The organism is Bacillus sp. AFS012607 (assembly GCF_002558005.1).
Taxonomy (GTDB): domain Bacteria; phylum Bacillota; class Bacilli; order Bacillales; family Bacillaceae_G; genus Bacillus_A; species Bacillus_A thuringiensis_S.
In genome coordinates this window covers 1-57,671 of record NZ_NTVM01000023.1, presented here as the reverse complement: position 1 = coordinate 57,671, position 57,671 = coordinate 1, and the positions used below count along the sequence as shown (strand labels likewise).

Sequence of the window (57,671 nt, the reverse complement as noted above, 5' to 3'; positions counted from 1 at the left end):
TTTCAGTGGGGGTAGTTGACTATTTTCATGTAAACTATACAAGTAGAATGAACAGTTTGGGGTGCACAAGATTATGGTAAAAATTTTATTAGTAGACGATGAAGAACGTATGTTACGATTATTAGATCTGTTCTTAAGCCCTCGCGGCTATTTTTGTATGAAAGCTACCTCTGGCCTTGAAGCACTAAAATTAATCGAACAAAAAGAATTCGATATTATTTTATTAGATGTTATGATGCCAAGTATGGATGGATGGGATACTTGCTATCAAATTCGTCAAATTTCCAACGTTCCTATCATTATGTTAACAGCTCGCAACCAAAACTACGATATGGTGAAAGGCCTCACGATGGGCGCAGATGATTATATTACAAAACCATTTGATGAGCATGTATTAGTCGCACGAATCGAGGCTATATTACGCCGTACAAAGAAAGATGGCTTTGTTAGTTTCAATGGTATTGAGTGGGATAAAACGAAACATACTGTCACAGTTTATGATGAAAAAATCTCATTAACTCCTATCGAATTTTCGTTACTCGGATTATTTTTGCAAAATACAAACCGTGCTTATAGCCGAGATGATTTAATCGAAAAAATTTGGGGCTATGAAACAGATATCGAATATAGAACAATTGATTCACACATTCGTAATATCCGTGATAAACTACGCAAAAAAGGATTTCCAATTGAAGATTACCTAGAAACGGTCTATAAAGTCGGATATAAATGGAAAAGTGAATAATTACTTCGGTCAGTGGGAAATCGTATACCACTGACTCTTTATTATGAATAAGGTATGGTGAAAAAATGAGTAAACTTTCCCTTAAAATTGGGACATACTTTTTAATATTAGCTTTATGTATTGAAACAATTGCTTTCGTATCTTTTTATAAAAGCCTTTCAAAAATGCGTATTGTAGAGGAAACAGATGCTCTTTTAGAGAAAGGTAATCGCTATAGTAAAAAAATTAAAAGCCGCGAGAGACGGGATGAATATTATAAAGAAATGAAACACGCTGAACATAATAAAAATCCTAAACGTCCTGTGTATCCTGAGTTCGATATTACGAATGAGGCTGCACACTTAGTTGAATCGGAATCAATTTCTAACTCCGATATAGCTATCATTATTACTGACCATAACGGCAAAATTATTTCCACCTCAGAACCCGTAACAAAAGATATGCAAAAACAACTTACTTGTAAAACAGAAACTGTCCCAGACGGCGGATTGGTCGTTGAAAGAAACTGGAAAAAATCAAAGTTCATCACAACAGTAAGCCCACTTAACACAACAAAGTTTCAAGGAAAGCTATATATGCTATTAAAAACATCTTTCCTAGAAAATATGTTACTTAAACTCATGAACCAATTTCTTATCATTAGCGTTTTAACAATTATTTTAACAACAATTTCTGTCTTTGTTTTTTCACGCGTTATTACAGAACCACTTGTAAAAATGAAGAGAGCGACAGAAAAAATGTCAAAATTAAATAAACCAATTCAATTAGGTATTAAACGGAATGATGAACTCGGAAGTTTAGCAAAAACAATTGAAGATTTATCGAGTGAACTTACGTATATGAAAAAAGAGCGCAATGAATTTCTCGCTAGTGTCGCTCATGAACTATTAACTCCATTGACCTATATGAAGGGTTATGCAAAGGTAGCAAAGAGAGACTCTTTAACAAAAGAGGAGCGAGAAGAATACTTACAAATCATTGAGGATGAAACGGATAGTGTAACCGATCTCGTCCAAGATTTATTTATGCTTGTACAATTAGAACAACACCAATTTGTTATAAAAAAACAAAAAGTGCTTCTTCAGCCATTTTTAGAACGAATGGTTGAAAAAACAAAAACAACATTAACGAATAAGCAAATGCAACTTCATGTATATTGCAAAGATGATTTAGAAGTTTGTATAGACGAAAGACGTATGGAACAAGTTATGTTAAATTTATTACACAACGCTTATCAACATTCGCCAGAAAACACATCTATTACGATACGTGTACTCATGGAAACAGATTCTTTTACAATAAGTGTACAAGATGAAGGTGAAGGTATTCCTGAAGAAGATATCCCGCATATTTTTGACCGCTTTTATCGTGTCGATAAATCTAGAACACGAGCTACAGGCGGAAAAGGTATCGGGCTAGCTGTTGCAAAGGAAATTGTAGAATTGCATAACGGTTCTATTCTAGTAACAAGCCAATTAGGAGCGGGAACAAACTTTATAATCGAGCTACCTTTTGAATAATATGCGTGTGAAAACACCAGTAGTAGTAAACACTACTGGTGTTATTTTGTTCATAAAAACAGCTCATATAAGCTAAGCTTTTGAAATTATTCTTATTTCAATATAAAATAAAGGTACATTTGCAAAGATTTGGAGGGTGATATAATTGGATATCCATGTATTAACAAAAGACGAAGCAGAAATTTACTTAGAACTTCGCGTAGAAGGATTAAAGCAAAACCCTGAAGCATTCAGCTCTTCTTATGAAGATATTATTAATAAAGAGTGTGCGATTGAATATAAAGCACAAAAATTAGCACAAGATGAAAACTATACGCTAGGTGCATTTAAAGATGGAAAATTAATCGGGGTTGCAACACTGGAAACGAAACCATATGTAAAACAAGAACATAAAGCTAAAATCGGTTCTGTATATGTATCTCCAAAAGCACGTGGACTTGGAGCAGGAAAAGCACTTATTAAAGAATGTCTTGAGCTTGCTAAATCTTTAGAAGTAGAACAAGTTATGCTTGATGTTGTTGTTGGCAACGATGGAGCGAAAAAACTTTATGAATCATTAGGTTTTAAAACATTCGGTGTACAAGAACGTTCATTAAAATATAACGGACAATATTGGGACGAAGAGCATATGGTCTTATTCTTAGATGAAAATAAATAATAAAAAACATCCTCATGTTTGGAGGATGTTTTTTTACTTTCTGGTAAACCATGCCGTGTGTAATAATTGAATCGCTTTCGCAATTTCTTCCTCTGATAATATCGCAAACCCAAGTAAAACTACACTCTCAGGCGCCGTACCGTCTTTATAGTACGTAGACACAGGATATATTTTGATACTATGTTTCGCAGCTTCTTGAATTAATTCTTCTTCCCGCATTCCGTTATGCACTTTTAATAAAATGTGTAATCCCGAATCTTCTCCTATCACTTCAACACGATTAGAGAAATACTTCTCTATTTCAAAAACAAGTCGATCTCTCTTCTTTCGGTAGACGACACGCATTTTATGAATATGTTTTTCCCAATAGCCTTCATTTAAAAATCTTCTAATCACTTCTTGGTCCATTCTTGAAACACTTTGTGTATAAAATAAATATTGCTGTTGATACTTTTTAATTAATTTCTTCGGCAACACCATATAGCTCATCCGTAGCGATGGCAATAATGCTTTAGATAGCGTCCCCATATAAATAACTTTCCCCTCTGTATCTAACCCTTGTAGCGCCGGTATAGGCTTTCCAGAATAGCGAAATTCACTATCATAATCATCTTCAATCATATACCTGCCCTCTTCTTTCTTTGCCCATTGTAAGAGCTGCATCCTTCTCGTAATAGGCATAATCATTCCATATGGAAACTGATGGGAAGGTGTAACAAATACAACATTCGCATTGCTATTTTCTAAATCTGCAATACAAATTCCATCTCTATCTAAAGATAACATTTGGACTCTTGCTTCTCCCTGTTCAAAAACAACCATCTTCCTATGATACCCTGGGTTTTCAACTGCATAATTGCTTCCCTTTAACAATTGAAACAATAGTTTCACTAATATTTGTGTTCCCGCTCCTAATACAATTTGACTAGCTGAACAACGCACACCTCTAGATTCATACAAATAATTCGTAATCTCTTCTCTTAAGCTCGCTTCCCCTTGAGGGTGTCCTAGAAAGAGAAGTTCGTTATTATGCGGCTGCCATACTTCATTTACAATTTTCCGATACATATTGAATGGAAAAGCATTTGTATCAATTCCTGTTTGTGTAAAGTCAAATTTATAACTCTTCTCCTGAAACGGTACTTCTTCTATTCTCTCTCCGCAATCCTCTACATGAACCATTTGCTCAATCTTGCATACAAAATAACCTTTTCTCGATATCGACTCAATATAACCTTCTGCAAGTAATTGTTCGTACGCTGCCTCTACTGTATTTTTACTTACTTGTAAATGTATCGCTAACTTTCGCTTAGCTGGTAATTTCGTAAAAGGTACAATCGATCCATCTTTAATTTCTTTTTTTATATACTCATACAATTGCACATATAATGCCTTTTTACTATTCACATTTAAATTAGGCGTTAATTCTAACATAATATCTGACCCCTTAATAAAACTAAAATCTGATACTTTTTACAGTACCAGAAGTTATATATAATTCCTTTTATCATGTCACACATAAAAAATCAAATACCGGAGAGGAGAAACATGATAATGAACAATGGTAGACGTATCGGACTTATTATGATTATTACAGGGGCTACATTATGGGGATTATCTGGTCCAATGATTCAGTGGCTATTTCAGCATACTAATGTATCCTCAATTGATTTTTTAACAATTCGCTTGTTGCTTGCAGGAATATTTATTTTGTCTTTCTTACTTACAAAGAAACAAAACATATTTCAAATTTGGAAACACCCTAGATATTCTATACAACTTATTATTTTCTCTATTCTCGGCATGCTCGGTGCACAATACGCCTTTATCGAAACGGTTCATATTAGTAACGCGGTCACAGCAACGCTATTTCAATTTCTAGGTCCTGTTCTTATTACCATGTATGTTACATTTGAACAAAGAAAATTCCCTGCTTCTATGCAACTATTCGCAATTATAACTGCGCTAACAGGGACATACTTCATTATTACAAATGGCTCAATTGAAAATGTTGTTTTATCTAAAGAAGCTATTATTTTTGGACTATTAACAGCAATCGGATTTGCATTTTATACCCTCCATCCAGCTTCGCTTATTAAAGCATGCGGAACAACCATAGTAATTGGCTGGGGGATGTTAATCGGCGGCATCGCCCTGCTTATTTGTAATAGTTCGTTTGGATGGACTCAGCTTTCACAAACCTTTACACCAAAAACTTTTTCTATGCTTATTCTTATCATTATAAGCGGTACTCTTTCTTTCCTTCTTTATATCGGTAGTCTGAAATATTTAGCCGCAACAGAAACAAGCATTTTATCTAGCATTGAACCCCTTGTAGCTGCCATCGTTTCAATCACTTGGCTAAATGAATCTTTTGGAACATATCAATTATTAGGCGGCGTATGTATCGTTCTGTCCGTTATTTTTTTGACGATGCCTCAAAAAGAAACCGAACCAACCTATACAACGGAACAAATATAAGGTGAAACTTTAATCAGTGTGGGTTTGTTCATCCCCCCCACAGATTATTAACCTACACCAATCGGGCTTTTACGGGATAAAAAATGTCAAAAGAGGTCGTACAAAACTTACGACCTCTTTTTATAATTTAAAGGAATTGTCCCGCCTTCTAGCAAATACAATTACACTAACAATAAAAACTAGGAGTGTGGCACCATGAAAAAAATCGGAACTATGCTACTTCTCTCCTTCCTCATCACTGGATGCACACAAGCACAACCTGATTCAAAAGTACCTAAAACAGAAGCTGTCACAACATCATCCACTCAAGTGAACGCACCTTCCTTCTTTCACCTTAGTGTTTTAAAAGATGTAAATTGGGAAGAAGCACCCTCATTCATAGACGGAAAAATACCTTTAAAAGGCATCGAAAAAAAAATCGCAATGGCTGATAGTCCTATTATCGCAAATGAACAAAATGAAATAATGTGGTACTTTCTAGATTCTGAAATACCAACTGGAAAATTGTCTATTATTGCGCTAAAACAAGGATCTGTAACTCCAACACCAGTACTCTTTCAAAAAGAAACTTCCAAACAAACTTGGACTACTTCAAATACAATCGATTCTACTACAAGCGAACTCCCTCTCGCTATGTCACTACCTTCATCTGGATTATGGTTATTAAATATATATGTGAATGAAAAATATTATGATCAGTTTGTAATCACCGCTGAGTAAAGTGACAAAAATAAACCACTTTCTTACAACAATGTAATTTCTACGTCATGTACTTCGATAGTTGAATTATCTCTCTTCTCTTATACTTAAAGTAAGAAATGAAACGAGGAGAGATGAGAGATGAAAAAAATGATAGAAGTGATCGTAGCAGTAACTGAGGTTTTAGTAAATGGTAAACAAGTTGCAATGGAATTAAATAAATAGTGAAGAAACATAAATAATTCTACACTTCTTCATTATTTTGATTTCTTATCTCAAAAAAGCAGTGCCTTTTTAGGCACTGCTTTTAGCTATTAATAACTTGTTATTTTCGTAATTTGCGCCACGCCTGAATCAATAGCTGCTTTCGCTACTGCTTCTGCAACACTTGGAACAACTCTTTTATCTAATGGATTCGGGATTACATAATTCGCATTACGTTCTTCGTCCGTAATGATGTTAGCGATCCCATATGCTGCCGCTAATTTCATCTCTTCTGTAATATCAGTCGCGCGCACATCTAACGCACCGCGGAATATTCCGGGAAACGCCAATACATTATTTACTTGATTCGCATAATCCGAGCGCCCAGTTCCTACTACAGCTGCCCCAGCCTCTAATGCATCCTCAGGGAAGATTTCTGGAATTGGATTCGCCATTGCAAACACAATTGCTTTCTCATTCATCGTCTGTACAAGTTCTTTCGTTAATACGTTAGGAGCAGATACGCCAATAAAAATATCAGCTTGGTGAATCGCTTCTTTTAACGTTCCACGCACATGTTCACGATTTGTCTTTTTTGAAACTTCAATTTGCGCTTCGTTCATCCATGTTTCACCTTCACAAACAATACCTTCTAAGCTAACTAATGTAATGTACTTTGCACCAGCCTTTAATAATAATTTTCCAATTGCAATTCCTGCCGAACCCGCACCGTTAATAACGATTTTTACATTATCCATTTGTTTGCTAACAACTTTTAATGCATTAATAACAGCTGCTAAAACGACAATAGCTGTTCCATGTTGATCATCATGGAATATAGGAATATTCGTTTCTTCTTTTAATCGTTTTTCAATTTCAAAACAACGTGGTGCTGCAATATCTTCTAAATTAATCCCTGCAAATGTAGGCTCTAAATTTTTTACAAGGGTAACGATTTCATCTACATCCGTTGTGCCTAAACATAATGGGAAAGCATCTACATTCGCAAACTTCTTAAACAAAATACTTTTTCCTTCCATAACAGGCATAGCCGCTTTTGGTCCAATGTTTCCTAAACCAAGTACCGCTGTTCCATCTGAGACAACCGCCACCATATTACCACGTGCTGTATAGTCATACACCGTTTCTTCATCTGCCGCAATTGCTTTACAAGACTCAGCTACACCTGGTGTATACGTCAGGCTTAAATCATCCGCTGAATTTACCTCCACTTTACTTGTAATTTCAATTTTCCCTACTAACTCTTTATGCAATAACAATGATCTTTCATTAATTTGATTTGCTAACATACTTATAATCTCCCCTTAATTTGACAAGCTAGCTATATGAATATAGCTAGCTTGTTTAATCATGAAAACATCTTTAATAATATTGTCGCTGTTACAACCATTGCTGCCCCGCCTAAACGAGTAGAAATTTGCGCGAACGGCATTAATTCCATACGATTTGAAGCCGATAAAATAGCGACATCTCCAGTTCCACCTAAACCGCTATGACATCCAGTTACAATCGCTGATTCAACTGGATACATTTTCATCACTTTCCCTACAAGAAAACCTGATGCTACCATTGTAAGAACAACCGATGCACACACAACAACATATCCTACTGAAAGAACTGCTGCTACGTCTTTTAACGGAATATATAGCAATCCTAATCCAACCATTAAAGGCCAAGTTAAATTTTTTGAAATAAATTTATATAAATGGAATGCTCCTTGCTCCATTTTCGCTGGCATTAATTTAAAGTATTTCACAAGTGCTGCTGAGAAAATCATAATGATTGCCCCAGGAATACCGATGAACTTAGAAGCAAATCCTCCGAAGATGAAGAACGTACACGCAATTAATAAACCTGCTCCCATTAATGAGAAGTCAATTGGCTTCTCTGTATTTTGTTCTTTTAATAATTCTGCTTGATTGTCCGTTTTCACTAATACACCGTTACCACTAAGCTCCGGTTTCTTCTCACCTAAACGCTTCATATACCCTGCACTTACAATTGCGAACATATTTCCAATAATAGCTGCTGGAATAAGCTGTGATACAAACGTTGCTGATGATTCATTTAAAATATCACTATAAGCTAGCGACAATGGTAAAATTCCTTCCCCGATACCACCACTCACAATTGGTACGATGATAAAGAAGAATGTCTGCTTCATTTCAAATCCAAATAGTGAACCGACCAATAATCCTACTGCTACAGAAGCTAACGTCCCTACTACTAAAGGAATAAACATACGAACGAAACCTTGTACTAACACTTTACGGTTCATTCCTAAAATACTTCCGACTACTAAACAAGAAATATATAGATATAAAAAGTTCGATTTTTTCATTAACATTGTCGCAGCTTCCATTGAAGCTGGATTCATCCAGTTAAAAAATACAAGTAATGATGGAATAAATAACGAAAGTATTGCTGGACCGCCGATATTTTTTAAAATTGGAATTCTCATCCCAATATCGCCTAAGAAAATCCCCATGATCATAATAACTGCAAATCCACCAATCATATCTGCTGGCAATTTATTATATACAGATGCCCCATAAATAATAGCAGCCAATACTACATATAACGGTAAAGGTATAACACCGATTTTTACATTCATAATTTTAGAAGCGAAAGATTCTCTTTGTACTTCATTTCCTTCAGAAAATGATACCGCTTCCACATTCTTTTGAATTCCCATATGGCACCCCCTCGTTTTCTTAATAACAATATTAAAACGCTTTCAATAGTAAAAATAGTTTTTGTAAGTTTTGTAATTGATTTTGTAATTAAAAAAAGTATAAGCGACTTATACTAAGTCGCTTATACGTAAAACTCTATTTTCTTTTGATCAACACATCTTAATTTACTTACAGGTCTTCCCACATGTTGGTACATCATTTCGTTTTCTAACACCCCAATGTCAGTCAAAAACATTACATATTTTCGAATAGAAACTCTTGAAATTCCAACTAATTGTGCCATTTCATCTGTTGTAAACACTCTTCCATTCAGCGACTCGATCTTCTGCCAAATTAATTGCAACGTTTGCTTCGTTAACCCTTTCGGAAGCTCTTTAGTGACAGTAGGCTCTCTTTTTTCTTTTTGTAAAATTAACGAATCTAATTCCGATTGACTAATTTTTTGTTGTTCTTTCATGAAAGTAAATTTTTCTCGATATATAGTTAATGCCTCTTTAAATCGTTCAAATGTAAATGGTTTAATTAAATAATCTACAACTCCATATTGTAATGCTTTTTTAATACTCCCCATATCATGTACAGCTGAAATCATCATTATATCGATTTCTTTTTCTTGGTTCCGGATATACATTAAAAGCTCAAACCCAGTCTCTTCAGGCATAAAAATATCAAGTAATACTAAATCCACTCGTGATGTCTCTAATACTTCTATCGCCGACTTTACTGAGTTAACTGCTTGAACAAGTTCAAACCCTCCTACTTGCTCTAAATAGTGCGTATTTAACATTGCTACCATCGGGTCATCTTCTACAATTAAAACTTTAATCATATTTGCCTCTCATCCCTACCTTTAGGTATTTCAATTGTTATCGTTGTTCCCTTTCCTACTAATGAATGCATATGAATTTCCCCATTTATTCGCTGTATACTTTCTTTTACAAGATACAAACCATAACCCCGGTTATCTCCCTTTGTGGAATAACCTTTCGTAAATAATTCCTCTATTTCTTTTTCTTGTATACCTTTTCCCGTATCTTGTACTGTAATAGTTAATATATCCCCATGTTGTATCTCAATTTCAACTTGCTTCTTTTCACAATTCGTCACTGCTTCTAATGCATTATCAATTAAATTTCCGACAATCGTAATAAGTTCATGAGTAATACTTTCATCATCTATTTCCGGCATATAAGAATCTTCACTTATAATTAATTTTATATTTTTCTCTCTAGCATAGCTGAGCTTACCTAGTAAAAAACCAGCAAATACTGGACTTTTTATTCTTTTCATAACTCCACCAATTTCATATTGATGCTCTGATACCATACCGCTTATATACTTCTGTAATTCTTCATACTGTTTCATATGTGTAAGCCCTAATACGACATGCATCTTATTCATAAACTCATGAGATTGTGCCCGTAATGCTTCTGCATATAGTCTAATACCAGTTAGTTCCTCTGCTAGTTTTCTAATCTCTGTTTTATCACGAAATGTTGCAATTGCACCCACTATTTCTCCTTTTACATATAAAGGAACTCGATTCGTCACAATCGTAATTCCATAAATATTTTGTTCTTCGTTTAATTGTACTTCTCCCGTTTGCAATACTTCTTTTATACGTGAATTTGGCATATACAACTCAACATCTTTACCGATAAAATTTTCTTCAAGTCCACTTTTTTTAAATAGACGTTTTGCTTCATTATTAATTAACGTTACTCTAGCCTCTTTATCTACAGCAATGATCCCCTCCTTTACAGATTGTAGCATCGTATTTCTTTCTTCAAGAATTTTTGCTATCCTGTGCGGCTCAAGACCGAATAAACTTTTCTTGATATGTCTAGCTAGCAATATTGCTCCTATAATTCCGACTAATACTCCAACTCCGACACCAATATAAATGATATGTCTACTTTCCTTAACTCTCTCTTTTACATTATCTGCTGAAATACCAACGGCCACTGCTCCAAGTTGTTCACCTGTTTCAGAAAATATTGGTACAAACACTCGCATGGAAATACCTAAAGTTCCTTCTGCTAACGATACATGTTCTTTTCCTTTCAATGCAGGCCCTTCGTCCCCACCAATGAAATGACGACCTATTTTTTGAGGATCTGGATGAGATTTTCTTATTCCATCCATGTCCATAACTACAATAAATTGAACACCTGTGTTTTTTAATATCCTATTTGTATACGTTTGGATTGCAGGAGTATCCGCTTTCCCAACCAAGCCATTGATTACAATTGAATCATTCGCCACAATGTGTGCAATTGTTTTTGCTTTCTCTGCTTGGCTATCCTCCGTCGCCCGTTCTACATTATGACTAATTAATATATCTGTCACAAGTAAAGAAAAAATTACAACTGTACAAACTAACAATGTAATCGTTTTCCACAAATTCCATAGTCTTTTTCTTTTTTTCATCCCGTTAATGACTCCCCTAATTGCTGAATAGAAAAATAAGTAAGGTGATATTATTTTCACCTTACTTATCTGCTGTTATTATACTTTAAATTTACTAGTCATCGCTTGTAGTTCTTCGGCCATCCCAGCTAAGTTTTGCGAAGCTGAACTAATTTCCTCCATTGAATTAACCTGTTCTTCTGTTGAAGCCGCAACACTTTGCATACTAGCTGTATTTTCTTCTGCAGCCGCTGCAATTTCATCAATAGCATTTGTCACTTCATTTGCATCTCCAGCAATTCTCTTCGTTGTTTCTACCATTTGATTAACTTGAGAAACAATATGTGTAGTAGAACTTAAAATTTCCGTAAAACTTACTTTCGTTTTTGTTACAACATCAAGGCCTTGTTGAACTTCTCCATTCACATTATCCATTGCCTTAACAGTATGTTCAATATCCGCCTTAATTTCTGCAATTAAATTTGCAATCTCTCCAGATGACTCTCCTGATTGCTCTGCTAATTTTCTAACCTCATCTGCTACAATAGCAAATCCTCGACCCTGTTCACCTGCTCTTGCTGCTTCAATAGCCGCATTTAAAGCTAATAAGTTCGTTTGAGTAGCTATGTTTTGAATTGCTTCAGAAATAGCTCCTACTTGCTTTGATTTCTCATCAAGAAGTTTAATAATAGCATCTGACTCGGATACCGACCTAGAAATAGACTGCATTTGTTTTGCAGTTTGTTCAACTAAATCTTCTCCCTCTTCAGCTCTTTCTCTCGCATGTAATGAGGAAATAGAAATTGACTCTGCGCTTCCGGTTACATCTTGAATTGCTGTATTTACTTGTTGTAATGTAGCCGCACCTTCTTCAACACCTTGACTTTGTGATTCAGCCCCACCTGATACTTGTTCCATTGCAATTGTAATTTGATCTGTCGCATCATTTGCTTGCTGTACGCTCGCTGTTAACTCCTCAGCCGATGCCGCGACATGTTCTGCTGAAAAGCTAATTTGGGTAATAACATCTTGTAAAGACGTAGACATTTCATTAAATGAAGTCCCTAATTTCCCTATGTCATCCTTAGAATGGATTGTAATTTTCTCTGTTAAATCTCCCTTACTAATTTTATATGCTGATTCAGCTATTTTTCGTAATGGCCCTGTAATAGACCTTGTAATGAAATAAATTAATACACTACCAAATGCAATAGCGATAGCAATAACAATTAAAGTCTTATAAAACACTGGACTGGCAGCTTGGGTAATTTCTTCATCGAACATAACTCCAACTACTTTCCAGCCGGTTTTTTCATTTGTTGCAAAGATTAAATTCTTTTTATCATCTTGTTCTGTATAAGACACATTTCCTTGTTTATCTTCATAAATTGGTTTAACCCAAGGATCAGTAACTTTCGCACCTGGTTTTCTAGATGGATGACTAACAATTTGCTTATTTTGATCTAAAATAACTGCATAACCTTTTTCACCAATGTTAATCATTTTGGAAATTTTTAAGATGTTATCTAAATTTAAGTTAATTCCTATAACACCTTTACCATCTTTTACTTCTTTCGCAATGGTCACTACCATATTTTTTGTAGATGCTGATTGATATGGTGCAGTAACAATTACTTTCCCTTTATTTTCATGTGCTTCTTTATACCAAGATCTATCTGTTGGATTATACCCATCAGCCATTTGGATAAATGGTTCTCTTATAAACTTTCCCGTCTGCGTTCCAATATAAATACCTTCTACTTCTGGATGAAGCTTTATATATTGTGCTAACTTCGTTCTCACTATCTCTTCTTGTCCATTTGGATATGTATCCTCTGTTAAGATGTCTGCAAAATACGTCGCATCAACAAATTTCTCTTCTATATTTTGAGAAATAACAGTATTTAAAACTGAAATATTCTCCTTTGCTTTATCTGTCATTTGATGTTCAAAATTTGTTTTGGCAGTTTGATATGAAACACCACCGATAATAATTCCTGGTATAGTTAAAATAATAAAAAATGAAATGATTAATTTTTTCTTGATACTCATACATTTAACCCAGTTAAATATTTTTTGCATAATAAGCCTCCTTTATGTAATGTGGATACTTGTGTCATTTTATACAATTAACATACATAAAACAATATATAATGATAACATGTAAATTTTTCGTCAATTATGCATTTTTCCATATTCACTCCTTAATAAGGATTTTAATCATAAAATAAGAGAACTTTAGCATTATATATACTAAAGTTCTCTTATTTCTCAACAGCTTCTACTCTAAAAAATTTCTCTTATAATCTTCAATCTCTATCCTTCGCCTTATAGTCATCTTACTAAAACTCTTCATCCTAATTTATTTGGAGCTCTTTACATAACTAATTGCCTGACTCCCCATTTGCACCCATGCCTGTTCAAAGCTTTCTCTCGGTACTTTTACATCTAAGCTATCCTCAAGTGGATCTCGAATATATACAGATTCCTGATCATACCCAATAAGTACAATACAATGTTCATTATACGTAATAGAAACATCTCCACTATTTGTTTCCCATGTAGTAAATTCATCTTCATCTAATGGTGCAAATGTTGCATTCGTAATCATGACTACCGGTTTCCCTGCTTTTACACTCTTATAAATCTCTTCTATATTCTTCCCAGTTAAGTCTACAGCTTTATTAGGTAAATATTTTTCTGCTAACTGAAAAAGTGGCCCATGATATACACCATATCCTGATTCAGAGAATGTATAAATATTACCTACAAATCCTTCATTTGGATTCCCGCGCACACCATCGTCTATAAAATCAACTTTTTTTATTTCATTTGCTAATGTCATCTTATCCACTGAAACACCAGCGTATTGTAACATCATTGCTAAACTTGTCACTTCACAGCCTCTATCCAATTCTGGTAACTGCTGAATTAATGGAACATTTGATAAGATGACTTTTTCATCGTTATTACTAAACTCCGTTTCTTTTCCTCTTTGTATATTTGAGAATGTAAACTTCTCTACATACTTTGGAATTCCATTTGTATATACACTCCATATTGCTGCACCTAGTAAAGCTGTACATATATACCACTTCAATTTTCTTATCACTTTCACGCCCTTATTAATTCGTTAAATAAGAATAAAATGCGTCAGCATCCGTTCTAATCATCGGTACAAAATTTAGTTCTTTTCCTTTTTCAGGCTGATCTTTTTTTATCTTTTCCGCTAACTCTTGAATATTCATATTCATTTTATCCATATTAAGCTCATCTGCCATTTGTAGCACCTTTTGTTCATTAATTTCTTTTAATATTTGATATATATCTTTACCGTACAAATCAATATGATATTTTTTTGCTTCTTCCTGTACTTTTTGTTCGTACACTTCTTGTGCTAACTCTTCAATTTCTTTTCCTTTTTGAGAAATGTCTAACTTTCCTGCTTCTTCTCTTACTTTCGTTCCGTAGATTTCTTCCGCGATGTCTTCAATTTCTTTTCCATCTGTAGAAATTCCTAATTTATCTGCTTCATCTTTAATTTTAATCGTATTAATTTGAGTAATTAAATCTACAATTGATGTATTCTCTATAGATATACCTAGCTTTAACGCTTCTTGCTTTACTTTTGTTTCATAGATTTCTTCTGACAGCATCCCAACATCTTTTCCTTCAATCGAAATACCTAACTGCTCTGCTTCCCTTCCTACTTCTGTTTCATGAATTTCTTTTTCTAATGTAATTTGTTCTTTTCCTTCCGTTTCAATACCTAGTTCCTCTGCTTTTTCTTCTGTATGCACTGCATGTATCTTACCATTGTTCAATTGTTCTTTACTGCGCTGCGTGTAATCTGTCTTTCCTTTTTGTGTTTCAGAAGGAGAGGCACCCCCTAATATGCTTAAACTCATTACTCCAATAGTGAATACCGTCATCATTTTCTTTTTCAAAATTAATTCCTCCCTCTTACACTTTCTTTTTCAGCATTCCCATAATTTTTTTAATACTATACATACATCTCATCGCTGCTTGAGATAACATTATGATTGATAAAATCCACTCACATACACCTAGTCTCTTCTTCATGTAACGAACGTTCTTTATGCCATACATAATATAAATAGTTTCTTAACTTTCCCTTAAAAAAAAGACGACCTTGTAAAAACAAGATCGTCTTCTTACTTATATTTTTTGATTTTTAGGAAAAATCACTTCAAAACAAGTGCCATTTCCCCATCTGCTCTCTACTGATATTTTTCCATAATGCTTTTCTACAATCCAATTTGCGATTGAAAGACCTAATCCAGCTCCTTCTGACGTACTTCTTGCTTTATCCCCTTGATAAAAACGATCAAATAATTTCGGAATATCTTCTTCTTTCACTCCTATCCCGTCATCCTTCACCTGTATACGAATTGAACTACTCGTTTGCGTACAATCTATTTGAATATGCCCACCTTCGTTTGTATACTTCATCGCATTATCTAACAGTATGACCATCATTTGATGAATCCGCTCTCTATCCCCCATAAAAGATACACCACGTTCTACTTTTAGTATCATTTCTTTTTCCTGATAAGAAGCAATCTCTTTATATGGAGCTACTATTTCTTCTAACAATTTATCAAGTTCAAATGTTTTCTTATCCATCTCAATTTGATTAGAATCAGAACGTGCTAGCAATAATAAATTACTAACGAGTTTCGATAACCGCCTACATTCTTTTGAAATTGTAGAAATATCCATCGCTTTTTCTTCTATCGTAGCGGATGGTGATTGGAATAACACATCCGTTTTTGATTGAATAACTGCAAGCGGTGTCCTTAGTTCATGTGATGCATCAGAAACGAATTGCTGCTGTTTCTCCCATGAATTTTGAATAGGTACAAGTGCTCTGCCAGCTAGGAAAAAGCCGATACCTATCGCACAGAGGCTTCCTATGCTACAACCTATAACGAGGATTAAAAATAAAGTATTTAACATTCTTTCTTCCGCTGTTATATCTCGCACGATTTGAACTATTTCTCCATCTTTTTGAAGCGAAAATGCTCTAAAATATCGTCCTTGTACTTCAATATCTTGTAACTCCCCTAATTTTTTTGGAGAAAACTTTTCCAAATTCTCTTCAAAAATAGAACGGAATTTACGGTTATCGCCCTCTATTTTCACTATTTTCCCATTCCAAGTTATTCTAGTTACTCGCGGATCTCCAATCTGGATATTCTCTATGCGTTTTCTTGGTGGTATTTTAACATCTAATTTTTCTCTATACTGAGCCATCATTTTTATAGATTGATCCACTTCATTATAAATACGCTTATATGTGTATGAATAAATAATACTGCCTAATATACCTATTAATAGGATAAATACTAATGAATTCACTATAGTCAAACGAATGCGTGTCTTTTGAAACATACTTCCTTTTTTCATTGTTCTTTTAATATATATCCAATACCTCGAACGGTTTGAATATCTTTCTGATAACCGAATGGCTCTAATTTTTTACGTAAATGATGCACATACACTTCTACAATTGCTACTGTCGTATCTGAATCAAATCCCCAAACACGATCAAAAATTTGTTCACGCATTAAAATCTTCCCGCTATTTTGAATGAGATACTCTAGTAGCTCATATTGTTTCAATGTCAACTTAATACCTTGTCCATCTACTTGAACGTCTTTATCTTTTCCGAACAATTCAATCCCTTTATAGCGAATCGTTTGCTGCGTTGTTAAACTACCACTTCTGCGTAGTAAAGCGCGAATTCTCGCTTTTAATTCAGGGGCCTGAAATGGCTTAACGATATAGTCATCTCCACCAAAGTCCAATCCCTTCACCCGATCTTCTAAAGAATCTCTCGCTGTCAAAAACAGGACTGGTGTTTCAATCTTTTCATCACGTATTTTTTGAATCACTTCAAATCCGTCCATCCCTGGCATCATCACATCCAACAAAATTGCATCATATATATTTTGAAGCGCTAAAAACAATCCATCTTCTCCATTTATTGCCGTATCTACTTCAAATTCATCACGCAAAATTTGTACGATAGACTCTAATAACGAAGTATTATCTTCTACTACAAGTAAGCGCATGCTCTCACCTTCCATCAAATAGTTCAATTCTATTTATTATTACATTTCTTCTCTTCATAACAAAAGAATGTAGTTATATTACGTAATTTCATTTTCAACTATTTCCTTCTAAAATTTTGAAATTTTATTATAAAAACTTTGTCTTAAATTTACCTTAATAAAAAATTGAAAGAAATAAGATTCCTCTTATCTCTTTCAATTTTTTATTACATATACCTTTTTACTTGGCAACTCCAAACAATTTAGCTGACCACCATACACAGCCCCGCCATCAATTCCAATAATACGATTACTACCAAAATACACTCCGCAATCCTCACTACTATGAAGCGTTTTTGTTTCCGTATGCCCAAATACAACAACCTTTTCACCGCTATATCCATTATGAAATTCATTACGGATCCACATTAACGTATATGGTTCAGATTCAGAAACTCGTTTCATCGGCTCAACCCCAGCATGTACAAATATATACTCTTCTGTTTCAATGTAATGATCTAATTCTTGAATAAACTTTATATGTTCCTCTAATACAGAAGATTGTAAAATCGGTTTTTGGAAGTCTTTCTCATTAACCACAATATCTTCTTCTAGAAATCCATAACTATATAATGTCTTATCTCCACCATTTCTTTTTACCCAATGGTTCCATGAACGTTCCTCATTTGTCGTTAACGCCTTAATCATCATATCTTCATGATTTCCTTTTAAAATGAGAGCTCCCTCTTCTTTCAATTCTTTTACCTTTTCAATTACAGCACGCGCATTTGGACCACGATCTACATAATCTCCCAGTAAGATTAATTGATCCTGTTTCGCATCATATTGAGCTTCTTTCAACAACTGTTCGAACTTTTCTATTTCTCCATGAATATCACTAATAACAAGAATTCTTTTCATATTATCCCCCCTCTTTCTAATTATAGTTCAAAACAACGGAAAATTCCGAATCTTAACCTTGAATTAAATTTATCTCGCATTAACGGGCAGTAAGACCCCCACCTCAAAATTCAGCAGAAGCAAAGAAGTTAGGTGGGGGTAGGGCTGCCCGTAAAAGCCCGATTGGTGAGGGCTAATAATCATTGGGGGATGAAGAAAAGCCCCATTGATTAAAGTTTCACTTTATTACAAACTAAACTATTATCCTTACAACAATGTAAGTCTCTTGTCATCCAATTCGATAGTTGTAATTACTGTATCTCCTTATACTGAGAGTAAGAAATGAAACAAAAAACAAGGAGAGATGAGAGATGAAAAAAGTAATGGAAGTTGTAGTAGCGATAGTAGAGGTTTTCGTAAATGGTAAACAAGTCGCAATGGAGTTGAATAAATAATGAAAAGGACAACATTCACTCTAGACCCTTTACTCATATAAAAGAGATAAGACTTCATCATTTCTTTGATCCCTTATCTCCCTATAAAGAAAGCCGTATCCCTTTTAAGGATACGGCTTTCTCTTATTTTTGACTCGTACGAGCTGAAATGCTAATTGCTCTATCTGTTGCTTTGGCAGCTTCATCTAACGCCTCTTTACTATTCTTTCCGTCATACATTGCTTCCAATGCTTTTACAACTGCATCTCGTGATTCTGGGAATACACTAATTAAAGCACCTTGTGTTGCTGGAGATTGCTTGGTCGCTTGCAGTTGATCTACCGTTACTTTCAACTGTGGATATTTTTCATATTGCTCTTTTACTAACGGCTCATTATATGCATCTGGATTAATTGAGAAATAGCCTGTTGCCGTATGCCATTTCGCTTGTACGTCTGGCTTCGTTAAATATTTCATAAAGTCCCAAGCACCTTGTTGCGTTTCTTCTGAAACCATATTCGTCATCCATAATGATGCGCCTCCAATGACAACACCATTTTGTTTCGAATCCTCTGGATATGGAATATATGAAACACCTACATTAAACTTAGATGCATCAATTAAATCACGAACACCTGCTGAAGAATCTAAATACATAGCAACTTGTCCAGACTGGAACGCAGCACGAATATCATCCCAACTTGCTCCATACTTTCCAAGTGCGCCAGCTTTATTTAAATCATCTAACATTCCAAATACTTTCTGTCCTTCTTTACCGTTAAATACCGCCTTCTTTGCAGCATCTTTACGGCCGTTTTCGTTATTTACATATAAAGCACCTTGTGTCGCTAACAACTCTTCAAAGAACCAACCATAGTTAAGCATGGAGAATCCATATTGTTTTACATTTCCGCCTTCTTTAATCGTTAACTTTTTCGCTGCTTCTTGTAATTCCGCATATGTTTTTGGAGCTTTCTCTGGATCTAAGCCCGCCTTTGCGAAAGCATCTTTATTATAAATTAATACTGGTGTAGATGAATTAAATGGCATAGAATACATTTTTCCATCAACTGAATAATAATTTGTAATTGCTTTTTCTAATTTTGACGTATCGTACTTATCTTTTTTTATCCAGCTATCAATTGGTGTGATTTTTTTGCTATCAATCATATATTTCGTTGTAATTTCACTCGATTGAACAAGAGCTGGCGCTTCTTTCGTTGCAGACATCGTTCTAAATTTCGTTAAAGACTCTTCATATGTCCCTTGGAACTCTGCCTTTATCTCGTATTTATTTTGCGACTTATTATAGTCTGCAACAAGACCCTCTAGTACTCCTTGTGTTTTTCCACCCATCGCATGCCAGAAGCGAATTACTGTTTTATCACCATTTTTTTCAACTGGTGCTACTTTTGCCTGTGCTTCAGGTTTTCCCTCTGTTTTACTATTTGAACAAGCGACACTAGATAATGCCATTGTTGCTACCATTAATAGAGCAGCACCTTTTTTTACTAGATTCATTTAAATCTCACCTTCTCTTAATTATTTAATTGCACCTTTTGTTAATCCTTGTTGTAATTGCTTTTGCCCTAAAAATAGTAAAATCAATGTTGGAATAACGATAACCGTAACACCGGCCATTACGCTTCCCCAATCAGTTGCAACTTCTTGAGACTGAAGCTGCTTCACACCGATTTGCACTGTTCTTACTTTTTCATCAGTGGTCACTAAAAGTGGCCATAAATACATATTCCATGTTGTTAAAAAGCTATATACTCCAAGCGTAATAAAACTCGTTTTACAATACGGAATTACAACGCTGAATAAAAACCTTACATTTCCAATCCCTTCAATAAACGCAGCTTCTTTTAGTTCATTCGGAAGTGTCATAAAATGTTGACGTAACAAGAAAATACCGAAAGCTGTTGCAAAAAACGGCACTGTCATCCCGGCGAAACTATTGATCCAGCCAAAGTTTTGAATCGTTAAAAAGTTAGGCACCATCGTTGCTTCCCACGGAATCAGCATCGTTGAAATAAACAGGAAGAAAATTAAGTTTCTCCCTTTAAACTGAAGAAAAACAAAAGCATAAGCTGCTAAACTTGATACGATAAGTTGTCCAATCATAACGACTGTCGATACAATTAAACTGTTATATAAGTATGTAAAAAGTGGTACTTTTTGAAAAATATTAATGAAATTATCAAAAGTAAACTGGGTCGGAAATAACCTTCTCATTTGAATATCGTCTGGTGTCATAAAACTTATTAAAAATGCATACAGTACAGGAAAAAATACCATTACTGCACTAATAATGAGCAGCATGTATAATAGGAAATTTTGTTTCCACTGTTTAACAATCATTTATAATGCACCTTTCTCTCAGCAAACTTAAATTGAAGTAATGTAGCAACGAAAATGAAAACAAATAATACCATCGCTTGTGCACTTGCTGTTCCAAATTGATGATTCACAAACGCCTCTTTGTAAATCGAGTACACAATCAAATTCGTTGCATCATTCGGTCCACCGTGCGTTAAAATATCAATTTGTCCAAAACTTTGGAACGCACTAATTAACGTTACGGTTACAATAAAGAATAAAGTTGGCGATAGCATCGGTAATGTAACACGGCGAAGCTTATATAAATAACTAGCACCATCTATAGATGCACTCTCATATAAAGACGTATCGATATTTTGTAAACCACCTAATATAACTAAAAATGCAAACCCTGTATTCACCCAAACTGTTGTAACTGATACAGAGAATAGTGCCCAGTCCGGACTCGTTAACCATGCGATTGCAGGAAGATTCATAGCGGCTAATATATTATTAAATAATCCTACACTTGGATGAAATAAAAATAGCCAAATCACTGCACTAGCAGCTACTGATATTCCCATCGTCGAAGAAAACAGAACTCGGAATAACCCAATACCTCTTACCTTTCCATTTGCAATCAATGCAAGAAACAAAGCAAATATAATACTCGTAGGCACTGTATATAAAACAAATAATAAAGTTGATTTTATACTTTTGTAGAAGGCTGGATCAGAGAATAAATATTGATAATTTTCTAAGCCAACGAAGAGATTAGCTTCTCCATGTATATCGGTTAAATAAAAACTATAATAAATCGTCCTAAACAATGGATAGAACAGAAAAATCGAAAATAGCAAAATAGATGGCGCCAAAAACAATAATCCTATTCTTAAATCTTTCGTTCTCTCCCATAATTTTTTCTTTTTTGACACCTTTGTTTGAACTGGTAACTTACTTACTTCGATCATTATTTCGCCACCACTTTCAACTCTTCTTCAGCTACCACTTTTAAGCGTTCATTCGTGTTTTCGTTAAAGAAGCATAACTTTTCTTGCGAGAATAATAATTTTACTTTGTCACCTTTGTTCAGGAGTAACTGTCCGATAACTTTCGCACTCCAAGTTGTTCCATTTACCGCAAAGTTCAATATAGATTCATTCCCTAATACTTCTACAGATTGCAACGTCACTTCTTGTCCCTCCTCAGACAGTGCAATATGCTCAGGGCGCATGCCTATGCGAATTGTTCCTTCTGGTAATTGCTTTAACTGTCTAATAGATAATGGAATTTGCAATTTCCCTATATGTAATACACCTTTTTCTTTATCCACTTCTCCATCATTTATATTCATAGAAGGAGAACCTATAAAGCTTGCAACAAATTCGTTTGCTGGTTCGTTATATATGTCAAGTGGTGTTCCAACTTGCTGTATACTTCCTTTATTTAAAACCATGATACGATCTCCCATAGTCATCGCTTCTATTTGATCGTGGGTAACGTAAATCATCGTAATTCCTAATCGCTGCTGAATTTCTCTAATTTCAATTCTCATTTGCGCACGTAATTTCGCATCTAAATTCGAAAGTGGTTCATCCATTAAACAGATTGGTGCTTGACTCACGATCGCCCTAGCAAGCGCAACACGCTGTCTTTGTCCGCCTGATAATTGGCCTGGTTTCATTTTCACATACTCTTTCAGTCCTACCATTTCAATAGCTTCCATTAATCGCTTTTGTCGCTCTTCTTTTTGTACTTTTCTTACCTTAAGTCCAAATAAAATATTTTCTTCTACAGATAAGTGTGGATATAATGCATAATTTTGAAATACCATTGATAGATTACGGTCTTTCGGCTCTAGATCATTTGCAACACGTTCATTAATAATTAAATCTCCCGAAGAAATCTCTTCTAAGCCAGCGATCATTCGTAATAATGTGCTTTTCCCGCATCCCGAAGGTCCAACTAAAACAAAAAATTCGCCCTTCTTAATATGAACCGATACGCCTTTAACCGCTGTCTCTTCTGCATTTTTATATACCTTTGAAACATTTTTCAATTCAATCACAAGGTTGCACTCCTTTTTTCTTCATGTATCCATACTTCATAATGACTTGTTGAAATCGCACTTGCTCCTGCACGAATTGCAATTTCCGCATCTTCTCGCGTTTGAATCAGCCCGCCTGCAATAATAGGAAACTCTATTTCCTCTGCTAGCTGTTTAATTATAGAAGGCATAATCCCCGGCATAATCTCTACTGCATTTGGTTTAGTCGTTTTACAATTTTCAATTGATTTAGTAAGGGATAAAGTATCTACAATAAAAATACGTTGAATTGTTTTCAATCCAATTTTATTAGCATTTCGAATTGTCGAACCCTTTGTTGAAATAATACCTTGTGCCCCGATAACATCTTCAATATACAAAAGTGCTTCCTCTGTATTCGTATTTAAGCCTTGTATAAAATCACAATGAAGAAATACATCATGTCCATGTTTCTGCAATTCATATACACGCTCTGGTAATTCCAGCATTGAACCAGTCATAAGAAAAACTGTTTTCGGCAATTTTTTGTATGCTTTGTATCCTTTCCAATCCTTTATCATCGCAATATAAGATTCTTTAAACATTCATTCCACCTAACTGTTCTATTTTTATCCAAACTAAAAACACCTACTTACATAGAACGCCTTTCTCCTTATTTGAACTCTAGAGAATAGAGCACACCTAAGAAAGTGGCACATTATATGTAAGTGGGTGTTCTGAAATGTTCTCTACCCTAGTTATTTTGTTACCTTTACTATATTACGCATTTATTAAGTCAGTTTTGATAGATTGTTAATTAGGTGTTAACCGAATGTTAATATTCACCATATCACTATTTACATTAATCTAGATATTAAAATATAAACAAATAGAACGAAACAATATTTAAAATTCAATCAATATGTAAATTCATTCCATAGTTAATTAGTTTTAGTTTTCTCGCAACTGCTTGTGAAGCATAATTATCCCAAGAAGTACTATAAAGTGGAATGCGTTTTTCTTCTTGTAATGATATCGCCCAGGCTGTAACAACATCAGTACCATATCCGTTCCCTTGAAACTCCGCTAAAGTTTCCATACTTGCCTCAGCAGCTACGGGCGTACTTCTGGCACTGCAACAAACAGAAACTACCTTTTCATTTTTTACAATTGCAAAATAAGGTTTCCTCCATTCCATCTGTTCTATTAGATTAGGAAAATTTTCTCGCAAAAGCTCTCTATTCTTCTCAGTTATTTGTATTGTTCTAGTCGGCTTATGTAAATTACTATGAAACATGAAAGCAGGACCCATCCAAATATTTTTCACTGTTCTTTCTTCATTTAATACATTAATAATCTTTGCTATCTCTATATGCTTTGAAGGTTCTTGAATTAACTTCTCAATCTTACTTACCGTTTCATCATCCACATTACAATGATATCTCGTTATACTCCCTTCACGAGTTCTGCCAAGAAAAAAACGTGGTGCTTTCGGATTTCCTTGTTCATTTACATATTTCATTTTTCCGACTTGATTATGAACAAACAAAACCTCTACCTGAATTACTATTAAATCAAGTTCTGAGAGCCTCATTTTTATCCTCCTTATCTACTCCATATACCATCCATTCATAATCTATTTTTCATGTTCAAAACAAAAATCCCATTCAAATACACATTACTGAATCCATCATACTAACTGATTTCTTCATTCTGTCTATCTAAATGGGATTATTTTTCGTTTTTTACTCTACTGGTTGTTGTGGCTGTACTACTTCATTTGCTCCAGCTACCCTCAACATATTTACAATATCTTTAAAACCTCTTTTTTCAGCGTATTGCAGTGGCGTCAGATGTTCCTTGTTAGCCATATTTACATCTGCACCGTGATCAATAAGCAATTGAATTACTTTCTTATGGTTTTCACTACCATTTCCTAATACAATTGCTTCTAATAGCGCTGTTCCACCACGTTCATTTTTATAATTCACATCAATATCTGTATGCTCTAATAATTCTTTAACAACCTCTACATGGCCACGCTCAGATGCAGAAATAAGTGCTGTTCCACCTGACTTAGTCGTTTCTTTCGTATTAACTCCTGCATTAATTAATACTTTTACAATATCCGTATATCCTTCTCTACTTGCATAAAGAAGTGGATTACTTTTTTTCTCATCTTTAATTTCAATATTAGCACCTGCACCAATTAATGCTTTAACTGTCTCTACATGATTTTGGTACGTCGCTGCAAGGACAGGCGTTTCTCCGTTGTCACCTTCTACGTTTATATTCGCTCCATCCTGAATCAACTTCATAGCTGTCTCTGTGTCTCCAAGAGTAGCTGAAAGTAACAACTGTTTGTCCATTAAATTTATACTTTTCTCTTCTTTAGATTCTTCCTGTTCTTTATGCTTCTCTTTTTTCTTTTCATTTTTCACATGAACCGGTTTCGATTCTGGTTCTTCTTGCTTATCGCAAGCCACTACCGTCATTAAAAGTCCTAATAAAATACATAATAAAATTTTTTGTTTTCTCACAACTACAGCTCCTATGAAAGATAATGTTTTCTTAACCATTCCTCCATCACATACAATAACTCTTCTTGAGTACATTTATCCATAAGCCCTTTAGATTCCTTCTTTAATCAGATTATCTTAAGCTTATACTATGTTTCTCAACCTATTGAAATGATACGCCTGATGGCCCCATCATTAACATTATGAAGCAATTAGTTTAGCACGTTTTTACCGCATTTGTATACATTTCTAAAAAGTACATAAAGTGAAACTTTAATTAGTGGGGGTTTTGTTCATCCACCACTAATTATTAGCCCACACCAATCGGGCTTTTACGGGCAGTTGATCTCCACCTAAATTCTTTGCTTTCACTAAATTTTGAGGTGGGGATCTTACTGCCCGTTAATGCGGGATAAATGATTGCTTTAGGTTACTATATTCCATTGTAACCGTTCTTCTAAAAATTTTACACCTTTTCTATATTTGCACCTGAGTAATAATAGAAAAAGACAACTATATAGTTGTCTTTTTCTATTATTAATGATGTCCACCATGATTTCCTGCTTTCGGTTTCCCCATCATCTCTTTATTCATTTCCCATTTATGCTCTGCTAGCTCTTTATACGAAAGAACTTTCCCCTTATAGTTAGATACAAAGCTCTCTGCATCTTTTTTATTTTTAAATGAAATGACATTATAAGCCATCGGTGTCGTTATTGTTTTATCATATACGTAAGTAGCGTCTTCTAACGAAATCCAATCTTTCGAATCATAATCTCGAACAAATTTCTCTTTCGTCTTTTCATCTGAGTTGATCTCCATCCATTTATACATACAACCGATATCATCAAACTTTAACGCTTTTCCATTTTCTAAAATAATTTCTGTTGCAAATTGATTATCTGTTACCCCAATTTGACAAATATCACATTTATCATGTTTCTCATCAATGGCAACAGCTGCTGTTTCCTTTTTCCCACACCCGACTACTGTAAATATGAAACATAAACATATAGCAAGTACAACATATTTTACTTTCATCAATATTCCTCCCTAGAAACCGTATACTTCACGAAAAGAATACCAAAAGGTTGTGTGAGATTTGTGAAAAAACAATGTGCTTTTTGTAATATAGGAAACAAAAAAAGATGTGTAGTTATTTCTACACATCTCTCATCACTCGCAGCCTGTAATTAACAAATCATCTTCTAACTTAACTAATAATGTATCGGCACTAATTTCCTGTCCAACTTCTACATTTACCAATCTTATATTTCCACTAATCCCGACTGTAATTTTTTTAAGCTCACCGTCATTTTTTCGGATCATCAGTAATTTTTCCCATTCATATACGTAAGAAGATTCATTAATAAAAATCTCCTCTACTTTTCCTTCATAAGAGCTATAAATCTCTTCAATTCTCGTTTTCATATAACATCTACTCCCTATTCCACACTTCACTATTTTCATCTTATTCTACCATTCTTACGAGGAGTAGCTTACTTTTTAAAAATTCAAATTAACTACCGTGAACAAAATGAACAAAATAAAAATTATGCTTCTAATGATGTTATTTTTCAAATTATTTACCATTTGAATGGATGCTTTTATTATAAATAAAAAACCTTTTTCTGAATTTTTATTCCATTTTGAAAGCGCAATCATTCTTTTGAGGGGGAAATTACATGTTAGCACTACTTGGATTTGCGATGGTATTTGTCTTTATGTTTTTAATTATGACGAAACGTATGTCAGCGCTAGTAGCATTAATATTAATTCCGAGTGTTTTTGCATTAATTGGCGGATTCTATGCCAATATGGGGCCTATGATGTTAGAGGGGATTCAAAAATTAGCACCTACTGGTATTATGCTTATGTTCGCTATTTTATATTTTGGGATTATGATTGATAGCGGTTTATTTGATCCTGTCATTAGTAAGATTTTAAAATTTGTAAAAGGAGATCCTTTAAAAATCGTTGTCGGAACGGCTATATTGACTATTATCGTTTCTTTAGATGGTGATGGTACAACAACATACATGATTACAGTTTCTGCAATGTATCCACTATATAAGCGCCTTGGAATGAATCCACTCATATTAGCTGGAGTTGTTATGTTAGGAGCGGGAGTAACAAATCTTACACCTTGGGGTGGACCCACAGCTCGTGTTATGAGCGCACTTGGGCTTGATGCTTCCGAATTATTTACACCTCTTATTCCAGGAATGATTACTGGTGCAATTTGGGTTGTTTTCGTTGCCTACTATCTTGGAAAAAAAGAAAGAAAACGTTTAGGAATTATGGATGTACAGTATTTAAAACAAATGCAAACAATGGATGAGCAAGCTGCAACTGTCGAAGCCGCAGTACATAAACGTCCTAAACTTCTATGGATTAACTTTTTATTAACCGCTACATTACTTGTCTGTCTCATACTAGAAGTTATGCCGTTACCTGTTTTATTTACAGTCGCTTTTGCTATTGCTGTTATGATTAACTATCCAAACTTAGAACAACAGAAAGAACGTATTGCTTCTCATGCAGGGAATGTATTAGCAGTTGTTTCTCTCGTATTTGCTGCCGGTATTTTCACTGGTATTTTATCCGGAACAAAAATGGTAGATGCGATGGCTAACAGTGTAGTAACTCTTATACCAGATGTACTTGGACCACAATTGCCAATTATTACAGCTCTTCTTAGTATGCCATTCACATTTTTCATGTCTAATGATGCATTTTACTTCGGGGTATTACCTATTTTGACGAAAGCTGCTGCTACTTACGGAATTAGTGCAGCTGAAATGGGACGCGCTTCCTTACTTGGGCAACCCGTTCACTTATTAAGTCCTCTTGTCGCTTCCACTTATTTATTGGTCGGAATGGCCAAAGTTGATTTCGGTGAACATCAACGCTTCACTTTATTGTGGGCCGTTGGAACGACAATGGTTATGTTAATTACCGGAATTGTAATTGGGATTATTCCAATATAAGATGCAAAAAAACAGTAGAAGAAATAAAATCCTCTACTGTTTTTTATTATGAAGAAGCAAGAAAATAACGTCTCTCCGGTCTCCCAACACTTCCATATATTAGCTCTGCGTGGACTTTCTTCCCAGATATCAAATACTCTAAATAGCGCCTTGCCGTTGATCGGCTTACTCCAATCATTGAGCTTAACATTTCTGCTGTAATCCCTTCTTCATTAACTGTTAACATATGCTTTTTTACTTTCGCTAAAGTATAAGGATCTATCCCTTTCGGGGCATATTCTATTTGATCTCCCTTCACACCTCTTTGAGACCATAAACATTCAATTTGTTCCGTAGATAATTGATTGTTCTTCTTTAACTGTATAATCTTTTTTTGATAGCCTTCTAGACTTGCTTTAAATCGATCAAACATTAGTGGCTTTACGATATAATCTGTTACTCCGCCCCGCAGGGCGTGCCTCACTACATCTGTTTCCGATGCCGCTGTAATCATAATGATATCTGTATCGTGCAAATGATTCCTAATATATGTGACAAGTTCCGTTCCCTGCATATCAGGTAAGTACACATCTAATAACACGAGCTGTGGCTTCACAAGCTCTAGCCATTCTTTCGCTTGTTCTCCAGTCGTTGCCGTTCCAATTACTTTAAATCCCTCAATTTTTTCAGTAAAACGACGATGAATGTCAGCAATCCGAATATCATCTTCTACAATTAATACTTCAATCTCCTCACCCATTACTATTCGCCTCTCTCTTTCGGTAGTGCAATAATAAATAACGCACCACCTAAATCCCCTTTTTCAATTGCAATACTTCCATTTAAATCTTCTACTAACTCTTTCACTTTTGCTAATCCATATCCTCGCTCTCCTCCTTCTTTCGTCGAAAAGCCTTTATAGAATATGCTAGTAATTATTTCATCATGAATCCCTTGCCCTGAATCTTCCACTTCAATTAATATTTCTTCTCCAATATCAGTTACAAACATCCTTACTTTCCTATCATTCTCTTCATTTTTTTCAATTGCTTCAAATGCATTCGTAATTAAATTCCCTAAAATAGAAACGACATAATTACTCTCAATATGTGGACTTAATTTGTCTAAACCACTTTCTCTATCTAGCATAAAATCAATCTTCAACTCTCGTGCTCTATTATAAAATCCAATTAAAATTCCACCTAGCCATGGATTTTGAATCCGCTTCATAATAAATTGAACAAAATCTTGATATACCGCTGTTTCCTTATGAATAAGCTCTAAAGCATCTTCATATGATTCTAATTGGATAAGACCCGAAAGCGTATACAATAAATTATTATATTCATGCGTTTGCGCCCGCAATGCCTCTGTATATTGCTTCGTCTGGGACAATTCTGCTGTTAACTGATCCATTTCAGATTTCAAACGTAAGCTCGATACAACGCCAGTTACTTTATTCTTTACTTTAATAGGTAGACGGTTCGCAATAACAGCCTGTCCTTTTATATTTAATTGGCGGTCAAACTGTTCTTCACCAGTTTGAAATACATCTAGTATCGTTGAATTAGGAATTACATTTAAAATAAATTCCCCAATAATATTTTGTTGTTTATTTAGCGAAAGAATATCATAAGCTGCTTGATTGACTAAACTAATCATGCCATTTTTATCGATTACAATAATCCCTTCACGTACAGATTGAATCACTGTACTATGCTCTTCATATAAAGATGAAATTTCTTCTGGCTCCATCCCGAACATCATTCTTTTTATACTTCCCGCTAAATATATAGAGCCGATTACCCCAATTAAAAGACCTATTACTGTAATCCAAAATACACGCTTTCCATACACTTCTACTGCTCCATGAATATCAGCCATTGAAAACCCAACAGACACCACACCGATAATTTCATTTTCCTGGTTACGGATTGGGACTTTCCCACGCAATGAAGGGCCTAACGATCCATTAGCTTTCGAAACATAAGATTTCCCTTCTAATAAAACGCCTTTATTATCTCCGCCAACCATTTTTTCTCCTATTTTATCTCGCTCAGGATGCGCATAACGAATCCCCTCTTTGTTTCCAACTACAATAAAGTCAGCTTCTGTATCAATTCGAATTTTTTCTGCGATTGGCTGAATAATAGAAGCTGGATTTTCTTTTTGAAAAGCTTCCTGAATTTCTGGTATCGCAGCAACTGTTTTCGCAACATGCAAGGCCCTTTTACCAATTTGCTCTTCTACTGTTTCAGATAATATGTAAAAAAATAAATAACTTGTTAGCAAAAGTACAACAAGAATAAGTGTACTAATAGTTAATGTAATTCTCGGTTGTAGTTTTAATTTTTTCAATGTCAAAACCATTCCCCTAACATAATTAAAGATAGAATTTAAAGAAAATACAGTTTTTTATTATCATAACACGCTTACTATATATTTCTTTCTTTTTTATCTTCATAAAAAAAGAAACGAAGCATAAGCACTACTTCGTTTCTTAACAGTTTATTATTATATTTTAAACTTACCAATCATCTCTTGTAATTCTTCTGCCATTTGTGATAAATGAACTGCTGCTGCATTTATTTCATCTACTGAAGCTAATTGTTCCTCAGAGGAACCAGCAATATTTTGAACGCTTGCCGCATTTTCTTCAATCGTAGCTGCAATTTCATTAATAGATGCACTTACTTGCTTTGCATCTACCGTCATTTGTTTTGCTACATCTACCATGCTATCAATTTGTACAACTGTATCATTTGTAGACTTCAATATTTCGGCAAAGCTTTGCTTCGTTTCATTTGCAACTACAAGTCCTGATTGTACTTCTGTTCCAACTTGATTCATAGAGCTTACTGTTTCTTTTATATCAAATTGAATCTCTTTCACTAGTTTTCCAATTTCCGTAGAAGACTTTCCTGATTGTTCTGCTAGCTTTCGCACTTCATCTGCTACAATTGCAAATCCTCTTCCTTGCTCTCCAGCTCTCGCAGCCTCAATTGCCGCATTTAACGCTAATAAATTTGTCTGTTCTGCAATATGTTGAATCACTTCAAGAATTGCTCCAATTTGTTTCGACTTATCGTCTAACAAACCAATGATTTTGTCTGACTGTGAAACAGAATCATGAATTAATTGCATTTGATTCACAGTTTTTTCAACTAACGTCCCACCATTTTCAGCTTTTTTCTTCGTATACATAGAGGCTGTAGATACTAATGAAGAACTATCTGCAACACGCTGAATTCCTTCTGTAACTTCTTCTAACAATGTTGCTCCTTCTTCAACTTCTTTCGTTTGTATTTCTGCACCACTCGATACTTGCTCTATCGCCTGTGTAATTTGTTCCGTTGCTTCGCTTGTCTGCTTCATACTAGCTGTTAATTCTTCTGAAGATGCTGCTACATGACTTGCTGAAATGTTTATATTGGAAATGACACTATGTAACGATGTAGCCATCTCGTTAAAGCTTTCTCCTAGCTGTCCAATTTCATCTTTAGAATGAACTGTAATTGATTCTGTTAAATCGCCTTCACTAATCTTCTTCGATGATATAACAAGTTGTTTTAACGGTTTAATAATAGACGCAATAATGAAGTAAATTACAATCCCACCGATTAGTAGCGAAAATCCAAGAACAGTTATTGTTTTATAGAAAATAGGTTCAGCCGCTTCGATAATTTCTTTGGAAGGCATAATTCCTGCTATTTTCCATCCAGTTTTCTTATTCGTTTTAAAAGTGATATTACGATCTTCACCATCTAACGAATAATGAACATCCCCAGCTTCCTGTTTATACAATTCTTTACTAAGTTTCTCTTCTAATTTCTCTCCTGGCTTCAGTGTCGGGTGCGCTACTACATTTTTATCTTGATCAAATATTGCTACATACCCTTCCTTACCGATATTAACCATCTTGGAAGTAGTAACAATATCATTAATGATTAAGTCAATCCCAAGAACGCCACTTTTATCCTCATTTTGTTTTGCTAGTGTAATAACAATATTACCTGTCGTTTTTGACTTATATGGAGCAGTTACAATTACTTCTCCGCTTTTCTTCACTGCCTCTTTATACCAATCTCTTTCTGTAGGATTATATCCATCTGGCATCTGAATAGCTGGTGATTGAATAAACTGTCCATTACTAGATCCTGTATAGATTGCTTCCATTTCTGGATGCAGTTTATTGTATTCTTCTAGTTTATTTTGTATGTTTTGAATTTGATCTGCTTGGTAACTTGATTGTGTGAATAATTTTGTAAAATAAGTTGCATCTATTTTTTTACTATCCAATTCTTTATTAATTACATTATCCAAAATTTTTATATTATCTTTCGCCGAGTTCAAAATCGTTTCATTAAAATTCGTCTTCGCCTGTTGATAAGACGTCCAACCAATTACAATACTTGGAAGAATTAAAATAATAATAAATGATACAAGTAACTTTGTTTTTAAACTACTACTCCTTAATTTCCCTTGAAACATACTTCTACCCCTCCATACCGTTTTAAATGTAATTAATTAACATTTAATCTTTCTATAAAAATAATACAATTTAAATGTATCGATGAGACTCTCTATCTTTTTCTACATCATAAAGAATTGATACATACCTTTTTCATTCTATATAAATTAAATAATTAAAACAATATATAAAAATGTATATTATTCGAAATATTATAATTCACTGAAGAACCTCTAGTATCTCACTTACTAGAGGTTCCTCCCGCTTTACTATTCTTTATCTTTTTCTACTTCTTTTTTCGCATCTTCTACTACAGATACAACAGATTTATCGTTTGATAATTGTTGTACTGCTCCTTTTCCAGCAAATCCTTCTAATAACTCTTTTAAATCAATCCCAGAAGAAGCTTTTAATGTTTCTTGCATCGTTGCCATTAAATCAGTCGCATAACCTGCAACTTTTCCGGCGCCGCTATTTTTACCACCGCCACCTGTATCGACAACTGTAATTTTATCAATGTTGCTAAGTGGGCTTGCAACTTCCTTCGCATAACTTGGAAGCATGTTAAGAACCATATCCATAATCGCCGCTTGGCCATATAACTCAAATGCCTCTGCAATTTTTTGTTTCGCTTCCGCTTCTGCTAAACCTTTTAATCTGATAACATCTGCTTCCGCTGTACCTTGTGCTTTTTGTACTTCTGCTTTTGCTTGACCTTGCGCTTTTTCGATTTCCGCCTTCGCTAAACCTTCTACACGAACTTCTTCTGCACGTGCTCTTGCTTCCGCTTCAATTTTATATTGATCTGCATCTGCTTTTTTCATTTGTTTTACTTTTTCCGCTTCTGCTGATTGTTCAACAGCATAGCGATCTGCATCTGCCTTTTTCTTTACTTCTGCATCATATTGCTTTTCACGACGCGCAATCTCTTTTTCTTCTAATTCAATTTGCTTTTCACGTTCAATGATTTTAACGCGCATTTGCTCTTCTGTAACACCTTGTTGCGCTTTTGCTTGTTGTAATTCATAGGAAAGATCTGCATCTGCGCGAGCTTGTTCTTGATCTCTCTTATAAGATTGTACTTTTAACTCTTTATGTTTTTCAGCTTCAGCGATTTGTGCATCACGTTGATACTCAGCTTCTTTTGCTTCTTTCTCAGCACGAGCTTTTTCAATTCGTGCCTCTTTTTCACGCTCTGCATTTGCAACTGTTGCATCACGCTTAACCATCGCAATTTGTGGCTGACCAAGTGCATCTAAGTAACCGTTCTTATCCATGATTTCTTTAATTGTAAAGGAAACGATGCGAAGTCCCATCTTCTTTAAATCTGTAGAAGCTACTTCATGTACCTTTTGAGCGAATTGCTCTCTATTACTATAGGCATCTTCTACTGTCATAGAAGATAAAATAGCACGTAGATGACCTTCTAAAACTTCTTTTGCTTCTATTTTCAACTCTTCTGTTTCTTTTCCTAAATATTGTTCAGCTGCTGTAGAAACTTCTTCAATGGTAGATCCTACTTTAATAATAGAAACACCATTTACTGTAATCGGTACACCTTGTTTCGTATACGTATCACGTGTTCCCACTTCTAATTTGTAGTTTAATAGACTTAAAGGCTCTGCTCTTTGCATAATCGGAACTACGAAAGTACCGCCACCACGAATAATCTTAATCTTCTTTCCATCATCAGTGGTAACTACATTTTTCCCGCCACCAAGCCAGTTTCCAGTAACAATTAATGCTTCATCTGGTCCAACTGTTCGATACTTTGTAATGAATACTAAAATGAGTAGAATTAAAATTGCGAGTAATACTCCACCGATAATTAATGGAATCGTCATGTAAATTCCCCCTTATAATTTTGGTTTCTTTAAAGAATAAGCGATGTTCTGTACAAGTAAAACACCATCTTGGACTCCCTCGATAATAACCTCTGTTCCTTGCGAAATATCTTTCTTTCCAACTGTTTTAGCTAGGATTGCATTGTTTCCAAATTGGGAGGAAATTAATACTTCACCAAACCCTTCTGTAGGAATAGTCGTAATGACCTCTCCTTTGCAACCGATGAATTCATCCATACGTTGCACCGTGTTTTGTTCTGCTTCTGCAATCGGTTTTAAAATTAGTATTTTCATGATGAATACACCGATAAAAGATATAGCAAATGCAGCCCCAAAAATAAGAATACTATTAAAGGAAAATAAATATTCTCCTATATAACTAAGTCCACATAACATGGCGAAAAAACTAAGTAATAAAGTAACAACGGATACAGATCCGCCTCCAAAACTAAATATGGATTCAAATATATCTCCAAAAAAGATATAAATTACAGTGAGTATAGTAGCAATAATAAATCCATATAAATAAATTGTTTCAAGTGGATAACCAAACAAAGCCATTTCTTATCCCCCTCTCTTAAACAATCCCTTTTTTGTTATGTGTATGCCCCACCTCTTTCAAAGATTATCGTTCTAAATTTTCAGTTATTTACCCTTTAAAGAAAAGCCTGTAAGACAGGCCTCTAAAAAAGAACAGGAGAAACCTATTGTGACAGGCTCCTCCTAGAAAATAACCGATATATTTTATATCTATATAATATACTATTTTCCACAAAAAGTAAAGTTAAACATACATTGGAAAAGCACTTATTTTACTGACAATTCGTATGTTCCATCGCCATTATCATATTTATATACATACAAGTAATACTTACCTGGTTTTGCATTAAATTTTGCTTCTATATGATTCCCATTAGCTTGACCGTAAGCCGCATAATTTTGCATATCTGATTCATGGTGAAGTACCCATGTTATCCCAACTCCATACTCATTTAAAACAGAAATGTCGATATCTTTCGCTGATGCTACATTAAATGTATAAACATCAGTGTGGTCCCCGCCAATAAGATTACCTTTTATCGTACTATTTAGCCCGATACGATTTGCTTCCTCTGGACGATTATTTGGTTCTGATTCTGTTAAACTTCCATCTTTAATCGTAACAGTTGTTTCGCTTCTGCTCTCTTTTCCTTTATCATCTTTTACTCTTAACGATACTTTATAAGAACCTTCTCTTTCATATACATGTACTGGATTCACTTCTGCACTTGTGCTTCCATCTCCAAATTCCCATAAATAAGAAACAATTTTTCCCTCTTCATCGTTTGAGCCATCACTTTTAAATTGAATTCCCTCTTTTACAACTCCATTATAAGGCCCGTTTACATTAACCGTCGGAGCTTTATTTTCTCCATCATCTTTTGCGATTCCATGGAAGACTACATCATATTCAAATTCATTTGAGCTATTCACACGATAATTGACGAAGTATGCTGTAACAGTTTTGTAGCCACTCCATTCTTTTTGCGCCAATTGTTCTAAAGATTCATTTACTCTTTTACTCATTGCTTTCCAATCTTCTGATTCACCTTTTGTGACACTACCTGTATACGTACCTTCTAATGTAAATGTATTAAAGAATTGAGAATTATGTTTTGTCATTTTTGTATCTTTCATAGGCAACGTATCACTAATTTCTTTCTTCACCGCTGTTAACGACTTCGTTGCATGTTCAGCTAAATAATCATCAGCTACTTCTGGTACAGTGTATGTATCTTGATTATTAATTAACTGCTGCATATACTCTTGATACTCTTTATTTAACTTAGGATCTTTACTTAGATTTTCACGATATGCATCATAATTTTTCACGTCATTCGCACGAATTAAATCTTGAATTTTATCAAATGTTTCAAACTGATGCGTATATAAGTAAGACTGCAATGCGAACGAGTAATTATAGAAATCCCAAGAACCGTATTTAGCAAATAGTGTGCGCTCTGCAGTATAACGGCTTGCAGGATCAGATGATAATCCGCTAATTATACTCTTTCTTGGTACAACGTTATTCGTACGAGTAGAGCCTGCGAAAAACTCTGCATTTCCTTCTTGGAACCAAGTTAACCTTTCATTTTGATACATATCTCCTCTTCCAAATAAACCAGGAACTTCATATCTCCCTTGCAGATAATGAGTAAATTCATGACGGAATAACTCTTCTAAACTATAAATACTTTGCTCTGGTGTACGCTCATATGTAAAGAATGTTCCTGTTTCTTCGATATAAATTCCACCGTTGTTTGTTTCATACCCATACAATTGTCTATTTAACTGATATTCATCTGGACTATTATAAATTACGATTGTTAACACATCATCCGCATTTCCTGGCTCTAATGCTTTGTCATTTCCAATTACACGGTGATACTGTGCCTTTACTTCCTTCGCAGCCCAATATAATCTCTTAATTTTTTCTTCTGATACTTTATCTCCTGTTTTGAACACAATTGATCCATCATCGAATGTATACGTTTTTGGTAAGTACTGCTCTTTTCCTTCTTTACGTATTTTCTCTAAATCTACTGTATTCCCGCTATAATCTTTACCATTATAATTTGTTGTAATTTGTTCTATCGCAACAAAATATGGTTCACTTAAGTGTGGGTACATATGCATTGCTTGTGTAACAACCTCTAATCCTTTATTCGGATTGCTATGAAATTTCCCTAAACGGCTTGCAAAATAAATACCATTATTAACGAGCCATTTATTTTCTGACGTTACTTCATTTAAAAGAGCAATACGATTTATTTCATTAATAAACCCATCTACTTTTCCATACCACATCGTTTCATTCGCTTCTTTACGGGCCTCAACTAAATACGACTGTATATCATAGTCAATCCCTTGCATAATATCGTATATTGCTTGTCCCTTCATTCGATCATTTACATAAGTAGTAAAATTATCATTGTATTGCTTTAAAATATTTGATGCGTATTGAACTGTTTCAACATCACTTGATGCATTACTAATTAATTTTCCGTATGCAGATACGACTGTATCTTGTTCATCTGTACCAAGCTTAAAGTTTGGATTTTTTGCGATTGCTTTTAAAGCAGGTAAACATTTATCCTGGAAGCTTCTTTCATTTAATTCACTTAATTCGTTATTATAAAATGCCAGATAAAAAGCGGAACGCAACACTTCAGTAAACGTTTGAATTCCTTTTGAATCATCTTTCGTAAATGTACTACCTCTATGAGCTAATTCATCTATAATGACTTGCATTTTTCCTTTATCTTTATAAAAGGCCTTTGTGTCTTCATTAAACTGGAATAAATCTGTAATTTGGTGCCACTTAATACTGCCTAATGTTTCAACTAATTCTTGATTATTCATTTTGTTTAAATCAGCCATTGAATAGCTTTCTTTAACTTGCTTTACTGCCGTTTTCTTCGTAATAGATGCTGGTCGCTGTGAAAAATCGCCTACTTTTAAACGTTCTTGAAATGATAAGGTTTCATCAACTTTTGAAACATGCCCAACTTCATCTACTGGCTTTTCAATTCCAACCGGTTTCGTTTTTAGCACATTATACGGTACTTTTTCTTCCGCTACTGCATGAGTTTGAAGTGCCCCTAACGATAAAGCCATTGTACTAATGCTAAGCATCACTTTATTGATCTTTGATTTCTTGTTCATATCCTTGCCCCCTATTTTAATATTCCATTCAAGAATTTAACATAAAATCTGGATGTAACAATATAAAATGCAATATTTCATATTATTTCTTCCTATAATTTGTACATATCGTGAACACCCTTTCCTTTATCTAACCTCCGCTGATTATGAACTTATAACAATCAAAATTCCCTTTTACAAATATTAAAAAGAGAATTTTTTGACATTTCACCCTTTAATTGTTATGGTTAATATAATTGTTAACTTTATTAAATAAAGGTGGGATTCTATGATAAAAAAAGAGAACAGTGTATTTTATATCTCCATCTTGCTTACAACCTTATTTATTATATGGGGTGTCATACCAGCAAGCTGGATACAAGGCCATGATTTACAAAGTATCACATCTTCTTTAAACTCATTTATCCTCAATAAATTTGGATGGTTTTACTCTCTACTTATGACCACAATGCTTGTTTTAGCTACTTATTTAGCCTTTTCAAAATACGGTTCTATTCGTCTTGGTAAAGATGGAGAAAGACCAAAATACAGCTATTCATCTTGGTTATCCATGTTGTTTGGAGCAGGAATGGGGATTGGACTCCTCTTCTATGGAATCGCTGAACCGATTTCACATTTTACAGATCCATTAACAGGAAAAGCAGGTACAGAGGAAAGCGCCAAACTCGCTATGCAATATTCATTTTTCCACTGGGGACTCTTTCCGTGGTCACTATACGCGATGGTTGCTTTAACAATTGCATATTTCACATTCCGCAAACAAAAAGGTAGCACAATTGGGGCTACAGTTACTCCATTATTTAATCGATCGAAAAATTCTCCTATCGGAAAAACAGTCGATATTTTGGCTGTTTTAGCCACAGTATTTGGCATTGTGCCATCTGTTGGGATTGGTGCTCAACAAATTGCCGGAGGATTAAGCTATTTATTCCCTTCTATTCATAACACTTTACTTACTCAGCTCGTACTTATAGCTATCTTCGCTGTTTTATATTTAACAAGTGCGCAAACTGGCTTAGATCGTGGGATTAAATATTTGAGTAACTTGAATTTCTCTCTCGCAGGTATTTTACTCGTCTCCTTTTTAATTTTAGGACCAACTGTATTTATTATGAAATATTTCACATCTACACTCGGTTCTTATATCGGCGCTTTACCTAGTATGGGATTAAATTTAGGAGCATTTAGTGAAAAATCTTCTTCTTGGATTGAAAACTGGACTATTTTCTATTGGGGATGGTGGATCTCTTGGTCTCCATTCGTCGGTACATTCATTGCTCGTATTTCTAAAGGGCGCACAATAAAAGAATTTATTATTGGAGTTGTATTAGTCCCAACTCTTATCTGTACATTTTGGTTTGCAGTATTTGGCGGTACCGCTATCCATATGGAAATGTTCCAATCGCTTGGGATAGCTGATGAAATCGCAAAAAATGGTACAGAGATTGGATTATTTGCTGTTATTTCGCACCTACCATTCTCTACATTTTTAACGGTTATCGGGTTAATTTTAGTAGCCACATTTTTCGTTACTTCTGCCGACTCGGCAACATTTGTTGTTTCAATGCAAACGAGTAACGGAAGCTTATCACCGAAAAATAGTTTAAAACTTATATGGGGATTAACAATCGCGATCATTGCAGCACTTTTATTACAAGCTGGAGGATTAAATGCACTACAAATTGCAGCTATAATCGCAGCACTACCATTTTCTATCGTAGTCGTTCTTATGGTTGCTTCGCTATTTAAAGAGCTGCGAAAGGAAGATGTTAATTCGCAAACGAAAGAAGTTCCGCAAAAAATAAAAAAGATTATGTAACAATTGGCACCTCAAATTACTTCTGAATCCGTGATGACTGAGAGAAAAAAGAAAATTAACAAACCCCATTCGTATGAAATATAATTTTCATACGAATGGGGTTTTACTCTATCTATTACACAAAAGACAAACATTAATTATATACAATAATAAGATTAAACGTTATTTATTTCTTAAATAACCTCTTTCTAAATACGAACATACTTAGTGCGGAAAGAACAAGTGTTATTCCAGAAAGTAAAGTCGATGTGCTAGCTTCACCGCCTGTTGATGGTAAAGATTTCTTTCCTTCCTCCGTCTTATTAACATGTTGTGTATTTAAAGTATCTGCTGTTCTGCCTTCGTTTTCAACAACCTGATTATTTCCTTTTGGCTCTTTTACTTCCTCTTTCGCTTCTTCAACTTCTTTTGTTGGTTCTTTCACTTCTTCTTTTGACTCTTCCACTTCCTTTGTTGGCTCTTTTACTTCCTCTTTCGCTTCTTCAACTTCTTTTGTTGGTTCTTTCACTTCTTCTTTTGACTCTTCCACTTCCTTTGTTGGTTCTTTCACTTCTTCTTTTGGTATTAATTTTTCTACTATATTCTGCATTACAATGCCACTATATAATATGCCAGTCTCATAATGATCTGCATCTAAATCAAATTCATATATTTTTTCTCCTAAAGTACGCCAAATGATTCCCTCATCAGTAAGAGTTCCACCTTCACTCTTTAGTGTAATCTTTTCAATTGGCTCTCCCTCTAAATCATATACAGGTATTTTCACTTCTTTATTTATTTCTGCATCATCCAAAATGACCTTTTGCCTTCTAACATCAATTGTTACCCACTGACCTAATTGTATTAATGGCCTTACATCACGAATCTCATTTTCAGCTAATTTTAAACTAAGTAAGTCTAACATTGAGCCAAGAACCGTTACATCTGTAATACGATTCTCAGTAAGATTTAACCACTGTAAATTTTTCAATGAAGATAGCGGTGTTATATCTTCAATTTGATTATGAGATACATTCACATTATTCAATCGTTTCAAGTTTGAGATGAAATCAATATTTTTCAGGCCTACTCCTTCTAAAGTAAGGTTTTCTAAGTTCGTCATGTACTCTAAACCTGTTATATCTTTTATCTCATTTCCTTTTTCTTTAAGTATCTCTAATTTTTTAACCTGTAATAAATCTTCTTTTGTGATAGGAGCGTTTAAGTTCTCTCTACCTAAATTCTCTTTATTAATATGTTGTTGTAAAGTTTTATCGAGAATTACATTTGCACGTTCTTTTTGTTTTTCAACTATATTCTGTATAACCGTACCATTAAATCTTATTTTACTTTCAGTAGAATTAGTATCTAGTTTAAATTCATATATTTTTTCTCCAGGACTATTCCATTTTATAAATCCGTTATTCAGAGTAGCCCCCTCACTTTTTACATTAATATTTTGAAGTGGTTCTCCCTTAAGGTTGTATACTGGGATTTTTAATTCCTCATCTACGCTTGCTTCATTTAAAAAGATTTTTTGTCTTTGAATGTCAATTGAAATTCGCTTACCTAATTCCTCAACAGGCCTTACGTCAGAAATTTCATTTGCTCCAAGATTTATCTCATGTAAATTTGTTAAAGTGCTCAACGGCGATATATCAGAGATATAATTCTCTTCTAAATTCAGCACTTGTAAATTTCCTAATTGAGATAATGGTGATATATCTTTTATTTCACTATCAGCAATTTCTAGTTCAATAAGATTACTCATTTTACTAATAGATTCAACATTATTAATTTTATTGTTCCCTATCCATAATAGTTCCACATTATTTAATCGATCAATTCCATTAAGATCACTGATTTGATTATTTGCTAAGTATAATTGTTTCATAGTTGATAATGTAAATAATGGCTGGATATCTTTAATGTTATTACCGATTAAATCTAATGTTTTGATTTTTTTCATTTTACTTAATGGTGTAAGATCAGAAATTTTATTATCTCTTAAAAAAAGCATATTAATATTCTCTAATTGCCCAATTGGATGAATACTTTCAATTGAATTAGAAGTTAAATCAACGTACTTCAAACTTCTCAATTTCGAGATAGCTGATATATCTGTTACATTAGACTCTCGTAACGTCAACTTCTCTAAATTTGTCATATACTCTAAACCAGCTATTTCATTCATCCCTTTACCTGAATAAATGGATAATGTTTTAATTTGTAATAAATCTTTCTTTGTGATTGGCGCATCTACATTATCTCTATCTAAGTTATATTTATTAATATATTTTTGTAATTGCTTATCTAATATTACATTTCCGTTTTCATCTTGTTGCTCCTCTTTATTTTCCTTTTGTTTTTCTGAAACATTGTTTTCTAAATTTATAGCATTTACTTCAAACTGCACTTGATATTTATTATCATAGGCCATCGTTGGAATATAAATATGCATTTGCATATTGTATGTTTTTCCTAATTCTCCAACTTCAAATTGAATAACCTTCGTCCCATTTTTCTTTTTGTCTTCTGATAGGACCTTTACATCATGAAACACACCTGGCGTATGAATATCCTCTGTTTTCAAGTATTGGAAGAAATCACTATCACTTAACGTTGCTGTTACAATTTTCTTTCCATTCTCAATTGTTAATTTCGGATCCTTTATATAAACAGCTGCCATAGACTCTTCATTCGTTTTATCTTTATACGCTTTAATAACAGCATCATATGTACCATCTTCTAAACCTTGTCCCGTTTTATTCGCCTCAATTGCCACTGCCGCTAAAGCAGGTGTTGAATAAACAGCAAACGGAAGTGATAACGCCGCCGCTATAATCATTGCATTTATACGTTTTCTTTTATTTTGTTTCAACTTTACATCTCCTCCAAAATATATAATTCGAAATGTAATCATTTCTCGAATAAATGATAATGATTTTCATTATCATTGTCAACTAAAAAAATAAAAAGTTTACAAAAAAAGAACCTCTTTAAAAGAGGTTATGCCATTTTCTCACCTGATTCTTCTCTAAAAAAGCTTTTCATCGCATGAAATACGTCTGCTTTTTGCTTTAAAATATAGTATCTAAAGTTTTCATCTTTAATATTTTTATAGGCTGACATGAGTGTACTATGGCGATTATACTGATTCACTTCCCCATATCCAAACATATTACATTTCTTCATTAATTCTTCCACAAGCTTTACACACCTAGCGTTATCTGATGTTAAATTATCACCATCTGAAAAATGGAATGGATAAATATTATAGCGGTCTGGTGAATATTTATTATCAATCAGTTCTAATGCCTTTTTATATACGGAAGAACATATTGTTCCGCCACTTTCTCCTTTTGAGAAAAATTCTTCTTCTGTGACGACTTTCGCTTCTGTATGGTGAGCAATAAATTCAATATCAACTGTTTCATACTTTGTTCGTAAAAATCTTGTCATCCAGAAAAAGAAGCTACGTGCCATATACTTCTCCCACATTCCCATCGATCCACTCGTATCCATCATCGCTAACACAACAGCCTTTGAATCTGGCTTTAATACTTCATTCCAAGTGCGGAACTTTAAGTCTTCTTGATGAATTGGATGGAAAGATGCTTTACCACGCATCGCATTTCGTTTATATGCAGATATCATTGTTCGTTTCTTATCGATATTTCCCCATAATCCTGTTTTTCTAATGTCATTAAATTCAACATGTTCAATCCGATTTTCATCTATTTCTTTTCTCTTTAAATTAGGCAGCTCTAACTCTCTGAAAAACGCTTGCTCTAATTCTAAAATAGAGACTTCAGCTTCATAGTAATCTTCCCCAGCTGCATCTCCTGCTCCTTGCCCTTTTCCTGGCCCTTTTTGTTTTTGACCACCTGATCCATCTCTCGCAACGACATCACCAACTTTACTGTCACCGTTTCCTTGCCCAACATGTTTATTTTTATCATAATTGTATCTAATCTTATATTCATCTAGAGAACGAATTGGTATTTTTACAACATCTTTGCCATTAGACATAACTATACTTTCTTCTGTTACAAGATCGGGTAAATTATTCTTAATTGCCTCTTGTACTTTTTCTTGATGGCGTTGTTGGTCGTCATATCCTTTGCGATGGAGGGACCAGTTTTCCTGTGAAATCGTATAATTTGGTTGATTTTCTTCGCCCATTCCTTTCCCTCCTTACTGTAATTGTCTTCCTTTATGAACAGCAATCTATAAATTTTGTTCTGTACTGTGCAAGCTAGAATATTTGAAAGGTAACTGCCCACAGAAAATCATCCCATAAACATTTATAACGTTTTTCATACAATACCCGAGCATCCTAAACAAAATTTTGCCACTCACATAATAGAAAGAAATATTCAGCCACTGATAAGAAAGAAACACAATGCATTGTTGCACACATTTTTACTTTGCAACATATTGTATTGTGTTGGCTTTTTTCGTATGAATGGTTGGTTACTCTATCATATGCATATTGTAAAAATAATTGACAATAAATTCATGAAATTGCATCTTAATTTATTACATTTGGACAAGGTATGACACTTTATACACATATGAACGGATAATAAAACGCTGTCCCGCAAAATACAAGAGACAGCGTTTTGTTATCAAACTATCGGTTTAACAAGCTACCTACATAGCGTAATAATTCATTTGCTGAAGAAGAATTATAGCCATGCTCATCAATTAAACGCGCAACAACATCATTGATTTTCTTAAGCTGATTTTCGTCTGGCGTTTTCGTTGATGTTGTAATTTTCACTATATCTTTTAAATCAGCAAATAGTTTTTTCTGAATCGCTTCACGAAGACGTTCATGTGAATTATAATCAAAGCGTTTTCCTTTACGGGCATAAGCAGAAATGCGAATTAAAATCTCTTCACGGAACGCTTTCTTAGCATTTTCTGAAATCCCAATTTGCTCTTCAATTGAGCGCATTAATTTTTCATCTGGACTCATTTCTTCTCCTGTTAACGGATCACGTAATTTCGATTTATTGCAGTACGCCTCGACGTTATCTAAATAATTATCCATAAGTGTCTTAGCCGATTCTTCATATGAATAAACAAACGCCTTTTGTACTTCTTTCTTTGCGATTTCATCGTATTCTTTTCTCGCTAATGAGATGAAATTCATATAACGTTCACGGTCTTCATTACTAATCGATGGATGCTGATCCAGCCCATCTTTTAAAGATCTAAGTACATCTAACGCGTTAATAGATGGTACCTCTTTTCGAATGATTGTAGACGAAATTCGGTTAATGACATAACGAGGATCAATACCCTTCATACCTTCATCTTGATATTCTCGTTGTAGCTCCTCTACATCAATCGCATTATAACCTTCTACCGTTTCTCCATCATACAAACGCATCTTTTTAATTAAATCAATATCCGGACGCTTCGGATCTTTTAAACGAGTTAAAATAGTGAACATTGCTGCAACGCGAAGTGTGTGTGGTGCAATGTGAACATTCGACACATCACTTTCACGAATCATTTTTTCATAAATATGTTCTTCTTCACTTACTCGTAAATTATAAGGAACTGGCATTACAATAATTCTTGAGTGCAATGCCTCATTTTTCTTATTTGCTATAAATGAGCGATACTCTGTTTCATTCGTATGCGCTACAATTAATTCATCTGCTGAAATAAGCGCAAATCTTCCCGCTTTGAAATTCCCTTCTTGCGTAAGCGATAATAAGTGCCATAAAAACTTCTCATCACATTTTAACATCTCTTGGAACTCCATCATTCCTCGGTTCGCCTTATTTAATTCTCCATCAAATCGATACGCACGCGGGTCTGATTCTGAACCATATTCTGCAATCGTAGAAAAGTCCAGACTACCTGTTAAATCTGCAATATCCTGTGATTTTGGATCAGACGGGCTAAATGTACCAATCCCTGTACGGCGATCTTCAGAGAAGAAAATACGCTCTACAACTACATCCTCAATTCTTGATCCGTATTCTTGCTCTAAACGCATGACATTTAGTGGTGATAAATTTCCTTCAATTCTAACCCCATACTCATCAAAGAAATCATCTCGTAAATGATGTGGAATTAAATGCAGTGGATCCTCATGCATTGGGCATCCTTTAATTGCAAAAATTGCTCCACGATCTGTTCGTGAATATGTTTCTAATCCTCGTTTCAACATCGTAACTAACGTTGATTTCCCTCCACTAACAGGACCCATTAATAATAAAATTCTTTTTCTAACATCTAATCGTTTTGCGGATGGATGAAAATATTCCTCTACAAGACGTTCTAGAGCATCCTCTAATCCAAAGAGCTGATTACTAAAGAAGTTATACTTTCTTCTACCATCAACTTCTTCAATTCCAGCATCTTTTATCATATTGTAAATGCGAGAGTGTGCTGTTTGAGCCACCCATGGTCTTTCTTTCACAAGCTCCAAATACTCCGCAAACGTACCTTCCCATTGTAACCGTTCTTCTGCTGCTCGATGCTGTTCAATCTTTTTTAGAATATCCATTATAGCTCCTCCCCCATCTCCTTGTTCAATCGGATTATTATAAAAGGTATGCTAGGATGTCCTTAAACATTCTTTAAATCAAAACGAAATATATAATAGCACGCTAAAATTCTCTCCAAAATTCAAAGAAAATTCTGTATAATATAGGTATTAACGTTTTCACACTGCTATTCATTATAAATAAATTCTTTTCTTCTAAGAACCTTACATACATTTTGGGTAATAAATAGAACTCGTGAACCGAAAAAAGTAAGGAGGATATTAGTATGAAATTATTATTAATTTTAGGTGTATCACTCACATTTCTTACAGCTATTTTTACATCTGGTTACAATGACAAACCAGGTACACATAAAAAATGATGTGCTTTTAGCACATCATTTTTTTATACATTATTTATAATACATATTTTCCATATCATATTTGGATAATGGTCGACTATAATAATAACCTTGTACAAGCTTCACATTCTTTTCTTTCAAAAACTGTATTTGCTCCTTTTTTTCTACTCCCTCTGCAATTACATTCAGTTCTAAAGTATGAGCTAAATGAATAATTGCAGCTGTAATATTCGTATCACGTTCATCTATATGTATACCTTCCATAAAAGAACGATCAATTTTTAAAGTATCAATTGGATATGTTTTCAAGTAACTTAAAGATGAATAGCCTGTTCCAAAATCATCTAAATGAATCTTTAAATTTTGTTCTTTTAATTGTAGTAACACTCTCTTCGATATATCTTTATGTATAAGAGCTCCTTCTGTAACCTCTATCGCTAATAAATAAGCTGGTACATTGTACTTATTTAAAGCCCGTGTAATCATCTCTATTAATGTAATAGAGCGAAAGTGTCTAGCTGAAATATTAACTGCAATTGGGACCACTTCATATCCTTTATTTAACCATTCGCGCAGTTGCTGACACACTTGATTTACTACCCATTCATCGAGCTTAATAATAAATCCTGTTCTTTCTGCCAACGGAATAAATTGATTTGGAGAAACAAATCCTAATTCCTTATTCTCCCACCTTATTAAAGCTTCCATACTAGCTATTTTTTTCGTTTCAATATTAATTTGTGGCTGATAATATAAGAAAAACTCATTTTTTTCTATAGCACGATGTAACTGGTTTTCTATTATAAACCTTTGTTCACGCTCACAGTCTAATCCACTACAATAAAAATGATAATGTCCTTTTCCTTTTTCTTTTGCTTTTTCTAAAGCAGCATCGACCCTCTGAAATAGTATTTTTTCATCTTCTCCATCTGCTGGAGCCATTACAATTCCAATTGACGCACTTAAATATACATCTTCTTCCTCGATTACAAAATATTCACTAATATTTTTCAGTATGCCTTTTGCAATTTCCTCTACACATTCTTTTGTTATATTTTCTATTAACATAACAAATTGATCATCGTGTTCTCTAAATAAGTGCATACCTTCTATTTTTAGATTGCTTAAACATTCTGTAACTTTTTGTAATACTTTATCTCCCTCTTTATGACCAAATGTATCATTAATACGATGAAACTCATCTAAATCTATAAATACAAGCGCAAAATTTATACTCTCTTTTAAAAAAGTATTTAACTTATTTGTACATGAAATTCTATTCATTAATCCCGTTAACTGGTCATAGTAGGCTAAATATTCTGTTCGCATTTCGTTTAATACTTGCCTTGTAACATCTCTCGTAACAATATAAACTCCAACAATTTCACCGTTCACAATAATCGGGATAGTTCTCAAAGAAATATATAGCTCGTACCCTTCTTTATGAACATATTTCTTTGAAACAATTTGTTTTGCTCTTCCCTGCAGAGCTCCTTTAAATAGAATTTGAAAGTCTTTTTCATATTCTTTATTAATGAATTCAAAAATAAATTTATTATTTAACTCTTCATACCGGTATCCAAATATTTCATACGTTGCCGGGTTTGCATATGTAACTCTCCCTATAGAATCTATAGATATAATTGAGTCATTATTATATTCTAGTAACGACTTAAATAACATTTGTTTTTCCTCTATCTCTGTCTTCTCCTCAATTTGAGCTGTAATATCTCTTGTAATACAAATAACAAATTGACATATTCCTTCTTCATCGCAGACAGGATTAAGTGAAGATTCATAATGTATCTCACCTTTTTGTAATTTGACTACATCACAAAATGTGTGTGCTTTCGCTTCTCTCACTACTTTTTCATATTGCCTTTGCAATATCCCCGCTATATCTTTTGGTAATACTTCTGCAAAAGTTTTTCCATAGCACTCTTCGCTTAACCTAGCATAATCCATTCCTATTCTATTCACATACATATATTTAAACGTTTCATCATCAATAACTTTCAAAATAAATACTAAATCTTGAATAGCATGTAATAATCCTTGTCTAATTAAATCCATATCTATCATACTTAAAAAGGTATTTTGATTACTATATTCTTCCTTCATATTTATCTCAACCCGTCTTATCTATTTTTAATCATATATCCCATTCTATATGATTATGTCCTCTCTTTTAAATGTATGATTACATATTATTTTTATTTTATAAAAAAAAGTCGCCATATGGCGACTTTTAATAAACGATTTCTAAATCTAATCCAGGGTAATTTTGTTGACGGAACGCTTCATAAATTAAAATTGCTGCTGTATTAGATAAATTTAATGAACGTACTTTATCTGTCATTGGAATACGTAAACAATGATCAAAGTTTTCTTCGATTACATTAGCTGGTAAGCCGTTTGTTTCTCTTCCAAATACAAAATAGTAATCCTTCTCGCGCTTGCTATAGTCAAACGCTGTATGAGCTTTTTCGCCATACTTCGTTAAATAGAAGAATTCACCATCTTTATTTTTTTCATAAAATTCTTCAATTGAATCATAATACGTAATTTTCACGTGCTGCCAATAATCTAATCCGGCACGCTTTAACATTTTATCATCCGTTGAAAATCCAAGCGGTCTAATCAAATGTAATTCTGTTCCAGTTGCTGCACAAGTACGAGCAATATTCCCTGTATTTGCTGGAATTTCTGGCTGATATAAAACAACATGTACTCCCACGCGATATTCACCTCTGTTTTTTGTCTACTACGTATTATACCACTTGAGCGAAAAATCTCTACCCATTAATAATATGAAAGAATTTATATTTCATTTGTGGTGTATATTTACTAGAGTCTTCATAGTTCCAATAACGTCGACGGCTATTCGCTGAATGTGCATTTACAAGCGGCATACCATCTGCATCTTTTGCTACTACAATCGTCGTATGATTCCATCTTCCGTCATCCTCGAAATCATAAGCAATAACATCTCCAAGAATAAGTTCTTCTGGCCTCTCTACCGCCTCTGCTCGAAGTCCTGTTGTAGCACCTGACAAATACCAATAAAAAGAATGTGCAACAGCCCAGCTCCAACTCCACTGATTCTCCCTTTGCCACCATCCTTTACGAATATTAGGATATCCGTTCATAGGTACTTCTCCAGTATGAAGACATTGAGAAATAAAATTCGTACAATTATCAGGGAAATTACGATACATAGGATTTCGGTCATCCCACCAACGCTCTGCATATTTCACTGCCTCTAAACGATTATACTGATAAGAACCGTACTTCTCTTTCGTAATTTCCCTTTCTAATGTCTCACCCATTCTAATTTCTTCTGACACTTCAATATCATAATCGCCTATAATCCGACTATTATTTAAACAAACTCTTCGTTTTAATTGTTCCTCTTCAATATAAAATAATTCTTTATGCTTAATTAAATATTTAAAATGTATTTGATAATCAATTTCTTGATGGTCATTACTATTTAATTGTCTAATGAAAGAAACATCCGCAGTTGCTTTCACTATATGTGCACTACGCCTTTGAAACAATTGTTTCTTTCTCTGTGCCATTTGTAGTAAATCCTCAGCAATACCATCCACGTCTGTTCGTTTCTCTGTGATATATGCTAAAAACTGTTGTACTTGCTTTTCAATATTCATTTTTACAGCCATTTCGTTTCCCTCCCATATTACAATATGAAAAAGGGAAATATTATCTACTCTTTTTTCTGTGCTAACAATTCAAGCCCGCGCTTCATTTCATGAAGTACTTCTTCATCTTTCTCACGTTCCATCGCTTTCTCAATCGCTTCGCCTACTCCATCTCCCCCAATTTTCCCAAGTGCCCATGCTGCCGTTCCGCGCAATACCGGTCTTGGGTCATCTTTCATAACACCAATTAAATCAGGAATTGCCGATGCTTCTTTAAAATGTGCTAATGCTAAAATCGCATTTCTTTGCAGTGGCTTTTTCCCTCTCCATGACCCTGACATAATCCCATATTTCTCTTTAAAATCACGATTACTAATTGTTAAAAGTGGCGTTAATAATGGTTTAACTAGCTCAGGGTCCGGCTCCATCTCAGGATGATTATGAAAATCCATTCCTTTGTTTTTCGGGCAAACAGTCTGACACGTATCACATCCATATATACGATTTCCTATTTTATCGCGATATTCTTCAGGTAGGAATCCTTTCGTCTGTGTTAAAAACGCAATACACTTCTTCGAATCTAACTGTCCCCCCTGTATTAAAGCACCTGTAGGACAAATATCGATACATTTCGTACAGCCCCCGCATTGATCTTCTATCGGCTTATCTGGCGGGAATGGAACATTTGTAATCATTTCCCCTAAGTATACGTACGAACCGAATTCAGGTGTAATAATAGCACAGTTTTTCCCACTCCAGCCAATGCCTGCACGCTCTGATACAGCTCGATCACTTAATTCACCTGTATCAACCATGGACTTCACTTCTATATCCGGAAGTTTTTCAATTAAATATGCTTCTAATTTTTGCAAACGATCTCGTAAAACAAGATGATAATCTTGTCCCCAAGAAGCACGGCAAAAAATTCCACGGCGTTCTCCACGCTTACTTAATGGTGCATTTTTTAATTTTGAAGGATATGCTAAAGCAATCGCAATAATTGATTTAGCACCCGGTAATAAAAGTTGCGGATTCGTTCTCTTCTCTATATCAGGCTCTTCAAATCCAGATTGATAATTTAATTGTTGTTGCTGGATTAAGCGCTGCTTTAATTCCTCAAAAGGAGAAGCACTCGCAAAGCCTATTTTATCTATGCCAATTGTTTTACTATACGCAATTACATCTTGCTTTAATTGTTCAAAATCCACTCTTAATCGCCTCCTCAGATGAATCCATCATCCCTTATGTAACGACTTTATTGGTTAGTAATTCACTTTTGGAATACTATTATTTACTTCTATTTTCGCATGTAATTATATTTTTCAAACATTAAAAAACGCAATGCCTCGTTTATCTCGGAAACGAAACACTGCGTTGATCACAATTTATAGAAAAACATTTAATAAAATTTGGAGCGGGTGAAGAGAATCGAACTCTCGACCAGAGCTTGGAAGGCTCTTGTTTTACCACTAAACTACACCCGCAAATATGAATTACATATAAGATATTAGAATAACTTATGTAAAGTAGTATAGCATGTTAAAAAAATAGAGGCAAGAATTTTATCGAAAAAAGTCGAAAAAGTGATGAGAGACCTCATCACTTTTTCAATTCTTTATCAATGGCCTTCTTCATACTATCGAAATCAGGGTTTGCAAGATTTCCGTTTACATATACTGAAGGAGCACCTTGAACTTTTAATTTTTGAGCACGATCTGAATCTTTACGTACTTTTTCTGTAATTTCTTTACTGTGTAAATCTTTCTTAAATTTCTCTACATCAACTTTTGGAAGTTTCTCTTTCACAATGCTAAGAAGCAAATCTTCTGTAATCCATTCTTCCGTATCTTTCTTTTGATTTTGATAAATCTCATCATAGAAAATCCAGAATGAATCTTTATCTTGTTTATAAATTGCTTCACCAGCTGCTGCACCTAAATCCGAGTCTTTTCCGATAAATGGGAAGTTAATAAAATATAACTGCACTTTGCCTTTATCAATATACTCTTCTTTTAATCGAGGTAATACTGTTACATCCCAAGTACGACAAGCAGGACATTTGAAGTCTCCAAATTCAACTACCTTAACTGGAGCATCATCTTTCCCTAAAGATTGTTGCGTGGAATAAGCAAACATCTCATTCCCTTTATCTTTTTTGTCATTTATGATGCTATACGCAATTGTTCCAATTACAATCAATACTGCGATAGAAAAAACTATACCAAGAGCCATGAGTTTATTTGATTTCATATACATTCCTCTTTAAATTCATATTCTGTATACAGCATTGTACACAATACACATAATATCAACACTTATATACGTCACGCAATGAACACGCTCACATAAATTACAAAAACACAATAATTGTGACGATATTGTGTCACAATTTGTCACAATTTATTCAAAAAAAGAAGCTCCTCTGTAGGAACTTCTCTTAACTTACTGCTTTTTTACGCGCGCTATTTAACATCGACTGCTCTATTTTTATATCATGACGAATTACCAATTTCTCACTAACTGCTTGAACATACTCATCATGGCTTATATAGCCTTCTTTCTCCATTAGTCTCAAAACGACATTTCGTCTCTCTACTGCTTTATCATAATTTTGGGCAGGTGAGTAATAAGCAGGTGCTTTTACTACAGCAGCCATCATTGCACTTTCAGCCAACGTTAATTGGTTCACCTTTTTACCGAAGTAAAGGTTTGCTGCTTTTTCAATTCCCCATGCTCCTTCTCCATAATAAATGTTACTTACATATAATTTTAAAATTTCATCCTTCGTAAATGTACGTTCAATTTTTTTCGTATAAAAAATCTCTTTCCACTTACGAGAAAATGTACGTTCATTCGTTAAAAAAGCATTTTTAGATAGCTGCTGTGTAATCGTGCTTCCTCCTTGTACGACACCACCAGCCTTTATATTCTCAACAGAGGCCCTAATAATTGCTATATAATCTAAACCGTTATGATGATAAAATCTTTTATCTTCTGTCGCAATAAATGCATGTGTTAATGATTCTGGTACCTCTAACTTAGCCGGCACATGTAATTTACTAATATCACTTTGCTCAATCATTACATTTCCAATGAATAATAACGTACAACTTAACAATAATAATAATATAATGGCTTTATAAAAAAGTTTAGTCATTGGATTTAATGCAACTTTTTGATGATAGTTCACCCTAGATAATACTCGTTCTTTCATCTTGAACACCTCTTTTCCACACAGCATATAACTCTTACTTTAAGAATACATTGTTGTAAAAAAATATCCCATCGATTTCTCTTACACGTACCTTACATCATTGTAAGGTATAAAGTGAAACTTTAATAAGCCCTCATCAATCAGGCTTACTGCCCAGCAAATAGTCGGATAAAAAAGTATTGTATCACAGTCTTTTTTTATCTACTATTCATCTGAAATATTGAATATAGGTATGTTAAAGTACGAATAACCAATAAGAGAGTAACCCTTAAGACTATTATATTTTCACTTTACACTTTAATTATATCATCTACAAATATATGTACTTTTAACTATCTAGTAATCTAAATGTATATAACATATAAAGTGAAACTTTAATCAGTGGAGGTTTTGTTCATCCCCACTGATTATTAGCCCTCACCAATTGAGCTGCCCGGCAAATAGCGGGATAAATCCATTATACAGAACAAACGTTCTACAAATCAATACTAGCGCTATTATTATTTTGACCTTTTTCTTAAACAGTATACAAAAAAAAGAGTAGTGATTTGAATGTATCTCAAATCAGTCACTCTTTTCTTTACAATCTTCCTATTAAACTATACGGCTGTACTTCCCACGTTTCGTACGGAATATAATGTGTTGCTCTCATCGCATCAAGCGTTCTGGATTTCATATGAGGACGCGTTATATACTCATCTATATTCTCTTCATTTAAAGCAACAAATTTAGCCTCTTGTATTTCTTCAGGTTGAATTTTTATTTCACCGCTCACATATGCCACTTTAAAAACAACAGCTAAAATATGCATAGAAGCATTATAGTAAACACCTGTAACTCCAACCGGCTTCACAGTTAAACCGGTTTCCTCAAACATTTCCCTACAAACTGCTTGATCGAGCGCTTCTCCTTCTTCCACCTGTCCTCCTGGCAACTCCCACGTATCCGATCGCCAATGTACTTTAGCTAATAACACTTCATCTTTTTCATTTGTTAAATAACCTGCTACAGCAACGATATGCTTTGGTGTTTTATGTTCCATATTAAACCTCCTAGAAATAATGATTATTTCATATATCCCTATAAGCATATTCCCTGTCTACAACAAAATACCTTTACTAATTCATCAACTTAATTAACTTCATAAAAAAAAGCCTCTATCCGTTAAACGGACAGGGCTTCTATCGTATTATTCTCCTAAGTCTACGTTGTGGTAAACTTGTTGCACATCTTCTAAATCTTCTAATGCATCAACCATTTTCTCAAATTGTACTTGAGCATCTTCGGGAAGTGTAACATCACTTTGTGCAAGCATTGTTAATTCTGCAACTGTAAATTCTTCAACACCAGCACCTTTAAGTGCAGATTGTACTGAATGGAATTGATCAGGTTCAGCATACACGATAACAGAATCTTCTTCTTCTAGAATGTCACGTGCATCAACATCTGCTTCCATTAAAATTTCAAGAACTTCATCTGATGTTTTACCTTCAAGGCCGATAACAGCTGTCGCATCAAACATGTAAGCTACAGAACCGTTTACACCCATGTTACCACTGTTTTTGCTAAATGCAGCTCGTACATCTGCTGCAGTACGGTTTACGTTATTTGTAAGTGTATCTACAATAACCATAGCTCCATTTGGTCCAAATCCTTCATAACGAAGCTCGTCATAATTTTCCTCTGAACCGCCTTTTGCCTTTTCAACTGCACGATCAATAATTGTTCTTGGTACATTGTATGTTTTCGCACGTTCTAATACGACTCTAAGCGCTTGGTTTGATTCTGGATCTGGCTCTCCTTGTTTTGCCGCCACATAAATTTCACGTCCAAATTTCGCGTATATACGGCTTGTATTTGCATCTTTCGATGCTTTTTTGTCTTTAATATTGTTCCATTTACGGCCCATACTTTCCACTCTCTTTCTCGTTTTAAATCTACATAAAAATATTAATATGAAATATAATGTGTGTTCAACACATTTTTAAAAGAAATATAAAAAGTTCATTTTTGATTCATATTACAGACATAATATAAATCACTATCATTTTGTTCTTTCGACAAGTTATATTATACATGAATTCCTAAGTTTATTACGAATTTTAGCATCACATAATATAATTTAACAAAAAAGACTCTAACATTTCTGTTAGAGTCTTTTTATATTGCCGATACCTATTTCCATAATATTCCCATAATTACTTTCTATTGCTGTACAATAAAAATAGGGAAAAATTTGAAGAAAAGGTGGAGGGAGAATTATGACACATTCAAATGAGAAAAAATCACATGCTTTTAAAGGAATAGGAGAGAAGTTAAACCCAACTATCTATCAAGTAAGATTCATGAAATTAGATGAACCAATCCAATTTGAGGCGTTTCCTGAATTGAAGGAATTAGGGGACTGGTTGAGTACTTCAACGCACATGTGGTCGTGCCACTCAACTATGTACAAATACAACAGAGAAAAGTTTGAAAAGAAGTTTTTAGAAATTACGAAATTAACAGCTGATCATGTACTAATATCTACTGGTGGTGTCGGATTTAACTTCATGTCACCGGGGTGGAGAAATTCTCTCTAGAGTGCTCGAAGGGAATATTATAGAATACCGCAATTAAAAGGATAAAATTGAATGTTTGTTTTTATCCTTTTAATGTTTCGCAGTTTACTCACCGTACACTTTTTGTGCTTATTTTGTCATGTAATGAAAAGAAAACAAAAAAAACTCTATACTAATTGTATAGAGTTTTTTTACGACGTTCATGATACCGATGGTCGGGGTCGAACCGACACTCCCGAAGGAACACGATTTTGAGTCGTGCGCGTCTGCCAATTCCGCCACATCGGCACAAAAGAAAAGGCGGCAACCGGATTTGAACCGGTGATAAAGGTTTTGCAGACCTCTGCCTTACCACTTGGCTATGCCGCCATATTAAATTTCATTGGAGCGGAAGACGGGATTCGAACCCGCGACCCCAACCTTGGCAAGGTTGTATTCTACCACTGAACTACTTCCGCAAAAATGGCTGGGCTAGCTGGATTCGAACCAGCGCATGACGGAGTCAAAGTCCGTTGCCTTACCGCTTGGCTATAGCCCATCGAATTCTTACTTAATTATATGTAAGTATCAATTAAATTATTTGTAATTTTAAAAATAAAAATGGGGCGACTGATGGGAATCGAACCCACGAATGCCGGAGCCACAATCCGGTGCGTTAACCACTTCGCCACAACCGCCATGTTGTGTAAATATATTTGGCAGGGGCAGTAGGAATCGAACCCACACTGGAGGTTTTGGAGACCTCAGTTCTACCTTTAAACTATGCCCCTATGTAAATGGTGGAGGGGGGCAGATTCGAACTGCCGAACCCGAAGGAGCGGATTTACAGTCCGCCGCGTTTAGCCACTTCGCTACCCCTCCGA

45 protein-coding genes and 8 tRNA genes are annotated in these 57,671 nt (G+C 34.4%); 8 read left to right on the top strand and 45 right to left on the bottom strand.

What is annotated here, in order from left to right; all coding sequences use genetic code 11:
• Window positions 1-73: 73 nt before the first annotated feature.
• The 3 genes from CN409_RS24315 to CN409_RS24305 all read left to right on the top strand — a co-directional run bounded on the left by CN409_RS24315 (window position 74) and on the right by CN409_RS24305 (window position 2,923).
• Complete coding sequence (locus CN409_RS24315; RefSeq protein ID WP_000238957.1) at window positions 74-745, top strand: response regulator transcription factor; 672 nt, start codon at window positions 74-76, stop codon at window positions 743-745.
• Between the two features lie 65 nt (window positions 746-810).
• Complete coding sequence (locus CN409_RS24310) at window positions 811-2,265, top strand: HAMP domain-containing sensor histidine kinase (protein ID WP_000041024.1); 1,455 nt, start codon at window positions 811-813, stop codon at window positions 2,263-2,265.
• A gap of 145 nt (window positions 2,266-2,410) precedes the next feature.
• Window positions 2,411-2,923: a GNAT family N-acetyltransferase gene (locus CN409_RS24305; protein WP_000351212.1), complete on the top strand. Its 513-nt coding sequence runs from the start codon at window positions 2,411-2,413 to the stop codon at window positions 2,921-2,923.
• A gap of 33 nt (window positions 2,924-2,956) precedes the next feature.
• Here CN409_RS24305 and pdxR read toward each other — a convergent pair whose 3' ends face one another.
• Complete coding sequence (gene pdxR, locus CN409_RS24300) at window positions 2,957-4,357, bottom strand: MocR-like pyridoxine biosynthesis transcription factor PdxR (RefSeq protein WP_000891922.1); 1,401 nt, start codon at window positions 4,355-4,357, stop codon at window positions 2,957-2,959.
• Window positions 4,358-4,477: 120 nt separating this feature from the next.
• Here pdxR and CN409_RS24295 point away from each other — a divergent pair, with 120 nt between their 5' ends.
• Together CN409_RS24295 and CN409_RS24290 are read left to right on the top strand one after the other, a co-directional pair.
• Window positions 4,478-5,404 (top strand): DMT family transporter, encoded by a 927-nt coding sequence (locus CN409_RS24295; protein WP_097981462.1) that lies wholly within the window; start codon window positions 4,478-4,480, stop codon window positions 5,402-5,404.
• Window positions 5,405-5,599: 195 nt separating this feature from the next.
• On the top strand, window positions 5,600-6,124 hold the full coding sequence (locus CN409_RS24290; RefSeq protein WP_000719685.1) for a DUF4871 domain-containing protein: 525 nt from the start codon (window positions 5,600-5,602) through the stop codon (window positions 6,122-6,124).
• Between the two features lie 293 nt (window positions 6,125-6,417).
• Here the strand turns inward: CN409_RS24290 and CN409_RS24285 are convergent, their stop codons facing one another.
• From CN409_RS24285 to CN409_RS24195, 19 genes are all read right to left on the bottom strand, one after another.
• Entirely contained in the window at window positions 6,418-7,617 is a 1,200-nt protein-coding gene (locus tag CN409_RS24285) for an NAD(P)-dependent malic enzyme (protein ID WP_000880775.1), read from the bottom strand.
• A 59-nt stretch (window positions 7,618-7,676) separates the two neighbouring features.
• Window positions 7,677-9,023, bottom strand: coding sequence for a 2-hydroxycarboxylate transporter family protein (locus tag CN409_RS24280; RefSeq protein ID WP_000512725.1), 1,347 nt, complete (start codon window positions 9,021-9,023; stop codon window positions 7,677-7,679).
• A 122-nt stretch (window positions 9,024-9,145) separates the two neighbouring features.
• A complete protein-coding gene (locus CN409_RS24275) occupies window positions 9,146-9,853 on the bottom strand; it encodes a response regulator (protein ID WP_000598691.1) in 708 nt (235 codons plus the stop codon).
• A complete protein-coding gene (locus CN409_RS24270; protein ID WP_000746398.1) occupies window positions 9,850-11,454 on the bottom strand; it encodes a sensor histidine kinase in 1,605 nt (534 codons plus the stop codon). Before CN409_RS24270 ends, CN409_RS24275 begins: the two co-directional genes overlap by 4 nt.
• 78 nt (window positions 11,455-11,532) lie before the next feature.
• Window positions 11,533-13,515 carry a methyl-accepting chemotaxis protein gene (locus tag CN409_RS24265; RefSeq protein ID WP_001169182.1) on the bottom strand — a complete coding sequence of 661 codons (1,983 nt, stop codon included), beginning with the start codon at window positions 13,513-13,515 and terminating at the stop codon, window positions 11,533-11,535.
• Window positions 13,516-13,795: 280 nt separating this feature from the next.
• A complete protein-coding gene (locus CN409_RS24260; RefSeq protein ID WP_003255893.1) occupies window positions 13,796-14,551 on the bottom strand; it encodes a C39 family peptidase in 756 nt (251 codons plus the stop codon).
• Window positions 14,552-14,558: 7 nt separating this feature from the next.
• On the bottom strand, window positions 14,559-15,380 hold the full coding sequence (locus CN409_RS24255) for a hypothetical protein (RefSeq protein WP_000728579.1): 822 nt from the start codon (window positions 15,378-15,380) through the stop codon (window positions 14,559-14,561).
• A gap of 232 nt (window positions 15,381-15,612) precedes the next feature.
• Window positions 15,613-16,863, bottom strand: coding sequence for a sensor histidine kinase (locus CN409_RS24250; protein ID WP_000715828.1), 1,251 nt, complete (start codon window positions 16,861-16,863; stop codon window positions 15,613-15,615).
• Complete coding sequence (locus tag CN409_RS24245; protein WP_002162940.1) at window positions 16,860-17,531, bottom strand: response regulator transcription factor; 672 nt, start codon at window positions 17,529-17,531, stop codon at window positions 16,860-16,862. The genes CN409_RS24250 and CN409_RS24245 overlap by 4 nt, the downstream gene beginning before the upstream one ends.
• Before the next feature lie 195 nt (window positions 17,532-17,726).
• Window positions 17,727-18,431: a metallophosphoesterase family protein gene (locus tag CN409_RS24240; protein WP_000821983.1), complete on the bottom strand. Its 705-nt coding sequence runs from the start codon at window positions 18,429-18,431 to the stop codon at window positions 17,727-17,729.
• 557 nt (window positions 18,432-18,988) lie between these two features.
• Window positions 18,989-20,365 carry an ABC transporter substrate-binding protein gene (locus CN409_RS24235; RefSeq protein WP_001055010.1) on the bottom strand — a complete coding sequence of 459 codons (1,377 nt, stop codon included), beginning with the start codon at window positions 20,363-20,365 and terminating at the stop codon, window positions 18,989-18,991.
• A 21-nt stretch (window positions 20,366-20,386) separates the two neighbouring features.
• Entirely contained in the window at window positions 20,387-21,208 is an 822-nt protein-coding gene (locus tag CN409_RS24230; RefSeq protein WP_000635948.1) for a carbohydrate ABC transporter permease, read from the bottom strand.
• Window positions 21,205-22,137, bottom strand: coding sequence for a carbohydrate ABC transporter permease (locus tag CN409_RS24225; protein ID WP_097981464.1), 933 nt, complete (start codon window positions 22,135-22,137; stop codon window positions 21,205-21,207). Before CN409_RS24225 ends, CN409_RS24230 begins: the two co-directional genes overlap by 4 nt.
• Complete coding sequence (locus CN409_RS24220; protein ID WP_000571384.1) at window positions 22,137-23,234, bottom strand: ABC transporter ATP-binding protein; 1,098 nt, start codon at window positions 23,232-23,234, stop codon at window positions 22,137-22,139. The genes CN409_RS24225 and CN409_RS24220 overlap by 1 nt, the downstream gene beginning before the upstream one ends.
• The gene (locus CN409_RS24215) at window positions 23,231-23,797 is read right to left on the bottom strand and encodes a glycerol-3-phosphate responsive antiterminator (RefSeq protein WP_000472047.1); all 567 of its coding nucleotides are present in this window, start codon (window positions 23,795-23,797) and stop codon (window positions 23,231-23,233) included. Before CN409_RS24215 ends, CN409_RS24220 begins: the two co-directional genes overlap by 4 nt.
• A gap of 308 nt (window positions 23,798-24,105) precedes the next feature.
• Complete coding sequence (locus tag CN409_RS24210) at window positions 24,106-24,786, bottom strand: GNAT family N-acetyltransferase (protein ID WP_097981465.1); 681 nt, start codon at window positions 24,784-24,786, stop codon at window positions 24,106-24,108.
• Between the two features lie 151 nt (window positions 24,787-24,937).
• Window positions 24,938-25,807 (bottom strand): ankyrin repeat domain-containing protein, encoded by an 870-nt coding sequence (locus CN409_RS24205; RefSeq protein ID WP_000287334.1) that lies wholly within the window; start codon window positions 25,805-25,807, stop codon window positions 24,938-24,940.
• A 441-nt stretch (window positions 25,808-26,248) separates the two neighbouring features.
• The gene (locus tag CN409_RS24200) at window positions 26,249-26,752 is read right to left on the bottom strand and encodes a nitrous oxide reductase accessory protein NosL (protein WP_000865661.1); all 504 of its coding nucleotides are present in this window, start codon (window positions 26,750-26,752) and stop codon (window positions 26,249-26,251) included.
• A gap of 135 nt (window positions 26,753-26,887) precedes the next feature.
• Window positions 26,888-27,142 (bottom strand): hypothetical protein, encoded by a 255-nt coding sequence (locus CN409_RS24195; RefSeq protein ID WP_000857378.1) that lies wholly within the window; start codon window positions 27,140-27,142, stop codon window positions 26,888-26,890.
• A 254-nt stretch (window positions 27,143-27,396) separates the two neighbouring features.
• On the opposite strand from CN409_RS24195, the gene CN409_RS24190 reads away from it, so the two are divergent.
• The gene (locus CN409_RS24190) at window positions 27,397-28,701 is read left to right on the top strand and encodes a CitMHS family transporter (protein ID WP_000880470.1); all 1,305 of its coding nucleotides are present in this window, start codon (window positions 27,397-27,399) and stop codon (window positions 28,699-28,701) included.
• Between the two features lie 46 nt (window positions 28,702-28,747).
• Here CN409_RS24190 and CN409_RS24185 read toward each other — a convergent pair whose 3' ends face one another.
• From CN409_RS24185 to colA, 6 genes are all read right to left on the bottom strand, one after another.
• The gene (locus CN409_RS24185; protein ID WP_086390889.1) at window positions 28,748-29,440 is read right to left on the bottom strand and encodes a response regulator; all 693 of its coding nucleotides are present in this window, start codon (window positions 29,438-29,440) and stop codon (window positions 28,748-28,750) included.
• Window positions 29,441-29,442: 2 nt separating this feature from the next.
• The gene (locus tag CN409_RS24180; RefSeq protein WP_033669149.1) at window positions 29,443-31,050 is read right to left on the bottom strand and encodes an ATP-binding protein; all 1,608 of its coding nucleotides are present in this window, start codon (window positions 31,048-31,050) and stop codon (window positions 29,443-29,445) included.
• 144 nt (window positions 31,051-31,194) lie between these two features.
• On the bottom strand, window positions 31,195-33,171 hold the full coding sequence (locus CN409_RS24175) for a methyl-accepting chemotaxis protein (RefSeq protein ID WP_000486198.1): 1,977 nt from the start codon (window positions 33,169-33,171) through the stop codon (window positions 31,195-31,197).
• Window positions 33,172-33,420: 249 nt separating this feature from the next.
• Window positions 33,421-34,995, bottom strand: coding sequence for a flotillin family protein (locus tag CN409_RS24170; protein ID WP_000154997.1), 1,575 nt, complete (start codon window positions 34,993-34,995; stop codon window positions 33,421-33,423).
• Window positions 34,996-35,007: 12 nt separating this feature from the next.
• Entirely contained in the window at window positions 35,008-35,556 is a 549-nt protein-coding gene (locus tag CN409_RS24165; protein ID WP_001173143.1) for an NfeD family protein, read from the bottom strand.
• A 246-nt stretch (window positions 35,557-35,802) separates the two neighbouring features.
• Window positions 35,803-38,700, bottom strand: a complete 2,898-nt coding sequence (gene colA, locus CN409_RS24160) for a collagenase ColA (protein WP_097981467.1) — start codon at window positions 38,698-38,700, stop codon at window positions 35,803-35,805.
• Between the two features lie 268 nt (window positions 38,701-38,968).
• Between colA and opuD the strand changes: the two genes are divergently transcribed.
• On the top strand, window positions 38,969-40,519 hold the full coding sequence (opuD, locus tag CN409_RS24155) for a glycine betaine transporter OpuD (RefSeq protein WP_000591601.1): 1,551 nt from the start codon (window positions 38,969-38,971) through the stop codon (window positions 40,517-40,519).
• A gap of 166 nt (window positions 40,520-40,685) precedes the next feature.
• On the opposite strand, the gene CN409_RS24150 is transcribed toward opuD, so the two are convergent.
• The 12 genes from CN409_RS24150 to CN409_RS24085 form a co-directional block, all read right to left on the bottom strand.
• On the bottom strand, window positions 40,686-43,379 hold the full coding sequence (locus tag CN409_RS24150; protein ID WP_098217944.1) for a leucine-rich repeat domain-containing protein: 2,694 nt from the start codon (window positions 43,377-43,379) through the stop codon (window positions 40,686-40,688).
• A 128-nt stretch (window positions 43,380-43,507) separates the two neighbouring features.
• The gene (gene yhbH / locus CN409_RS24145; protein ID WP_000503516.1) at window positions 43,508-44,683 is read right to left on the bottom strand and encodes a sporulation protein YhbH; all 1,176 of its coding nucleotides are present in this window, start codon (window positions 44,681-44,683) and stop codon (window positions 43,508-43,510) included.
• Window positions 44,684-45,134: 451 nt separating this feature from the next.
• Window positions 45,135-47,030 carry a PrkA family serine protein kinase gene (locus CN409_RS24135; protein WP_000353273.1) on the bottom strand — a complete coding sequence of 632 codons (1,896 nt, stop codon included), beginning with the start codon at window positions 47,028-47,030 and terminating at the stop codon, window positions 45,135-45,137.
• Window positions 47,031-47,422: 392 nt separating this feature from the next.
• Entirely contained in the window at window positions 47,423-49,492 is a 2,070-nt protein-coding gene (locus CN409_RS24125) for a sensor domain-containing protein (RefSeq protein ID WP_000657163.1), read from the bottom strand.
• A 127-nt stretch (window positions 49,493-49,619) separates the two neighbouring features.
• A complete protein-coding gene (gene trmL, locus CN409_RS24120) occupies window positions 49,620-50,108 on the bottom strand; it encodes a tRNA (uridine(34)/cytosine(34)/5-carboxymethylaminomethyluridine(34)-2'-O)-methyltransferase TrmL (RefSeq protein WP_000538147.1) in 489 nt (162 codons plus the stop codon).
• Window positions 50,109-50,166: 58 nt separating this feature from the next.
• The gene (locus CN409_RS24115) at window positions 50,167-51,054 is read right to left on the bottom strand and encodes an amidase domain-containing protein (protein WP_000279323.1); all 888 of its coding nucleotides are present in this window, start codon (window positions 51,052-51,054) and stop codon (window positions 50,167-50,169) included.
• 44 nt (window positions 51,055-51,098) lie between these two features.
• Window positions 51,099-52,241, bottom strand: a complete 1,143-nt coding sequence (queG, locus tag CN409_RS24110) for a tRNA epoxyqueuosine(34) reductase QueG (protein ID WP_000345208.1) — start codon at window positions 52,239-52,241, stop codon at window positions 51,099-51,101.
• 202 nt (window positions 52,242-52,443) lie between these two features.
• Window positions 52,444-52,517 (bottom strand) — tRNA-Gly (locus CN409_RS24105).
• Window positions 52,518-52,632: 115 nt separating this feature from the next.
• Window positions 52,633-53,283 (bottom strand): DsbA family protein, encoded by a 651-nt coding sequence (locus CN409_RS24100; RefSeq protein ID WP_097981468.1) that lies wholly within the window; start codon window positions 53,281-53,283, stop codon window positions 52,633-52,635.
• A 187-nt stretch (window positions 53,284-53,470) separates the two neighbouring features.
• A complete protein-coding gene (locus CN409_RS24095; RefSeq protein WP_000664718.1) occupies window positions 53,471-54,247 on the bottom strand; it encodes a transglycosylase domain-containing protein in 777 nt (258 codons plus the stop codon).
• A gap of 580 nt (window positions 54,248-54,827) precedes the next feature.
• The gene (locus CN409_RS24090; RefSeq protein WP_000400451.1) at window positions 54,828-55,289 is read right to left on the bottom strand and encodes an NUDIX hydrolase; all 462 of its coding nucleotides are present in this window, start codon (window positions 55,287-55,289) and stop codon (window positions 54,828-54,830) included.
• Window positions 55,290-55,436: 147 nt separating this feature from the next.
• Window positions 55,437-56,156: a YebC/PmpR family DNA-binding transcriptional regulator gene (locus CN409_RS24085; RefSeq protein ID WP_000532954.1), complete on the bottom strand. Its 720-nt coding sequence runs from the start codon at window positions 56,154-56,156 to the stop codon at window positions 55,437-55,439.
• Window positions 56,157-56,508: 352 nt separating this feature from the next.
• Here CN409_RS24085 and CN409_RS24080 point away from each other — a divergent pair, with 352 nt between their 5' ends.
• Window positions 56,509-56,829, top strand: coding sequence for a DUF3884 family protein (locus CN409_RS24080; RefSeq protein ID WP_000149824.1), 321 nt, complete (start codon window positions 56,509-56,511; stop codon window positions 56,827-56,829).
• A 185-nt stretch (window positions 56,830-57,014) separates the two neighbouring features.
• Here the strand turns inward: CN409_RS24080 and CN409_RS24075 are convergent.
• The 7 genes from CN409_RS24075 to CN409_RS24045 form a co-directional block, all read right to left on the bottom strand.
• A tRNA-Leu gene (locus tag CN409_RS24075) sits at window positions 57,015-57,096 on the bottom strand.
• 10 nt (window positions 57,097-57,106) lie between these two features.
• Window positions 57,107-57,177 (bottom strand) — tRNA-Cys (locus CN409_RS24070).
• A 14-nt stretch (window positions 57,178-57,191) separates the two neighbouring features.
• A tRNA-Gly gene (locus tag CN409_RS24065) sits at window positions 57,192-57,266 on the bottom strand.
• Window positions 57,267-57,271: 5 nt separating this feature from the next.
• Window positions 57,272-57,346: transfer RNA gene (locus CN409_RS24060), tRNA-Gln, on the bottom strand.
• Window positions 57,347-57,409: 63 nt separating this feature from the next.
• Window positions 57,410-57,485, bottom strand: a tRNA-His gene (locus tag CN409_RS24055).
• A gap of 19 nt (window positions 57,486-57,504) precedes the next feature.
• Window positions 57,505-57,578: transfer RNA gene (locus CN409_RS24050), tRNA-Trp, on the bottom strand.
• 7 nt (window positions 57,579-57,585) lie between these two features.
• Window positions 57,586-57,669: transfer RNA gene (locus CN409_RS24045), tRNA-Tyr, on the bottom strand.
• Window positions 57,670-57,671 lie beyond the last annotated feature (2 nt).

Bases quoted from the DNA above. Each gene is read 5' to 3' on its own strand.
- CN409_RS24315 (WP_000238957.1), top strand. From the start codon at position 74: ATGGTAAAAATTTTATTAGTAGACGATGAAGAACGTATGTTACGATTA.
- CN409_RS24210 (WP_097981465.1), bottom strand. From the start codon at position 24,786: ATGAGGCTCTCAGAACTTGATTTAATAGTAATTCAGGTAGAGGTTTTG.
- CN409_RS24250 (WP_000715828.1), bottom strand. From the start codon at position 16,863: ATGAAAAAAGGAAGTATGTTTCAAAAGACACGCATTCGTTTGACTATA.
- CN409_RS24205 (WP_000287334.1), bottom strand. From the start codon at position 25,807: ATGTACTCAAGAAGAGTTATTGTATGTGATGGAGGAATGGTTAAGAAA.
- CN409_RS24310 (WP_000041024.1), top strand. From the start codon at position 811: ATGAGTAAACTTTCCCTTAAAATTGGGACATACTTTTTAATATTAGCT.
- CN409_RS24270 (WP_000746398.1), bottom strand. From the start codon at position 11,454: ATGAAAAAAAGAAAAAGACTATGGAATTTGTGGAAAACGATTACATTG.
- CN409_RS24240 (WP_000821983.1), bottom strand. From the start codon at position 18,431: ATGAAAAGAATTCTTGTTATTAGTGATATTCATGGAGAAATAGAAAAG.
- opuD (WP_000591601.1), top strand. From the start codon at position 38,969: ATGATAAAAAAAGAGAACAGTGTATTTTATATCTCCATCTTGCTTACA.
- yhbH (WP_000503516.1), bottom strand. From the start codon at position 44,683: ATGGGCGAAGAAAATCAACCAAATTATACGATTTCACAGGAAAACTGG.
- CN409_RS24285 (WP_000880775.1), bottom strand. From the start codon at position 7,617: ATGTTAGCAAATCAAATTAATGAAAGATCATTGTTATTGCATAAAGAG.
- CN409_RS24175 (WP_000486198.1), bottom strand. From the start codon at position 33,171: ATGTTTCAAGGGAAATTAAGGAGTAGTAGTTTAAAAACAAAGTTACTT.
- CN409_RS24225 (WP_097981464.1), bottom strand. From the start codon at position 22,137: ATGATCGAAGTAAGTAAGTTACCAGTTCAAACAAAGGTGTCAAAAAAG.
- CN409_RS24265 (WP_001169182.1), bottom strand. From the start codon at position 13,515: ATGCAAAAAATATTTAACTGGGTTAAATGTATGAGTATCAAGAAAAAA.
- CN409_RS24135 (WP_000353273.1), bottom strand. From the start codon at position 47,030: ATGGATATTCTAAAAAAGATTGAACAGCATCGAGCAGCAGAAGAACGG.
- CN409_RS24200 (WP_000865661.1), bottom strand. From the start codon at position 26,752: ATGAAAGTAAAATATGTTGTACTTGCTATATGTTTATGTTTCATATTT.
- CN409_RS24100 (WP_097981468.1), bottom strand. From the start codon at position 53,283: ATGAAATCAAATAAACTCATGGCTCTTGGTATAGTTTTTTCTATCGCA.
- CN409_RS24170 (WP_000154997.1), bottom strand. From the start codon at position 34,995: ATGACGATTCCATTAATTATCGGTGGAGTATTACTCGCAATTTTAATT.
- CN409_RS24235 (WP_001055010.1), bottom strand. From the start codon at position 20,365: ATGAATCTAGTAAAAAAAGGTGCTGCTCTATTAATGGTAGCAACAATG.
- CN409_RS24190 (WP_000880470.1), top strand. From the start codon at position 27,397: ATGTTAGCACTACTTGGATTTGCGATGGTATTTGTCTTTATGTTTTTA.
- CN409_RS24275 (WP_000598691.1), bottom strand. From the start codon at position 9,853: ATGATTAAAGTTTTAATTGTAGAAGATGACCCGATGGTAGCAATGTTA.
- CN409_RS24195 (WP_000857378.1), bottom strand. From the start codon at position 27,142: ATGAAAACGAGAATTGAAGAGATTTATAGCTCTTATGAAGGAAAAGTA.
- pdxR (WP_000891922.1), bottom strand. From the start codon at position 4,357: ATGTTAGAATTAACGCCTAATTTAAATGTGAATAGTAAAAAGGCATTA.
- CN409_RS24280 (WP_000512725.1), bottom strand. From the start codon at position 9,023: ATGGGAATTCAAAAGAATGTGGAAGCGGTATCATTTTCTGAAGGAAAT.
- CN409_RS24080 (WP_000149824.1), top strand. From the start codon at position 56,509: ATGACACATTCAAATGAGAAAAAATCACATGCTTTTAAAGGAATAGGA.
- CN409_RS24095 (WP_000664718.1), bottom strand. From the start codon at position 54,247: ATGAAAGAACGAGTATTATCTAGGGTGAACTATCATCAAAAAGTTGCA.
- CN409_RS24215 (WP_000472047.1), bottom strand. From the start codon at position 23,797: ATGTTTAAAGAATCTTATATTGCGATGATAAAGGATTGGAAAGGATAC.
- CN409_RS24090 (WP_000400451.1), bottom strand. From the start codon at position 55,289: ATGGAACATAAAACACCAAAGCATATCGTTGCTGTAGCAGGTTATTTA.
- CN409_RS24230 (WP_000635948.1), bottom strand. From the start codon at position 21,208: ATGATTGTTAAACAGTGGAAACAAAATTTCCTATTATACATGCTGCTC.
- CN409_RS24295 (WP_097981462.1), top strand. From the start codon at position 4,478: ATGAACAATGGTAGACGTATCGGACTTATTATGATTATTACAGGGGCT.
- CN409_RS24290 (WP_000719685.1), top strand. From the start codon at position 5,600: ATGAAAAAAATCGGAACTATGCTACTTCTCTCCTTCCTCATCACTGGA.
- CN409_RS24125 (WP_000657163.1), bottom strand. From the start codon at position 49,492: ATGAAGGAAGAATATAGTAATCAAAATACCTTTTTAAGTATGATAGAT.
- CN409_RS24165 (WP_001173143.1), bottom strand. From the start codon at position 35,556: ATGGCTTTGTTTGGTTATCCACTTGAAACAATTTATTTATATGGATTT.
- CN409_RS24180 (WP_033669149.1), bottom strand. From the start codon at position 31,050: ATGGTTTTGACATTGAAAAAATTAAAACTACAACCGAGAATTACATTA.
- colA (WP_097981467.1), bottom strand. From the start codon at position 38,700: ATGAACAAGAAATCAAAGATCAATAAAGTGATGCTTAGCATTAGTACA.
- CN409_RS24185 (WP_086390889.1), bottom strand. From the start codon at position 29,440: ATGGGTGAGGAGATTGAAGTATTAATTGTAGAAGATGATATTCGGATT.
- CN409_RS24245 (WP_002162940.1), bottom strand. From the start codon at position 17,531: ATGCGCTTACTTGTAGTAGAAGATAATACTTCGTTATTAGAGTCTATC.
- CN409_RS24115 (WP_000279323.1), bottom strand. From the start codon at position 51,054: ATGGCTGTAAAAATGAATATTGAAAAGCAAGTACAACAGTTTTTAGCA.
- CN409_RS24085 (WP_000532954.1), bottom strand. From the start codon at position 56,156: ATGGGCCGTAAATGGAACAATATTAAAGACAAAAAAGCATCGAAAGAT.